Raw genomic sequence first — 55,233 nt, 5'->3', positions numbered from 1 at the left:
GACGAGCTGGTGTGCGAGGACGCGGAGCGGGCGGGCTTCACCGTCGTCCGGGCGCGGTGGGTCGCGCCCTCCGCGGACCTGGAGACGGCGCAGGAGCAGGAGGGACGCACCTGACGGCCCCGCCCGGCCCGACCGGTCTCACCGGTCCGCCCGGTCGTCGGTCTGGTCAGTTCGTCGGGGTCGTCGATCAGGCCTGGTCGGTCTGGTCCGTCCGTGCGGTCCGTCGGTCTGGTCGGTCGGTCTCGCCGAGCCGTTACACGGTCGCCTCCGTCAGTCCGTCTCGTCCAGCCGGAAACCCACCTTCAGGCCGACCTGCCAGTGCGCGATCTGCCCCTCCTCGATCCGGCCGCGCACCTGCGTCACCTCGAACCAGTCCAGGTTGCGCAGGGTCTGCGAGGCGCGCTCGATGCCGTTGCGGACGGCCTCGTCGACGCCGTCCGGCGAGGTGCCGACGATCTCCGTGACCCGGTAGGTGTGGTTCGACATGCGGGTTGCTCCTCTCCGCCGCGTGACGGACCTGCCACGCCTGATTCCACCGTGCCGTACGGCGCGACCGGGCGCGACCGCGCCGAGGGCGTCCTCGGCGCGGCCGCGCGGGGCACCGGGCTCAGCGCGCCCGGCTCAGCGCGCCACGCTCAGCGACAGCGCGAAGCGGCCCTCGCCGTCCGTCCACCAGTGGGACAGCTCCAGCCCCGCGGCCCCGAGTTCGGCGCGCACACCCTCCTTCCGGAACTTCGCCGACACCTCGGTGCGCAGCTCCTCGCCCGCCGCGAAGTCGACGGCCAGGTCGAGTGCGGGCACCTTCACGGTCTGCGCGCGGCGCGAGCGCAGCCGCATCTCGATCCACTCGTTCTCCGCGTCCCACAGCGCCACATGGGCGAAGGCGCCGGGATCGAAGTCGGCGCCCAGTTCGCGGTTGACGACGGCCAGGACGTTCTTGTTGAACGCGGCCGTCACCCCGGCCGCGTCGTCGTACGCCCGGACCAGCACCCGCTCGTCCTTGACCAGGTCCGTGCCGAGCAGCAGCGCGTCGCCGGGCGAGAGCAGGGCGCGGACCGAGGCGAGGAAGGCGGCCCGTTCGGCGGGCAGCAGGTTGCCGATGGTGCCGCCGAGGAAGGCCAGCAGCCGGGGGCCCGGTGTCTCCGGCAGGGCCAGGCCGGCGGTGAAGTCGGCGATGAGCGCGTGGACGTCGAGTGCCGGGTGCTCGGCGATCAGGGCGTGGCCGGCCTGGGTGAGCGCGCTCTCGCTGACGTCGACCGGGACGTAGGTGCGCAGTCCGGTCAGGGCGTCGATCAGGTGGCGGGTCTTGTCCGAGGAGCCCGAGCCCAGTTCGACCAGGGTGCGGGCGCCGGTCGCCGCGGCGATCTCGGCGGAGCGGGCGAGGAGGATCTCCCGTTCCGCGCGCGTCGGGTAGTACTCGGTCAACTCGGTAATCTGCTCGAACAGTTCGCTGCCGTGGGCGTCGTAGAACCACTTCGGCGGCAGCGTCTTGGGTGTGGCGGTCAGGCCGTGCTGGACGTCGGCGCGCAGGGCTGCCTCGGTGGCGTCCTCGGGCAGGGTGCGGGTGACAAGGAACGGGCTCACGTACAGGGCTCCTTCGGTGGTGCCGGGGTCAGGGCGTCACTCGGCTCCTTGAGCGGGGTCAGCAGCACGTCGGTGCGGGTCGCCGAGAGCAGGGTGCGGTCGGGGACCTGCTGCCAGCGCGGGTCGTCGTCGTAGGGCTCGGAGGCCACGACGGTGCCGCGGCCGGGCGTCCACAGGTAGTGGAGCGCGTCGCCCCAGACGGTCGCGGTGATCGTCTCGCCGTCGGTGAGCAGCAGGTTGAGGCGGGAGCCGGGGGCCGCCGCGGCGACCTCCAGCACCGTGCCGGCCATGGCCTCGCCCGGGTCGTCGCCCGCCCGCAGCCGGGCGAGGACCAGCGCCCAAACGAACGCCGAGTCGTTGCGGGCCTCCAGCGACAGCAGGTCCTCGGCGGGCAGCGTCCGGGTCAGCGGCGCCAGCGAGCCGGGCCAGCCCGCGACCGCGCCGTTGTGGCTGAACAGCCAGGTGCCCGCGGCGAACGGCGCCGCCGCGGCCTCGGCGTCGGCCCCGGACAGCGTCGCGTCCCGTACGGCGCCCAGCACGGCGCGGCTGCGCACCACCCGGGCCAGGTCGGCGAAGGACAGGTCGGCCCAGATCGGCCCGGCCCGCCGGTACCGCGCGGGCACCGGGTCGCCGTCGGCGTACCAGCCGACCCCGAAACCGTCGGCGTTGACGGTGCCGTACCGCTGGTGCCGGGGCGCCCACGACTGGCGGTACAGGCCGTGCGGGGGTTCCACGAGGAGCCGGCCGAGCGGCTCCTCGGGCCCCAGGTACGCCACGTGCCGGCACATCAGGCGGCTTCCGAACGGGCGGTGCGGAAGCCGCTGAAGATCTGCCGCCGGATCGGATAGTCCCAGTTGCGGAACGTGCCCCGGCAGGCCACCGGGTCCACGGCGAACGAACCGCCGCGCAGCACCTTGTACTCCGGCCCGAAGAACACCTCCGAGTACTCCCTGTACGGGAACGCTTCGAAGCCCGGGTACGGCAGGAAGTCGCTCGCCGTCCACTCCCACACGTCACCCATCAACTGCCGTACGCCGTGCGGTGACTCGCCCGCCGGGTAGCTGCCGGCCGGAGCGGGGCGCAGGTGCCGCTGGCCGAGGTTGGCGTGCTCGGGCGCCGGGTCCGCGTCGCCCCACGGGTAGCGCCGCGAGCGGCCGGTGGCGGGGTCGTGGCGGGCGGCCTTCTCCCACTCGGCCTCGGTGGGCAGCCGCCGCCCGGCCCAGCGGGCGTAGGCATCGGCCTCGTACCAGCACACGTGCACGACCGGCTCGTCGGGCGGCACCACCTCGGTGACGCCGAAGCGGCGCCTGAGCCACTGCCCGCCGTCGCGGTGCCAGAACAGCGGGGCGCGCAGGGAGGTCCGGCGGACGTGGGCCCAGCCGTCGGCCGTCCACCACCGCTCGTCGTCGTAGCCGCCGTCCTCGATGAACGCCTGGTAGGCGGCGTTGGTGACCGGCGTGGTGTCGATCCAGAACGGTGCCACCTCCCGCCGGTGCGCCGGGCGTTCGTTGTCCAGGGCCCAGGGCTCGGTGCTGGTGCCCATGGTGAACGGGCCGCCCGGGACGAGGACTTCGGCCGGTCCGGTGAACGGGGGGAACGGGTCCGGGTCGGGGGCGGTCAGGACCTGCGGGCCCTTGCGGAGCTGATGGGTGATCAGCATCGTCTCGTCGTGCTGCTGTTCGTGCTGCGCGATCATCCCGAAGGCGAAGCCGGCCCGCGTCAGCCGGGTCCCGTGGAAGTCGGCGCTCTCCAGCACGTCCAGCACCCGGCCGCGCACCTCGGCCGCGTAGGCGCGGGCCTCGGCGGGCGGCAGCAGGGGCAGCCTGGGCCGTTCGGAGCGCGGATGCTCGAAGGCGTCGTAGAGACTGTCGATCTCGGGGCGCATCGCCTCCCGGCCGGCGACGGCCCGCAGCAGCCACAGCTCCTCCTGGTTGCCGATGTGCGCCAGGTCCCACACCAGCGGCGACATCAGCGGCGAGTGCTGTGCGGTCAGGTCGGGCTCGTCGACGCAGCCGGTCAGCAGTGTGGTGCGGGCGCGGGCCGTGGTGAGGGTGAGCAGGCTCCGTTCCCGCAGCGCGTCGGCGTCGAGGGAGGGGTCGGTCATGTGCGGCTGTCCTTCCCGTGGCTGCGACGGCCGGTGCCGTGCAGGTGGTCGAGCAGGTCGTCGGCGGGGCAGCGGCCCGGTGCGACGTAGCGCTCCAGGTACTCCGTGACGGCGTGCGTCACCTCGGCGCCGGCCCCGAGCCGGGGCAGGGCCTCCAGCGCCGCCGTGAAGCAGCCGACGGCCGCCTCGTGCAGTTCGGGGTCGGCCAGGCCCAGGCGGGCCGCGTCACTCCACAGCGGATTGTGCGGCGCGGGCCGGGCGGTGGCCCGTTCGGCCAGGGGCTTGACCATCCGGTAGGCGGTCTCGGCGGCCTCCGGGTCGTCGAACAGCGCGGCCGTCACGGCGAGCGGGACGATCCATCCGTCGTCGCCGGGCTGCGCGTCGATCATCCGCAGCTCCAGGTGGCCGCGCGGTCTGACCGGCGGGAACAGGGTCGTGATGTGGTAGTCGAGGTCCTCCCGGGTCGGCGTCCCGGATCTGGTCCATTCCCGGAACGTCAGCCCCTCGGGGACGTCCCAGGGCCCGCCCTCGCGGCGTACGCACATCACCGGCGCGTCCAGGACGTGCCGGGCCCAGGCGTCCCGCGGGTCGCCGTTCAGGCGGGGCGCGCCCGCCCGGCCGGGGCCGATCTCCATCCACCGCAGCTGGCGGGTCGAGCGCCAGCCGGTGGGCCGGCCCCCGGCCAGCGGTGAGTTGGCGAACGCGGCCAGCAGGACCGCGCCCAGCTGGTGCGCCAGCCACCAGCGCCGCCCGTGCCCGAGCGGGCCGGGCTCCTCGTACCCGGCGTCCAGGCAGACCTGGACGGAGGCGGAGGCGCACATCATGGCGCGGCCGGCCGGACCGCCCCGGTCCAGGCAGGCCTCCATGGCGTCGTAGCGCGGCTGGCGCAGGAACCGACGCGGCGGGTGCCAGGGGTCGTGGCCGATGCCGAAGAGGCCGAGGCCGTGTCCGGCGAGGACCGCGCGTACGGCGTCCAGGTCGGCGGAGACGGTGGCGATGCACTCCGTCAGCGAGGCGGCGGGAGGCGAGCTGAGCTCCAGCTGGCCGCCGGGTTCGACGGTGAACGCCGACCTCAGGGGCACGGTCCGCAGTGCGGCGTAGGCCGCCGCGAGTCGTTCGGGTGTGACGGGGAGCTGCGGTGCGCGCAGCTCGTGGACGAGCCATTCCACCTCGACCCCGAGGGCGCGCGGTGGGCCGGTCTTGAAGCAGATGCCCCTGACCAGGGCCTCCACCTCGGCTTCGGTGACTGCGGTGCGGTGTTCCGGACAGTCACCGCAGTCGCTCACTGAGTCGGACATGTCGGGATTCCTCCTGAGATTCCACGATGCCACCGATCACCCTGTGAGGCGTCCGGGCGGCGGCACCCGTCCCACCCAAAACCCTCGCGTCGATTCGCACAAGAGTGCGTACCGTTGTGTTCCGGCTCGGTAATCTCCGCCTTTCCGTCGTTTCCCACGCCTTTCCCGAGCGTTCCCGGGGCCCGTGAAACCCGGTTGCCCCGCATCACCAGCATCACCCACGATGCCTGCATGAGCACGACGGGGGAGCACGCGCGGGGCGTGGTCATGGCGTCCACGGGGGTGGCGCCATGAGCGCGCGCCTGCGCGGCATCGCGCAGCAGACGGAGCAGATCGTGGCGGCCGGGGCCTACCGCGCGCCGGGCGGGCACGAGGTGCCGCTCGCCGCGGCCGTCGAGGCCGCGCGGGCCGGCACCCGGATGTACGGCCCGGGGCCCGTGCCGGTGGTGCCGGCCGCCGGGACCGGCACGCTGGTCGAGGTCACGGGCGAGAGCAGTCTGGAGGCCGCCCGCCGCCTCGGCGCGGACACGGCCGTGCTGAACTTCGCCTCGGCCCGCAACCCCGGCGGTGGCTACCTCAACGGCGCGCAGGCGCAGGAAGAGGCCCTGTGCCGGGCGTCCGCGCTGTACGCCTGCCTGCTGCGGGCGCCGGAGTACTACGAGCACCACCGCGCCCACCGCGACCCGTTCTACACCGACCGGGTCATCCACTCACCGGCGGTGCCCGTCTTCCGGGACGACCGCGGCCGCCTGCTGGACGAGCCGTACACCGCGGGTTTCCTGACCGCCGCGGCGCCGAACGCGGGAGTCGTCCTGCGCAGGGCGCCGCAGCGGGCCGGTGAACTGCCGCGGGCGCTGGCGGTGCGGGCCGAGCGGGTGCTGGAGACGGCTGTCGCGCACGGCTACCGGCGGCTGGTGCTGGGCGCCTGGGGCTGCGGGGTGTTCCGCAACGACCCGGCGCAGGTCGCGGGCGCGTTCCGGGCGCTGCTCGGGCCGGGCGGCCGGTTCGCGGGGGCCTTCGAGCACGTGGTGTTCGGCATCCTGGACCGCACGCCGGACCGGACGGTCCGTGCGGCGTTCGTCCGGTTCTTCCCGGAGCGTCAGCTCCAGCCGTAACGAGCCTTAGCCGTGCCTCAGCCGTGCCTCAGTCGTGGTGATCGGGTGTCAGCTCCAGCCGTAGCGCTCGCGCAGCCGGTGCCGCACCAGGTCGAACCGCATCCGGTCCAGGGCGCAGGCCTCCCGGCGCATCCCGTCCTCGTGCAGCCGCAGCACCCGCTCGACGCCCACCCAGGAGTCCCGCCCGGACCGGTCCCACGGCCCGCTGCCGATCGCCACCCACTCCCGCTCGCCGTCGTGCCGTCTGCTCGTGAGCTGTACGGCGAGAAAGGTGCCGGCGGCCTCGCGGGCGACGACCAGCACGGGCCGGTCCTTGCCGCGGCCGTCGTTCTCCTCGTACGGCACCCAGGTCCAGACGATCTCGCCGGGGTCGGGGTCGCCGTCGTGCGCGGGCGAGTACTCGGTGCGCACCCTGCCGACCTGGCGGGGGTCGGCCTCGGTGGTGGCGGTGGGGCCGTGGCGGCCGGGGACGTTCTCATCGATAGACGCGGTCACGGGGGCACCTTAGAGGGTGCCCCCGTGACCTGTGCGCCGGTGTCCGCAGACCGGGCTCCGTCACTCCTCGTCGGAGTCCACCGGCACCTTCCGCGCGGGCGGGGACGCCGTCCCGTTCAGGGCCGAAGTGCCGTTCGCCGCCTGGCCGTTCTGGTTCATCGAGGCCAGCAGCTGGCGGGCGAGGCCGAGTCCGGTGCCGCCCATGGTGAGCGCCTTGGCGAACATGTCGGCCATGCCGTCGGCGCCGTTGAGCAGCACCATGTTGTCGACGTTGCCGAAGGCGGACGCGCCGGCCTTGACGATCTCCGGCCAGTTCTCGGCGAGTTGCTGGGCGACCACGGCCTCCTGGTTCTCGGCGAGGGCCGCGGCCCGCGCCTTGATGGCCTCCGCCTCCGCGAGCCCCCGCGCCTTCGTCGCCTCGGCGGCCGCCAGGCCCTTCGCCTGCGCCGCCGCGGCCTCGGCCTCGCCGGTGGCGCGGGTCGCCGCCGCCGTGGCGGCACCCCGGGCCTTGGTCGCCTCCGCCTCGGCGCCCGCGGCCGCCTTGACCCGGGTCGCCTCGGCCGCCGCCGCGAGCTCCGTCTCCTTCGCCTTCGCCTGCGCGGCCGAGATGCGCGCATCGCGCTCGGCCTCGGCCAGCGTGCGCTTCTCGTACGCCTTGGCGTCCGCGGGCTTGCGGACGTCGGCCTGGAGCTGCTGCTCGCGCCGGTGCGCCTCCAGTTCGGCCACCCGCGTCTCCTGGACGACGACCTCCTGCCGGGCGCCCGCCTCGGCGAGCGGGCCCGCCTGCCGGGCCTTCGCCGCCGCCTTGTCCCGCTCGGCCTGGTAGCCGGCCTGCAGGATCTCGCTGTCCCGGGTGGCCTCCGCCATCCGCGCGAACGACTGCTGCTCCGCCTCGGTGGCGAGCCGGTTCGCCTCGGCCTGCGCGATGCGCGCGTCCCGCTGGACGGCCGCCGCGTGCGGCATGGCGAGGTTCTGGATGTAGCCGGTCGGGTCCTCGATCTCGTGGATCTGCAGCGAGTCGACGATCAGGCCGAGCTTCTCCATCTCCGTGCCGCAGGCGGCCCGGGTCTGCCCGGTGAGCTTCTCCCGGTCGCGGATCATGTCCTCGACCGTCAACCCGCCCACGATGGACCGCAGATGACCGGCGAAGACGTTGTGCACCCGCTCCGCCATCAGCTTCTGCTGGTCCAGGAAGCGGCGGGCCGCGTTGGCGATCGACACGAAGTCGTCGCCCACCTTGAAGATGACCACGCCCCGCACCTTGAGCGGAATGCCCTGGTGGGTCACGCAGTCCACGTGCAGTTCGGTCTCGTTCAGGTCGAGCGAGAGCTTGCGCACCGCCTGCACCCCGGGCAGCACCAGCGTGCCGCGCCCGGTGACGATGCGGAATCCCATGCCCTCCTCGAGGCCCTCGGTGCGGTGCTTGGAACCCGAGATGATCAGAGCCTCGTTGGGCTCCGCGACCCGCCACATGAGCTTGAACAGACCGATCAGGACGAGGACGGCGCCTGCCGCCACCCCCGCCACGACGCCGACGATCATCGGCATACGCCCCCTTTGCATGGTGCCCTGTCGGCACCGAACGAGGGGGAGTGTGCTCCCGCCTGACGCCGCGGCGGAAGATGCCGAAGGACCCTTGTAGCAATCTTGACGCACAGGCACACGCACAGGCCCGCGCGCCGCCCTCACCTGGGCGGGAGCCGGCTCGTCCGACGGCCGGTCCGCGGCTCAGCCGTCGTACGCCTCGGTGACGTAGACCGTCCGCGGCGGCAGGTACTCCACGACCATCACGACCGTGCCCGGCTCGATACGGCCGCTGCCGGGGGCGGGATGAGCGAGGAAGTGCTCGGCCCCGCCCCGCACCCGGACCATCACCTCGCCGACGAGCCCGGGTCCGACCGTTCCGGTGACCCGCCCCACGAGCCCGACCATCGACGCATCGTCCATGGTCACAGGGTACGGGTCATCGGGTACCGGTCACCGGCTGCGGGTCACCCGAACTCGCTCACGCGGCCGGGGAGTCGGCGTCGAGGGCGGCCGGCGGCGGCCACGCCTCGTGCCAGCGCAGCTCCGCCTCCAGCTGTGCGGCCAGCGAGATCAGCAGCGGCTCGCTGCCGCCGGGGCCGAGCAACTGGGCGCCGACCGGCAGGCCGCCGGCGACGAATCCGGCCGGGACGCTGACGCCCGGCCAGCCCAGGACGTTCCACGGCCAGGCGTACGGGCAGGCGGCGATCATCGCCCGGTCGGTCGCGAAGCCGCTCAGCGACAGCAGCGCGCCGATGCGCGGCGGGGGAGCGGCCGTCGTCGGCGCGAGGACGACGTCGTACGAGCGGAAGAACCCGCCGACACGGCGCTGCAGGACCGCCTCCGCCCGCCGGGCCGCCCGCAGCGGCGCCCCGTCCAGCAGCCGGCCCAGCCGGGCGGCGTCGCGGGTGCGCCGGTCCAGCAGCGCGGGGTGCGGAGCGTCCCGCACGTGTTCGGCGATGCCGACGGTGGCGCGGGGGAGGAAGGCCAGCCCGATCTGCCCGTAGGGCGGGTCGGCCTCCTCGACCGTGTGACCCAGACCGGCCAGTTTCCCGGCGAGTTCGACGACCCGCGCCCGTACGTACGGCTGGAGCCGGGCCGGCAGGGCGGTGAACGGCGGCTTGAGGGAGAGGGCGATCCGGAGCCGGCCGGGGTCGCGGCCGGCCGCCGCGCGGGCGTCGACGGGCGCGGGCCGGTGCGGGTCGTGCGGGTGGTTGCCGCTCGCCGCGTCCAGCAGCAGGGCGGCGTCGGCGACGGTGCGGGCCAGCGGGCCGTTGACGGTGATGCCCTGGAAGGACTCGCCGCGCGGCCAGGTGGAGATGCGGCCGCGCTGCGGCTTGACGCCCACGAGGTGGGTCCAGGAGGCCGGGATGCGCACCGATCCGGCGCCGTCCGAGCCGAGCGCGGCGGGCACCAGACCGGCGGCGACCGCGGCCGCCGATCCGCCGGAGGAGCCGCCGGGGGTGTGGGCGAGGCTCCACGGGTTCCGGGTCGCGCCGAACGCCGGCCCCTCGGTGAAGGGCCACTGTCCGAACTCGCAGGTGTTGGTCTTGCCGACGATCACCGCTCCGGCCGCGCGCAGCCGCCGTACGGCCTCGCCGTCCTCGGCGACCGGCGGGAAGGCGCCGTCGCAGCCGAACGCGGTCGGCTCGCCGGCCACGTCCATGTCGTCCTTGACGGCCACCGGCACCCCGAGCAGCGGTGCGCGGGCCCCGGCGGCCAGCCGCGCGTCAGCGGCGTCGGCTTCGGCGAGGGCGGCCTCGGCCCGCACGATCCGGAACGCGTTGACGGTCGGCTGCGTCGCCTCGATCCGGGCCAGCGCCGCCTCCACCAGCGCCCGCGAGGTCACCTCCCCGGCGGCCAGCGCACGGGCGGATTCCGCGAGGCCGGGGGAACGGTCGGGCAGCATGCGGGACACCTCCGGGAGCGCGCTGTCTACCGAACAGTAACGTCTTGCGGCGCGCCCCGGTACGGGACGGCGAACGTCATTTGCTCCCACGGGAGTTGGCGCGAACGCACCGAACGCCGGACCGCTGTCCGAACCATTGACGCACACCTGCCCCACCCCTACCGTCTGATCGACTTGGCGAACCGCGTTCGATATGACGAACGCTCAGCTCTCGGTATTCGGTCGCACCAAGGAGCCGCACGTGACCCCGCACCCCTCCATCCCGTCCCGGCGCAGCCTGTTGCGCGCCGCGGCCGTCGTCCCCGTCTCGGCGCTCGTCCTGCCCACGCTGCCCGGACTGCTCGGCACGGCCGCCGCTGCCGCACCCGCCGGCGCCTCCGCCACCCGGTACACCATCGTGCCGTTCCGCAACAGCGACGACGGCACGGTCGACGTCTACCAGTCCGACGACGCCACCGACTTCCGCCTCACGCAGGCCTCCGCCTACACACCGCCGGGCAACCGGATCCGCGACGCCAGCCTCTTCCGGCACACCGACGGCTACTACTACCTCGCCTACACCACGCACACCTGGCAGGACGTCAGCACCACCATCGGCTTCGCCCGCAGCGCCGACCGCGTCGACTGGACCTTCCTGTACGACCACACCGTCCCGATCGCCGGCCTGTCCCGCGCCTGGGCGCCCGAGTGGTTCGTCGACGGCGACGGCAGCGTCCACGTCATCGTGTCCTGCTCCACCACGGACAACGAATGGATCTTCACGCCGTACCGGCTGACGGCGACCGACTCCACGCTCACCACGTGGAGTTCACCGGTAGCCCTGTCCGGCCTCGGCGCCAACCACATCGACACGTTCGTGGTGAGGACCGGCTCCCTCTACCACGCCTTCACGAAGAACGAGACGACGAAGTACATCGAGTACGCCACGGCACCGAGCCTCAACGGCCCGTACACCATCAGCCGGACGGGCGACTGGGCCGGCTGGGGCAGCTACCGAGAAGGCCCGTCCGTGATCCAACTGGACAACGGCGCCTGGCGGATCTTCTTCGACGGCTACGGCGACGGCAGGTACTACTACAGCGACAGCTACGACACCTTCGCCACCTGGAGCGCCCCGACGGCCCTGCCCACCCTCTCCGGCACGGCCCGTCACTTCACGGTCGTCAAGGAGACGGTCTCCGGCGGCCCGGTCCTGCCGAAGAACGTCACCCGTTCATTCCGGTCGGTCAACTACCCCACCCGCCACTGGCAGGAGCAGTCCGGTCTTCTCGGCCTCCCGGTGGTGACCGCCGCCAGTACGGCCGCCGAGAAGCTGGCCGCCACCTTCACGGTCGTCCCGGGCCTGGCCGACGCGAACGCCTGCTCCTTCCGCGACGCCTCCGGCAACTACCTGCGCCACTACGGCTTCCGCGGCCGCTTCGACGCCAACGACGGCACCACCACGTTCGCCCGGGACGCCACCTTTGTCGCCCGCACGGGCACCGCGTCCGGCTCGGTCCGCTTCGAGTCGTACAACTACCCCGGCCGCTACCTGCGCCACTACGACTACCAGCTGCGGGTGGACCCGGCGGACGGCACGGACCTCTTCCGGCAGGACAGCTCCTTCACACCGGTGACCGCCTGGGCCTGACCGGCCCGGGCACCGTCGTGCCGGGCGGGGGACGGCATCCCCCGGGTCCCCGCCCCGGCCGGCCGCAGAATGGACGGCATGGGCTCTGTGAAGTACGCCGAACTGGGGGCATTCCTGCGGTCGCGGCGCGAACGCATCCGTCCCGCCGACGGCGCAGGCAGCCGGCCGGCCCGCGCCGCCGGGTGCCCGGACTGCGCCGTGAGGAAGTCGCCCAGCTCGCCGGGGCGTCGGTGGACTACTACAACGAGCTGGAGCGCGGCGCGGGGTCCCAGCCGTCCGGGCAGATGATCGCCGCGCCGGCGAGGGCGCTGCGGCTGACCGCCGACGAGCGCGACCACCTGTACCACCTGGCGGCCCGCCCGGTGCCGTCGCACGGCACGGCCGCCTCGCACGTGCACCCCGGCATGCTCGACCTGCTCGGCCGGCTGACCTCCACGCCCGCGCAGGTCATCACCGACCTGCACGTGGTCCTCGTACAGAATCCGCTCGCCGTGGCGCTGCTCGGCGACCAGTCCGGGTTCCGGGGCCCGCGGGCCGGCTTCGTCCACCGGTGGTTCACCGAACCCGAGGCCCGGCGTCTGTACCCCGAGGCCGACCACGAGACGCAGTCCCGCGCCTTCGTCGCCGATCTGCGGGCGGCCGCCGCCCGCCGGGACGCGAAGGACACGGAGGTCAACGCGATGATCGCAACCCTGCTCGACGTGTCGGGCGAATTCGCCGCGCTGTGGGCGGACCACGACGTGGCGTTCCGGCGCGACGACCGCGAACGCCTCGTCCACCCCACGCTCGGCCTGATCGAGGTCAACTGCCTCAACCTGTTCTCCGAGGACGGCCGGCGGCGGCTGCTGTGGTTCACCCCCGCGGTCGGCACCGACAGCGCCGGCCTGCTCGACCTGCTCGCGGTCGTCGGCACCGAGGACATCGCCGGACCGGGCCGCTGACCACGCCCGGCCCCGGCTGCACCGGGCAGGCGGGGCCGGGCGGAGGGTGCCGGCTCAGGCCGCCTGCTGCGAGGCCGCCGCCTCGGGGCGCAGGTCGTCGAGGGTGAGCGGGTGGGCGGGGGCGTGCGGCACGACGTGGTGGCGGGTGGGGCGCGGACCGGCGCCGACGTGGAGGAGCTCGCCCGGTTCCATCAGACGCCAGTCGGGGTTGTCGTCCATGCGTTCGCTGGCGACCACGACCGAGGGGTGGACGGCCAGGTCGGCGGAGTGGACGCGCATGCGTCCGCCGGTGCCGCTGTGGTCGAGATGGCGGGTGCCGTGGCGGCCGCCCGGCGGGCGCTCGAGGACGTACAGCTCGTGGGTGTCGGGGTAGCGCAGCGCCCACAGCCGGTCGGAGGTGATCAGGACCAGGTTGAGCGCGAAGAGTGGCAGGTTCCCGGCGATCCAGCGGGCGGCGCTCTCGATGCCGGCGCGGACGTCGCCGCCGCGGGCCCGGGTCTCCCGGGTGATCAGGGCGAAGAACCGCTCCGAGTCGGTGTCGCCCCGGACCAGTGACCGGTCCGGGCCGAGGTGGTCGTCGAGCGCGTCGAGGCCCTCGATCACGCCGTTGTGCGCGAACAGCCGGCCCTCCTGCGCGAAGGGGTGGGTGTTGCGGGCGTCCAGGCTGCCCGTCGAGGCGAAGCGCACATGGGCGAGGAAGGTGGCCGACTGCACCCGCCGGGCGTCCTCGGCGAAGGCCCGGTCCGCGTAGGCGGCGATCGGCGCCTTGTCGACGCGCGGGGTGCCGTCCGGCGCGAAGTAGCCGAGGCCGGTGCCGTCGGGGTCGCGACGGCTCTGCAGGCTGAGACTGTCGGGGGCGTCCAGCAGCCAGAAGGTCGCGTGGGTGCGCCGGGGCGCGCTGCTGAGACCGAACAGGCGGCACATCGCCTCTCCTCTCCCGATGACTTCCGATGACTCCCGATGACCCCCGATGACTTCCGATGACCCCCGATGACGGGTCCCGCCGGGCGGCGAGCCGGGTACCGCGCCCCCGCCGGCCCACACCGCGCCGCCGGGGGAGGGGCCGCGGACCTGCGGCGCGCCGGCTTCGTTTGCCCTCCGGGCAGGGGGAAACCCGGCTGCGTATGAACACAAGGCGACGCCACTCGCGGACACGGCAGAACCGGCTCCTGAGCCTGCTGGACCGTCTGGAGCGGGGGCAGCGGGCCGACCCGGTGATCGACACACTCCAGAAGGGGGTACGGTCCCTGCCGCTGGGGCGCGGCAGGGACGTCCTGCACGGCCGGTGGATCGGGCACCCGGTCCATCCGCCCATGGTGCAGGTGCCCATCGGCAGCTGGCTGTCCGCCGCGGTGCTGGACCTGTGGCCGGGCCGCTCCCGCGAGGCGGGCCTGCTGGTCGGGGTCGGCCTGGCCACCGCCGCTCCCGCCGCCCTGGCCGGCGCGACCGACTGGGCGGAGCTGCACCGTCAGCAGATGCGCGTCGGACTGGTGCACGCGGCGGCGAACGTGACGGCGGTCGGCCTGTACGCGGCCTCGCTGGCCTGCCGGCTCACCGGCAGGCCGGGCGCGGGACGGACGTTCGGCTTCCTGGGGCTGACGGCCGTGGGAGCGGGCGGTCTGCTGGGCGGCCACATGGCGTACCGGCAGGCCGCGGGCGCCAACCACGCCGAAGAGGTGCCCCACGTCGTCACCCAGGGCTGGCACGCGATCGGGTCGGTGGACGAGTTCCCGGCCGGCCGGGCCGTGCGGCGCACGGTGGACGACGTGCCGGTCATGGTGGTGCGGGAGCTCGGCGGGGAGATCCACGCGCTGGCCGACCGGTGCAGCCACCTGGCCGGACCGCTGTCCGAGGGCACCATCGACGACGGATGCGTGCAGTGCCCCTGGCACGGCAGTGTCTTCCGCCTCGCCGACGGCTGGAACGTCCGCGGGCCCGCCACCGCACCCCAGCCGTCCTTCGACACCCGCGTCACCGACGGCCGGGTCGAAATCCGCCTGCGCCGGCAGGACGGCGAGGTCCGCACCGGCGACGGCCAGGCGTCCTGGTACCGGAGCGGTGCCGGGGCCGGGCCGGCCGCGCGGGGGCAGGACGGCTGACCGTCGCCGGTACGCGACGAGACGCCCGTACGCCTGCGCGAAGAGACACACGTACGCGAAGGGACGAGCGTCCCTGCCGGGGACGACGACACCCTTTGCCGCTCATCTGTGCGGTGATTGCGTCAAACGGGCGTGATCGCGCTTACGCGGACTCGTCCTGGGCACCTGGGGGTGGCACACACTCGGGCAACACCTTCAAGGAGAGCGACCGTGAACCCTGGTCTCGGTGTGGAGGAGGAATTCCACGTCCTGGAGGTGGAGAGCGGCCTGCTGGTGCCGCGCGCCGACGCGCTGCTGCGCCGGCTGCCCCGGCGCAGTTTCCAGGCGGAACTGCACCAGTCCACCGTGGAGTCCAACAGCGGCGTGCACACCTCTCTGCACGAGCTGTACGCCGACCTCGCCGGCCTGCGCGGGCGCCTGGACGCGGCCGCCTCCTCGCTGGGCCTGGCGGTGGCGGCCGCGGGCACGGCGCCGCTGGCGCCCGCGTCCTCCGGGCACCCCACCGCGGACGCCCGCTACCGCCGGATGGTCGAGGAGTACCGGAAGGTCGCCGACGAGCAGCTCATCTGCGGCGCCCAGGTCCACGTCGACGTGCCCGACCGCGACACGGCGGTGCGGGTCATGTGCGCGGTCGCCCCCTGGCTGCCGGTGCTGCTGGCGCTGTCCGCCAGCTCGCCGTTCTGGCAGGGCGCCGACACCGGGTACGCCAGCTGGCGCACGCTGCTCTGGCAGCGGTGGCCCACCGCGGGCCCGGCCGGCTGTTTCCCGACCGCGGCCGACTACGACGCCGCGGTGCGCGACCTCGTCCGGGCCGGGGTCATCACCGACCCGGGGATGATCTACTACGACGTCCGCCCCTCCGCCCATCTGCCGACGCTGGAACTCCGCCTCTGCGACGCCTGCCCGCGAACCGAGACGGTGGTCCTCGTCGCCGGACTGTTCCGCGCCCTGGTGACCTGGGCGCGGCAGCGGCTGCAGGCCGGCCGCGCAACGGAGTGCCCGGGCCGGCACGAGTGGCTGCGCGGCGCCTCCTGGCGGGCCGCCCGCTCCGGCCTCGAGGGCACCCTGGTGGACCCCGAGACCCGTCGCGAGGCCCCCGCCGCGCAGGTCGTCCGCAAGCTGCTCACCCGGCTGCGCCCCGCCCTGGAAGCCCTCGGCGACCGGCAGACCGTCGAGGCACTCACCCGGGAGGCCCTGGCCGAGGGCAGCGCCGCTCAGCGCATGCGCCGCAAGGCGCAGGGGGAGGACCTGCTCGCCTGCGTCGACATGCTGATCGCCGAGACCCGCGGCGAGCGCCGGAACCGCGGGCCGCGCCCGGCCGGCCCCGGACGCGTTCCGTCCCCCGGCGCCGGCGCGCCCGGCGCGTCCCCGGGCGCCGGCGCGCCCGGCGCGTCCCCGGGCGCCGGCGCGCCCGGCTCCTCCTCCGGCTCCGAGGCCGCGGAGATCATCGGGACCTGACAGCCGCGCCGCAGCGGCCGTAGCCGTAGCCGTAGCCGTAGCCGTAGCCGCGGCCCCGTGCCCGGCCGGTCCCTCCCCGTCCGGCTCATCCCGCCCGCAGGTGGCGTACCGCGGGCGGCGCGTGGCGGTGCGCGGTGGCCGCGGGCGTGGCTTCGAAGCGGCTCGGGAAGGGGTACTTCCGCTCCAGGAAGGCGTGGATCGCCGCCCTCGCCGTCGCCCTCGCCGCCGGGGCGGTGTCGACGTCGTTGAGGCAGAAGAAGTCGACGTCCTCGCCCGCCTCCAGCCGGGCCAGGCGCCGCCGCATGTCCGGCGTGCCCAGTTCCACGTAGCGGAAGCGGTAGTCCGCCGGGACGGCACGGCCGGTCGCGATCGCCCAGTGGTGGTGGAGCGTGGACGCCGGGGCGACGTCGCGGACCGAGCGGAAGCGCGAGGCGGCGGTGTGCTCCAGTTCCTCGATGCCGAAGCCCTCCATCTCGCGCATGACGGACAGCAGCTGGGGATGCGGGGTGTGCAGCGACTTGTGCCTGGCCTGCCTCCCGTGGAAGCGCCTGATCACCTCGCGGGCGTTCTTCCCCGCGGAGTTCGGGGCGGGCTCCAGCGGATGTGGGGCGCCCACACCGAGCTTCAGCGGGGACAGCGGGATGCGGGCGATGCCGTTGCCGTGGAAGAAGCACTCGGCGCGCACCGGGCGGTTGATGAAGACGTCGTCGTTGAAGTAGAGGTAGCGCTCCGACAGGCCCGGTATGTGGTGCAGCCGGCTCTCTATGGCGTGCGAGTTGAAGACGGGCAGCGCCTCGGCCGGGAGGATGTCCCGGTGGTCGACCACGGTCAGGCCCTCCGCCTCCGGATCCAGCCAGTCGGGCACCTGCGAGTCGGTCACCAGGTAGACGTGCCGGACGAACCCGGCGTACATCTCCAGCGAACGCAGCGCGTACTTCAGCTCGTCGTGGCTGGTGTACCGGGAGGCGCCGGTCTCGCGCGGGGCGATGCCGCTGTCGCCCGGGCTCAGGTGGGCCCGGCGCTTCGCGGCCATCGCCGGGTCGTCCCCGTCCACCCACGTGTACACGGCGTCCACCGGGAAGCGCACCTCGTCCAGGCCCGGCTCGGCGAACGCGGCGAACGTCGGCACGCTGCGACGGCGGCCCGCCACCGCGGCGGGCAGCTGCGCGGTCGCCGGGACCACCTCCGACACGGCGTTGCGGCGCGGGGCCACCAGCGCCGGGCCGAAGACGTCCCCCAGCCGGCTGCCGGGCACCGTCAGCCAGGACGGATCCGTGCCCAGGTCGCGGCCGCGGCGCCAGAACTCGACGTCGCACCCCGCCTCCAGGCCACTGAGCACCTGCCCTCCGGGTCCGAGGCGCACCACGCCCGTGCGCAGCACGGTCGCCCGGCGCAGCGCCCGCGGCAGCTTCCTGTCGGCCCACAGCGCGGCCCGCGTCACGGTCCCGTCCGGGCCGACGGCGCCGGCGTAGCGGGCCGTGCCGGCGAAGCGCTCCGCGGCCCGGGCGAGGACGGCGCCCCGGTGCGTCTCCTCGACGCCGATCACCCGGCGCGGCACGCCGTCCGTCTCCTCGACGGGCACCAGGAAGTAGGGGACGCCGGCCGCCTCCAGCAGGGCGCACACGTCCTCGAGGTCGGCGTCGGCGGCGTCCGCGGCGGTGTAGCCGGCGACCGTGCGCCCGTACAGCGGCAGCGGTCCGCAGGACACGCGGCGCAGGCCGGGCACGGCGGCCCGCAGGCGCCGGCGGGCCCGGGCGGAGCGCAGCGCCCAGAGCCGGGCCCACAGCCAGAGTCTCAGGCGGGCCAGGAGATCCCGGGCGGCCCGCAGCCCCTCGGAACCCGTGAAGCGGTGGCGGATGTCCATGGACGCGGCCCCGTCAGTTCTGCTTCTCGAAGCGGCTGGGGAACGGGAAGTAGTCCTCCAGGAACTCGTGCATCCGCACGCCGACCCGCTCCCGCTCCTCCGGCGGCACGTCGACGTCGTTGAGGCAGAAGAAGTCGAAGCGGCGGGTGCGGCGCAGGTCGGCCAGGCGGGCCTCGGCGTCCGGGCGGCTGATGTTCACGTACCGGAAGCTGAACCGGCCCGGCACGCCGCGGCCGGTCATCAGCGCGTACTGGTAGAGCAGCGGCGCCGTCATCGCGATGTCCTGCGGCGAGCGGAAACGGGAGGCCGTGGTGCGGGCGACGTCCTCGGCGAAGAGTTCCTCCAGCTCCTGAAGCGTCGCGCGCTGCTGCGGCAGCGGAGTGTGCATGAAGTTGTTCGTCGTCATGCGCCCGAACTTCTCCAGCAGCAGCCGCCGGACGTTCTTGCTCGCGGAGTTGGTGGCCGTCTCCTCGGCGTGCGGCTTGCCCACGCCGATCTTGAGCGGGGACACCGGGATCCTCATCAGACCGCTGCCGTGGAAGAAGTGCTCCGCGGTGACCCGGCGGCCGACGAACACGTCGTCGTTGAAGTACAGGTAGTGGTCCGACAGGCCCGGGATGTGGTGCAGCCGGGTCTCGATCGCGTGCGAGTTGAACACCGGCAGGACGTCCTGCGGGAAGATGTCGCGGTGGTCGACGACCGTGATCCCGTCGGCCCGGTCGTCGAGCCAGTGCGGCTTCTGGCCGTCGGTCACGAGGTAGATGTGCCGGACGAAGTCGGCGTACATCTCCAGCGAGCGCAGCGAGTACTTCAGCTCGTCGTGGCTGGTGTAGCGGGAGGCGTTGGTCTCCTTGTCCAGGATCTCGGCGGTGCCGCGCTCCTGGTACCGGGCCCGCTTCGCCCGCATCCCGGGCTCCTCGCCGTCGACCCAGGTGTATACGACGTCGACCGGGAAGGTCACGTCGTTCACCGTCGGCAGGGTCAGCGGGGCGAAGCTCGGCAGCTCCCGGGCGCCGACCCGCACGGTGGCAGGCTTCTGCTCGGACGCCGGCAGCACGTCGGTGATCCCGTTGTTGCGCGGCGCGACCAGGGACTCGGCGAAGACGTCCTCGGACGCCTGCGGCTGCACCTTGGCCAGGCGCCGCGGCCCGTCGTCGGAGGCGAGGAGCTGCGCCCCGTCCTCCCAGAACTCCACGTCGCAGGCCAGCTCCGGCCCGGCGAGCAGCTGGCCGGCGGGACCGAGGTGGTTCTCGCCGACGCGCAGCGTGGGCGCCGTGCGCAGTCCGGCCGGCAGGGCGCCGTCCATGAACAGGGCCGGGTGCTTGAGCTGACCGCCGGGCAGCGGCCTGCCGATGAAGACCGCCTTGCCCGCGTTCCGGGCCTCCAGGGCGGTGAGGAAACGCTCCCGGTCCACGGCGTTCACCCCGACCGTGTGCCGTACCCGGGACGACGGCACGAGGAAGTAGGGGATGCCCTCCTGCTCCAGGGCGGCGATCACCAGGTCGAGGTTGGCGGCGGCCGCCTCGGCGGCGGTGAACCGGGTCACCACCCGTCCGTAGAACCGCTGGCCGCGCACCGCCACCGGACGTAGCACCGGATCCGCGACCGCTGCCCTGCGGCGCCGCCGCATGGTGCGCAGCTGCCACACCCTCTCGGATGCCTTCCGCTCGACTCGCGGCCGCATCCGCCGGGCAAAAGAACGCACGGTCACGCTCGGGGCTCCTCTTCCTCACTACTGAACATCCCTGCGCTAACCAGACAGCCGCGCGTGGTGAATGGTTGTAGAAGATTTCCCCGAGAATTAACGATTGTGAGGGGAGGCACATAGGTGATTCATCACCGGCTGTGCTAGCCGACGACCTCGGCGGCCGCCCCGGAAACGCCGGCCGCCGCCCCGGCGGAGGAGCGGCGGTCGGCGCAGGAGTGGCGCACTGGCGGAGGAGCGGCGGTCCTGCCGGTTCAGGCGAGCGTGACCTCGACCGGCAGCTGCTTGATGCCGTTGACGAAGTTCGAGCGCACCCGCGGCACCTCGCCGGCCAGCCGGATGTCCGCCAGCCGCGGGATGAGCTCCTCGAACATGATCCGGATCTCGGCGCGGGCGAGCAGGTTGCCCAGGCACAGGTGCGGGCTGCCCTTGCCGAAGGTGATGTGGTCGTTGTTCTGCCGGGTGACGTCGAAGTCGTAGGGGTTGCCGAAGACCTCCTCGTCGCGGTTGCCGGAGGCGTACCACATGACGACCTTGTCGCCCTCCTTGATGTGCTTGCCGTTCAGCTCCACGTCCCGGGTCGCGGTGCGCCGGAAGTGGTAGACGGGGGACGCCCAGCGCAGGAACTCCTCGACCGCCGTCGGGATGAGCGACGGGTCGTCCCTGAGCCGGGCGAGCTGCTCGGGGTGCTGCAGCAGGGCCAGCATGGAGTGGGTGATGGTGTGGCGGGTGGTCTCGTTGCCGGCCACCACCAGCAGCAGGAAGTAGTTGTCGAAGTCCTGCGCGGAGAGCGGGACGCCGTCCTTCGGCGTGGTGTTCACCAGCCGGGACACCAGGTCGGTGCCGTCGCCGCCGCGTCGCTGCCGGGCCAGTTCGCGTCCGTAGGCGAAGACCTCCAGGGAGGCGGGGGAGCGGAAGGGCAGGTCGCGGTACTTCTCGCTCTCCTCGCTGTGCAGCAGCACGTCCGCGTAGTCGGGGTCGGTGTTGCCGATGATGCGGTTGCCCCACGCGATGAGCTGCTGGTTGTCCTCCGGGGGCACGTCGAGGAGGCGGGCGAGGACGTTGATGGGGAAGTCGGCGGAGACCTCCTTGACGAAGTCGAAGCGTCCCTTGGCCAGCGCCGCGTCGAGGGTCCGGGCGGTCAGGCCGCGCAGGAAGTCGGTGTAGCTGCTGATCACGCTCGCGCCGAACTGGCGCTGGATGAGGCTGCGCAGGGCGCGGTGGCGGACGCCGTCCAGCTCCAGGACCGAGGCGCGCTTCTTGATCTGGTCCTCGTCGAGCTCCTCGAGGTTGACGAACTTCGAGGAGGTGAAGGTCTCGGCGTCGCGGTCGACGCGCGCGATGTCGGCGTGCCGGGTGACGGCCCAGAAACCGGAGTTGGGCGCCTCCTCGGGCTGCCAGTGCACCGGGTCCTCGTGACGCAGGGTGTGGAACATGCGCCAGGGGGTGACGCCGTCGGTGAAGTTGTCGAGGTTCGCGAGGTCGACGTCGGCCAGGGGCACCGGTTCGGGCACGGCGTCGGTCACGGGCGGGGTGGTGATGCTCATGGGGTGTGGGCTCCTCGGTGTCACAGGTGGTAGGCGTACTCGGTGAACTCCCAGTCGGTGACGTGCCGTTGGAAGCGTTCGACCTCGTTGCGCTTGTAGGTGAGGTAGGAAGAGGTGAAGGACTTGCCGAGCAGCTCGGTCAGGTCGGTGTCGGCCTCCAGGGCGTCGAGCGCGGCCGGCAGGGTCGTCGGCAGCATGGCCGCCCTGGTGGTGTCGTAGCCGTAGCCCTCCAGCGGGGCGGGGGGCTCCTCGCCGGCCAGGACGCCCAGCAGCGCGGCGGCGGTGGTCGCGGCGACGGCGAGGTAGGGGTTGGCGCTGGCGTCGCCGAGGCGCAGTTCGAGGCGGGCTCCGGAGCCCCGCTCTGGCGGGATGCGGACCATCGCGCTGCGGTTGTCCATGCCCCAGTCGATCAGCCAGGGGGCGAGGGTGTCGGGGCCGAAGCGCTTGTAGGAGTTGACCGTCGGGTTGAGCAGCGCGGCCAGCGCGGGCGCGTGGGCGAGGACGCCGGCGACCGCGTGCCGGGCGGTGGCCGACAGGCCGTGGGCGCCGGAGGGGTCGTCGAAGGCGTTGCGGCCGTCCGGGCCGGTACAGGAGAAGTGCAGGTGGAAGCCGGAGCCGCCCGCGTCGTTGAAGGGCTTGGCCATGAAGGTGGCGAGCCTGCCCTCGCGCCGGGCCAGTTCCTTGACCGCGGCCTTCAGCCGGAAGGCCCGGTCGGCGGCGGAGAGGGCGTCGGAGTGCAGCAGGTTGATCTCGAACTGCCCGCCGTCGAACTCGTGGTTGCCGCTGAGCACCCCGATGCCGAGGCCGCGCACGTGCCGCAGCGTGCGCAGCAGGTGGTTGTCGGGGTCGGCGCGCAGGCCGGCGGTGTAGACGACGCCGCCGGTGGTGTCGTAGCGCCGCCACCCGGCGGCCGTCCCGGGGGCCGGCTCGCACAGGAAGTACTCCAGCTCGGGGCCGACGACCGGGCTCAGCCCGTGCCGCCGGCACCGGTCGAGGACCGAGTGCAGCAGGTCGCGGGGTGACTCGGGGGCCGGCTGTCCGGTGGCCGGGTCGACGACGTCGGCGAGGCAGGCGGCGACGCCGGGTTCCCAGGGCAGGGCGACCAGGGTGTTCAGGTCGGGCTGTACGGAGACGTCCGGCAGACCGGCGTCCAGACCGCCGCTGACCGGGACCACGTCGCCCTGCGGGGTGGTGTGGTAGACGGCCCGGCAGAAGGCGAGCCCGTGCTCCACGGCCCGGGGCAGGTCCTCCAGCAGCACGTCGCGGGCCCGGTCGGTGCCGATGAGGTCGGGATACGTCACCCGGACCACGTCGATGCCGTCGGCGGCGAGCCGGTCCATGTGCCGGCGGACTTCTGACAGGTCTTGAGCGCTCACCGTTGTCTCCTCGGGCGGACGGCGGGACACCTCCGGGACCGGACGTCCGGGAGGCGGGTGGCGTGGGGAGAAGAGGGCCGGGGCGCTTCTGCGGGAGGCGGCCTCCCGGCCAGTTGTTTGATGCCAAACGGTAGGGAGGGGTGAACCTGACCGCAAGGGGGACGGGGAAAGAATTTATCCAGACGGATAGCTCTTGACCAGGGGGTACCCCCTGCCTACCTTGTTTGAAGCCAAACGAGTTGGGGGTGCGGTCTCCGCGCCCCTTTGGCCGGGGCCCGGGCGTTCCGCGGCCGGGCCCCTCTTCTTCTTCTCTCCCTCTCCCTCGCTCCCGTTCCCCAGGAGGACCGGCCATGAAGGTCGTCGTCGACATGAACAAGTGCCAGGACCACGGCCAGTGCGTCTTCGCGGCCCCCGACGTCTTCTCCATGGACGACGCGGGACACCTGGTGTACGTCTCCGAGCCCGACGCCGCGCTGCGCGACGAGGTCGAGGAAGCGGCCGACGTGTGTCCGCTGCAGGCCATCCGGATCGAGGGCTGACCCGATGCCGTCCGGACGCATCGTCGTGGCCGGCGCCTCCATGGCCGGCCTGCGCGCCGCCGAACAGCTGCGCGCCGCCGGCTGGAGCGGAGCGATCACGCTCGTCGGCGAGGAACCCCACATGCCCTACAACCGGCCGCCCCTGTCCAAGGAGGTCCTGGCCGGCAAGGCGCCCTTCGAGTCCCTGGCCTTCCGCCCCCGCGCCGAGGTGTCCGACGCCGAGTGGCGGCTGGGCACGAAGGTCGCCGCCGCCCGGCTCGCGGACCGGACGGTCTCCCTCGACGACGGCTCGACGCTGCCGTACGACGGGCTCGTCGTCGCCACCGGCATGCGGCCCAGGCGCCTGACCTGCCCCGGCCCGGTCCTGGGGCGGCACACCGTGCGCACCCTCGCCGACGCCCGGGGACTGCGCGAGGCGCTCACCCGGCCCGGCGCGCGGGTCGTCGTGGTGGGCGCCGGCTTCATCGGCTGCGAGGTCGCCGCGACCGCGGTGGGCCTCGGGGCCGCCGAGGTGACGGTCGTGGACCCGCTGCCGCTGCCCATGCTCGGCCCGCTCGGCGACCTGCTCGCCCGGGCGCTGCTGAAGCGGCACCGGGAGCGCGGCGTGCGCTTCGCCCTCGGCACCGGAGTGTCCGGCTTCACCGGCGAGGACCGGGTCACCGGCGTGCTGCTGGCCGACGGGACCGTGCTGCCCGCCGACGTGGTCGTGGAGTCGGTCGGCTCGATCGCCAACACCGAATGGCTCGACGGCAACGGCCTCGACCTCACCGACGGCGTGCTGACCGACGGCATGCTGCGCGCCGGCGGCCGCCCGGAGGTCGTCGCGGTCGGCGACGTCGCCCGCTTCCCCAACCCCCGCTACGACGGCGTGCCGCGCCGCGTCGAGCACTGGTCCATCCCGACGGACACCGCCAAGCATGCGGCGAGGACCCTCCTGGCCCATCTGGCCGGCACCGAGGAACCGCCGGCGCCCTTCGCGCCGCTGCCGACCTTCTGGAGCGACCAGCACGAGTTCCGGCTGCAGTCCTTCGGGTCGCCCGTCCTCGGCAAGGACGACGTACGCGTCCTCGACGGCGACCCGGACGGGGACGTCCTCGTCGGCTACCACGCCCACGGCCGGCTCGTCGGCGTCGTGGCGCTCGGCGGCCGGGCCGCCGCGGCCGCCGCCGCCCGATACCGCGCCGAACTGCTCAAGCAGCCCGCCCTCACCGCATAAGGAACCCCCAGTGACCAGTGTCCGTGGATACTTCCCTCCCAAGACGGCGACCGGCGCCTCGTCGCTGATCCCGTCGCCGCCGTGGCGCTACTCCGGTGACCTGCTCACCGTCGAATACCGCACGGACCCCGCCAGGGTGCGCGAACTGCTGCCCGAACCGCTTCAGCTCGCGGACGACGACCCCGGCGCGGTCGCGCTGATCTGGGCCGACTGGCAGTCCTGCTCGGCCTCCGGCGCGGAACTGCTCGATCCCGTGCTCTCCCAGTACAAGGAGGCCTTCGCGGTCGTGCGCTGCAAGTACCGCGGGCAGACGTACTCGCGCTGCGTGTACATCTGGGTCGACAAGGACTTCGCGATCGCCCGCGGACTGCACCAGGGCTACCCGAAGAAGTTCGGCTCCATCCACCAGACGCGCCCGCACCCGTTCGGGCCGGCTCCGCGGATCGAGGCGGGGGCCCGCTTCGGGGCGACGCTCGCCGCGGCGGACCGGCGGCTGGCGCAGGCCGTGGTGACGCTGCGGGAGCCGTCGGAGACGAACGGTTTCGTCAACGGCCACCCCATGGCCCACCACCGCTGGCTGCCGTCGATCGAGAAGGGCAAGGGCCTCGCGCTGGACGAGCTGGTCGAGTCCGGCGCGGCGTCCTTCGAGGCCGGGCCGGCCTGGCGCGGCGACGCGGAACTCGAACTGTTCGAGGCGCCCACCGAGGAACTGGCCAGGCTGGAGATCCGCGAGCCGATCGCCGCGTACTACCGCCAGGTCGGCGTCGTCTGGGACGGCGGCCGGCTGCTGGAGTCGAACACCTCCGGGGCCGAGTGACCTCCGCACACCGCACACGACTGGGAGACCGGACATGACTGACCACACGCTCACGGTGGCCGGGGTCGCCGTCGACACCCGGCACTTCATCGGCGGCGAACGCGTCGCCTCCGACGCCACCTTCACCGACTTCTCGCCCATCGACGGCAGCGTCCTCGGCGAGATCGCCCGCGGCGGGGCCGCCGAGGCGGAGGCCGCCGTGGCCGCCGCCAAGGCCGCCTTCCCCGCCTGGGCCGCCACCCCCCGCGCGGAACGCGCCCGCCTCCTGCACGCCGTCGCCGACGGCGTCGAGAAGCGCCTGGAGGACCTGGCGATCGTCGAGACCTGCGACAACGGCGCCCTGCTGCGCTCCCACCGCCGCGGCGTCATGCCGCGCGTCGCCCACAACTTCCGCTTCTTCGCCGACTGGCTGCTGAAGCTGGAGCACGAGGACTTCGAGACGCGGGGCCACACCAACCACGTGAGCTGGGACCCGGCCGGACCCTGCGTGCTGATCACGCCGTGGAACGCGCCGCTGATGCTGGCCACCTGGAAGGTCGCCCCGGCTCTCGCGGCCGGCGACACCGTCGTCCTCAAGCCCGCCGAGTGGTCCCCGCTGACCGCGTCCCTGCTCGCCGACATCGCCGCCGAGGCCGGCCTGCCGGCCGGTGTCCTCAACGTCGTCCAGGGCTACGGCGCCGAGATCGGCGACCCGCTGACCTCGCACCCGGACGTGCGCCGCATCAGCTTCACCGGGTCGGTGCCCACCGCGAAGCGCATCTCCGCGTCGGCCGCGGCCAACCTCACCCCGCTCAGCCTGGAGCTCGGCGGCAAGTCACCCCTGCTGGTGTTCGCCGACGCCGACCTCGACCTCGCCGTCGACCTGGCGGTGGAGCAGTACGACAACGCCGGGCAGGTCTGTCTCGCGGCCACCCGCATCCTCGTCGAGGAGCCGGTCGCCGAGGAGTTCACCCGCCGCTTCGTGGCGAAGGCGTCGCGGCTGACGCAGGGCGACCCGCGCGACGAGGCCACCGACATCGGCCCGAACATCCACCCCCGGCAGCTGGAGAAGATCGACGGGTTCGTGCAGCGGGCGCTCGCGGCCGGCGCCCGCGCGGTCATCGGCGGGCACCGCGGGGAGGGCCAGTACTACGCGCCGACGCTGCTCACCGACGTCGCCCAGGACTCGGAGATCGTGCAGGAGGAGGTCTTCGGCCCGGTGCTTACCCTGCAGACCTTCAGGGACGAGGACGAGGCCGTCCGGCTGGCCAACGACACCCGCTTCGGCCTGGCCGCCACCGTGGCCACCGGCGACCGCGAGCGCGCCGAGCGCGTCACCGCGCGGCTCGTCGCGGGCACCGTCTGGGTCAACTGCTTCTTCGTCCGCGACCTCCAGGCCCCCTTCGGCGGCTCCCGCCACTCCGGCGTGGGCCGGGAGGGCGGCACCTGGAGCTTCGACTTCTACTGCGACCTGAAGAACACCGTCACCGCACCGAAGGGCTTCCACGACCATGGGTGAGATCGCCGGGGCGGGCCTGCTCGCCCACGTCCCCACCATCGTGCTCCCCGAGCAGGACCGGCTGGCGCTGAACGAGGGCAAGGAGATCACCCTCGTCACCGGTCTGCGGGAGCTGCGCAGGGACGTCTTCGAACGTGACGACTACGACACCGTCGTCGTCCTGGACTCGCACTGGGCGACCACCGTCGAGTTCGTCGTCACCGCCCAGCAGCGGCGCGCCGGGCTGTTCACGTCCGAGGAACTGCCGCGCGGCATGTGCCGGATGCCGTACGACTTCCCCGGCGACCCCGAACTCGCCCACAACGTCGCCTCCTTCGCGGAACGGCACGGCACCTGGATCACCGCGATCGACGACGAGTACCTGCCGATCTTCTACGCCACCACCAACCTGTGGAAGTTCCTCGGCGAGGGACTGCCCGACAAGCGCTGGGTGACCATCGGCGTCTGTCAGACCGGCGACATGGAGGACCACCTGCGCCTGGGCCGCGCGCTGGCCGACGGCATCGCCGCCACCCCGGGCCGCCGGGTGCTGCTGATCGCCTCCGGCGCCCTCTCGCACACCTTCTGGCCGCTGCGCGAGCTGCGCGACCACGAGGCGAGCGACCCGGCGCACGTCTTCACGCCCGAGGCCCGCGAGGCCGACCTCGAGCGGATCGCCTGGTTCAAGGAGGGCCGCCACGACAAGGTCCTCGACACCATGGACGACTTCTCCCGGTACAAGCCCGAGGCGAAGTTCTTCCACTACCTGATGATGGCCGGCGCCCTCGGCGAGCAGGCGTGCACCGCGAAGGCCCGCCAGTACGGCGAGTACGAGAACTCCATCGGCACCGGCCAGGTGCACCTCTGGTTCGACCGCCCCGCCGACGGCTGGACCGGCGCCGGCCTGCCCACCCCCGACAGCCGCAGCTAGGAGCCCTTCCCATGCCCGAATACCGCCGCATCCTCCTCGACGGCGCGGCCGTCGAAACCGTCGTCGACGGCGACGAACTCGTCGCCGGGGACGGCCGCCGCGTCAAGACCGACGACGCCCACCACCTGCCCCCGGTCGTCCCCTCCAAGGTGATCGCCGTCCACCTCAACCACCGCAGCCGCGTGGACGAGTTCCGGATCGGCCTGCCCGACACCCCCACCTACTTCCACAAGCCGACCTCCTCCCTCAACTCCCACCGGGGCGCGATCGTCCGACCCGAGGGCTGCAAGTGGCTCAACTACGAGGGCGAGGTCGCCATCGTCATCGGCCGCACGGCGCGCAACATCGCCCCGGCCGAGGCGGGGGAGTACATCGCCGGGTACACCGTCGCCAACGACTACGGCCTGCACGACTTCCGCGACACCGACGCCGGCTCCATGCTCCGCGTCAAGGGCTCCGACACCCTCTGCCCGCTCGGCCCCGGCCTGGTCACCGACTGGGACTTCCACGGCAAGCGACTGCGGACGTACGTCAACGGGGAGGTCGTGCAGGACGGCTCCACCGACGAGATGACGTGGGACATGCACTACCTCGTCGCCGACATCGCCCGCACCATCACCCTGTACCCCGGAGACGTGCTGCTGTCCGGCACCCCGGCCAACTCGCGGCCCGTCCAGCCCGGCGACGTCGTCGAGGTCGAGGTCGAGGGCCTGGGCCGCCTGACCAACCACATCGTCACCGGCCCGACCGCCATCCGCACGGACGTCGGCGCGCAGCCCACCGAGTCCGAGGAGGTGCTGTCCACCGCGCTCGGCGGCGACTGGGAGTTCCGTGGCATCCGGCCTCCGCGCCGCTGAGCCGGCCCGCCCCGGTAGGGTCGGGCGCATGACGGAGTCCGCCGAGACCTCGCAGCAGCCCCGCTCCCGGTCGCGCAAGAAGCGGCTCGGTTACGGAGAGGGGCGCGAGGCGCTGCTCAAGGCCGCCGTGCGGGTGGTCGCGCGGCGCGGACTGCGCCACCTCACCTACCGGGCCGTCGCCGAGGAGGCCGGGGTCACGCACGGTCTCGTCGTCCACCACTTCGGCTCCCGCGACGCGCTCGTCGAGGAGTCCCTCGCCTACGCCGTGCGCGTCAGCCTGAGCAGCAGCCTGCTGGAGCCGGGCACCGGACGGCCCGAGGACTTCGTCACCGGCGTGCCGGAGATGGTGGAGCAGGACGCGGACGGTCAGGCGTACCAGTACGAGCTGCTGCTGGAGGCCCGCCGCCGGCCCGAGCTGCTGCCGCGGGTGCGCGAGCGCTACGACGAGTACTTCGAGGCCTCGCGGCGCGAGCTGGCCCGCATCCTGCCCGACGGCGCCTCCCCGGCCTTCAACCGGCTCGTCTTCGCCGCTCTGGACGGCCTCGTGCTGCACCAGCTCACCGGCCTGGGCGACCGTGCCGACACCGAGGCCGCCCTCGCCGAGCTGCGCTCCCTGCTGAGCGCGCTCGCCGAGCGGCCGCCGGCGGCCCGCGACTGAACGTGCCCGGCACGACACCCCCCGTCGCGGCTCGTGGCGGGGGGTTTCCCATCCGTAAATTCCTGTCCCACCCCCTTGTCAGATGGATAGTTCCCACTCACGATGGGGCAACTCGTTTGGCTCAAAACGAAACTTCTTCCCTTCCTCAGCAGGTGATCCGAGTGGACAGTCAGACGGTCGACGCCTCCCCGCAGACCGCGGAGGGCACCCGCCCCGCCGCCACCCTCAAACGCAACGCCCTGGGCGTCCTGGGCATCCTCTTCTTCGTCCTGTCCGCCCAGGCGCCGCTCACCGGCATCGCGGGAGCCGTCCCGATCGCCGTCGCCATCGGCAACGGCCCCGGAGCCCCGGCCGCCTACGCCCTGGCCGGTGCCGTCATCCTGCTGTTCTCGGTGGGCTTCGTGGCGATGGGCCGGCACGTGGTGAACGCGGGCGCCTTCTACACCTACATCGGCAAGGGCCTCGGCCGGACCACCGGCAGCGGCAGCGCCGCCGTCGCCCTGTTCGCCTACTGTACGGTGCAGGCCGCGATGTACGGCCTGTACGGCGTCACCGTCTCCGGCCTGGTCGGGCACTACACCGGCGTGCAGACGCCCTGGTGGGTGTGGGCGCTGGTCACCATGGTCGTCGTCCAGGTGCTCGGCGCGGCCGGCATCGAGATCGGCGCCAAGATCCTCGCCGTGTTCGTCCTGGCCGAGTTCAGCATCCTGCTCGCCTTCGCCCTGGTCACCCTCGTCAAGGGCGGCGGTCCGGAGGGCCTCGGCGTCGCCGACACCTTCTCCCCGGGCGCCGTCCTGCAGGGCGCGCCCGGCGTGGCCCTGATGTTCGCCGTGGCGTCCATGTTCGGCTTCGAGGCCACCGCGATCTACGGCGAGGAGGCCCGCACCCCGCACAAGACCGTGCCCCGTGCCACCTATCTCTCCGTCGCCGTGGTCACCGGCTTCTTCGCCTTCATCTCCTGGATGCTCGTCTCCTCCTACGGCCCCTCCAGGGCCACCGCGGCCGCCGGACGCGCCCTCGCGGGCGGCGACTCCACGGTGTTCGTGTTCGAGCCGATCGCCGACCAGTTCGGCGGCTGGGTCTACGACGTCCTGCCCGTCCTGCTCGCCACCTCCCTCTTCGCCGGCATCCTCGCCTTCCACAACTCCGCCAACCGCTACCTGTTCTCCCTCAGCCGCGAGGGCCTGCTCCCGGCCCGGCTGCGCTCCCTCAACTCCCGGCACGCCCCCTGGACGGCGGGCGTCGTGCAGACCGCGATCGCGGTGCTCCTGGTCGTCCCGTTCGCCCTGGCGGGCAAGGACCCCGTCCTGACCCTCTTCTCCTGGTTCAGCGGCGTCGGCGTCCTCGCGTGCATGCTGCTGTACTTCCTGACGTCGGTGTCCGTGATCGTCTTCTTCCGCCGTTCACGCCTCGACACCCGGCCCTGGAACACCCTGATCGCGCCCGCCCTCGGCGCCCTGGGCATCGCCGCCGTGATCTGGATCGTCGTCGCGAACTTCACCACCCTCATCGGCGGGGACCCCGCCACCGCCACCTGGCTCGTCATCGCCGTACCCGCGGTGCTGCTGCTGGGCGCCGGCGCCGCGCGCGCCGTCCACGCCCGGGCCGCCGCCCGCTGAGGCACCCCACCGGGCCCGGCCCCTCCCGCAGACCCGCCGGGCCCCCTCTCCGCCGCTCCCGTACTCCCGCCGCTCCCGTACTCCCGCTGCTCCCGTACTCCGGTGATCCTGTACTCGGGCATCGCCGCCCTCCCGTACTCCTGGACGGAAACACATGCTGGACGTCACCCACGACGACCTGCTGCGCCACGCCAAGGCGCTCGACCTGCCGGCGCTGCACCACATCGACGGAACCGACGAACCCGGATCCGGCGCGACCTTCGCGGTCGTCTCCCCACGCGACGGGCAGATCCTCACCGAGGCCGCCGACGCGGGGCAGGCCGAGGTCGACCACGCCGTCGCCGCCGCCCGCCGCGCCTTCGACTCCGGCCCCTGGCCCCGCCTGGCGCCCGCCGACCGCGGCCGCGTCCTGCTCCGCATCGCCGACCTCCTCGAAGAAAGACGGCAGGACCTCGCCCTCACCGTCACCCTGGAGATGGGCAAGCCGATCACGGACGCCCACGACATCGAACTGCGCGCCGCGATCAACACCTTCCGCTGGTACGGCCAGCTCGCCGACAAGCTCACCGACGAGTCCCCGCACACCGCCCCCGACGCCCTCGCCCTGGTCACCCGCGAACCCGTGGGCGTGGTCGGCGCCGTGGTCCCCTGGAACTTCCCGCTGACGCTCGCGAGCTGGAAGGTCGCACCGGCCCTCGCCGCGGGCTGCACGGTCGTGCTGAAGCCGTCCGAGTCCTCCCCGCTGTCCGCCCTGCTCCTCGGCCGTATCGGCACCGAGGCCGGACTGCCGCCCGGCGTCCTGAACGTCGTCACCGGCGACGGTCCCACCGCCGGCCGAGCCCTCGGCCTGCACCCCGGCGTCGACGTCCTCGCCTTCACCGGATCGACGGCCGTCGGCCGCCACTTCCTGCGCTACTCCGCCGACTCCAACCTCAAGCGGGTCTGGCTGGAGCTCGGCGGCAAGTCGCCCAACATCGTCCTGCCCGACGCCCCCGACCTGGACAAGGCCGCGGCCACCGCCGCCTGGGGCATCTTCTTCAACCAGGGCGAGATGTGCACCGCCCCCTCCCGGCTCCTGGTCCACTCCTCGGTCGCCGAGCGCGTGACGGACGCGATCGTGCGCCGCGCCGAGGAACTCCGGCTCGGCGACCCCCTCGACCCGGCGACCGAGATGGGCGCGCTGGTGGGGCGGGCCCATCTGGAGCGCGTACGCGACCATGTCGCCACCGGCCGTGCGGAGGGCGCCCGCCTGCGCACGGGCGGCGAACCCGCCCTGGCGGAGACCGGCGGCAGCTACCTGCGGCCGACCGTCTTCGACCGCGTCGAACCGGGCATGCGGCTGGCCCGCGAGGAGATCTTCGGCCCCGTCCTGTCGGTGCTCAGCTTCGACGACCTGGACGAGGCGGTCCGCCTCGCCAACGCCACCGAGTACGGCCTCGCCGCCGGCCTGTGGACGTCCGACCTGTCCACCGCCCACCGGGTCTCCCGCGCCCTGAAGGCCGGCACCGTCTGGGTCAACTGCTACGAGGAGGGCGACCTGACCGTCCCCTTCGGCGGAATGAAGCAGTCCGGCAACGGCCGCGACAAGTCCGCCCACGCCCTGGAGAAGTACACCGAACTCAAGACGACCTGGATCCAGTTGTGACCCGCCCGCTCATCGCCGTCCCCGCCCGCTTCTCCGCCACCACCTCCGCCCTGCGCTTCGCCGCCGAGGTCAACGCCCGCGCCCTGGTCGAGGCGGTGTGGCGGGCGGGCGGCGAACCCGCGACCATCCACCCCGCCGAGGACGGAGTGGAACAGCGGCTCGCCCGGTTCGACGGCGTCCTGCTGCCCGGCGGCGGCGACCTCGCCCCGCACCGCTACGGTGCCGCCGACACCCACGACACCGTCTACGACGTCGATGACCTCCAGGACTCCTTCGACCTCCAGGCCGCCCGCCACGCGCTGGCGTCGGGCCTGCCCCTGCTGGCCATCTGCCGCGGGCTGCAGGTCGCCAACGTCGCGCTCGGCGGCACCCTGGAGCAGGACATGGGCGGCCCGGACCTGGACCACCGCCACCGCGTCCACCCGGTCCGCGTCCGGCAGGGCACTCTCCTCGAACGGGCCCTGGGCACGGACAAGCTGGACGCCTCCTGCTACCACCACCAGCGGGTCGACCGACTCGGCAGCGGCCTCACGGCCGTCGCCACGGCCGCCGACGGCACCGTCGAGGCCCTCGAAGCGACCGCCGCGCGGGGCTGGTTCGTCGCCGTCCAGTGGCATCCGGAGGACACCGCCGAACAGGACCCCGTCCAGCAACGGCTGTTCGAGGCACTGGTGGAGTCGGCGCGTATGCGCGGCCGCGCCTGACGAGTGGGCCGGGGTCAACCGGCCGCAGCCAGCCGGCCGGTTGACCCCGGCGAGACCGGCCTGGCGGACGCCGGCCGGCCCGGAGTCGCCGGCCGGAACGGACGGGTCGCAGCTGACCGGTTCGGAGCTGACCGGTTCGGGGCGTTCGGTGCGGTACGGACGGCCCGGCGCTGACCGGCCCGAAGTCGACCGGCCCGAAGTCGACCGGCCGGAGCCGACTCGTCGGAACTGACCGCCGCGGTGCGACGGGTCGGAGCCGGGCGGTGCGGGGCGGCGCGGGGTGGCCGGTCGGCGCTGACGGGTTTTAGGCGTTCGGCGCGGGGTGGCCGGTCGGCGCTGACCGGCGCGGGACGACCGACCCTGGGCGACGGTCGGAGCCGGCCGGGCGGCCGGGGTGTCGTCGGTCAGGTCGTCCTCGGTCGGCGGCCGCTGCGCCGCGGCGCGGGTTCCGCTCCGCCCAGCAGTTCCCGGCGGCGCTCCTCCCCGTACTCCTCGACCTGCCGTACGACCTGCCGCAGCCCCTCCGCGAGACCGCGGCACTCGGCGTCGCTCAGGCGGGCCGTGACGAAGGCCTCCTCCTCGTTGAACTCGGGGAAGACCCGCCGCATCAGATCCTCGCCCTTGTCCGTGAGGCTCAGCAGCACCAGCCGGCCGTCGCTCGGATGGGCGGCCCGCCGCAGCAGGCCCCGCGACTCCAGCGTGCGCGCCACCCCGGTGAGCGTGCCCTTGGAGATGCCGGCCTCGTCCGCCACGTGCCGGGTCTCCGACTCGCCGAACACCCACACCACCCACAGCACGACGAACGCCGTCCAGGTCAGGTCCGAGCCGCGCAGCACGGAGTTCTCCAGGTGCTGGCGCACCGCGGACGCGGCCCGGTAGATGTTGGCCACGGCCGCCATCTGCTCCCGGCGGATCGGGAACCCGCCGAGCTTCGCCGAGACGAGCGACTCGGTTTCCGTGATGGATCGCTGACCGGGCACGGGCGGCTCCTTCGGGTCCTGCGCCAAGAACCGCACGGCCGGCGGGCGCCGTACGGTCGTTCGGCCTCAAATTGTACGGAGGTGATCGAGGGCGCCCGCCAGGGCCCGCGCGGGCCGCACTCTCACCCGTGTGGGTGATCTTGGGTGCTCGGATCGCGGGTACTCGCGCACGGTGACTGATCCAGGTGGACCGCCGCCGGAGGTGCGGCTGCTGATCGAGCGGATCGTGTCCGCCGTACGCAAGGGCGACGACACCCGCGTACAGATCCTGCTGTGCCGCTTCGCGCACGAGGCCGACATGGGGGCCGCCTTCATGCTGCGGCAACGGTTGCTGCACGACCCGCCGGACGGACCGGGCGGCGAGACAGGCGACGGGGCGGACGACGAGGACGGCGGGATGCGCCCCGGCCGGTTCCCGCCGCACCTGGCCGAACACCTCAAATGATCACCACATGGCCGCGACGCTTCGGGGTACATGGAGCCTGCGCGGGCCGGAGGGCGATCCGGTCCGCGTCCCCGGTGCCACGCACCGGGGAGGCCCCGTGACCGGTCGGCGGGTCACGGGGCGGCGGGCCGTCGCCGGGGTCAGCCCCGGCGACGGCAGTCGGGCCGAAGCCGCCCCCCTGCCTCAGCGGCGAGCCGGGCGGTCCGTGTCCGTCAAGTCCCCCTGCGTGCGGCGTGATTGCTCCACGACGCCCTGACCGGTGCGCCGAGTTCGACGAGCCTCGGCCGAGCGGGAACTGAGAGTCCGCCGGATCGTGAACGCCCTGACGCGGGAAGGGGTGAGGGCCGCTCATCCCGCCCGCGTGGTTACGGTAGCGTAGGTTACGGAACCGTAAGTACGGCTTCCGGAGCCGGCGATCACACCTGCGAGGACTCATGCGCACATCCCGGACGACAACCGACCTGCCGTGGCTGATCCAGGGCGGAATGGGCGTGGGGGTGTCCGGCTGGCGCCTCGCCCGCGCCGTCGCGCGCACCGGGCAGCTGGGTGTCGTCTCCGGCACCGCTCTGGACACGCTGCTGATCCGGGTGCTGCAGAGCGGCGACCCCGGCGGTCACCTCCGGCGGGCGCTGGCCGCCTTCCCCGTGCCCGAACTCGCCGACGCCGTCCGGCGGCGCTACTTCGTCGAGGGCGGCATCGGGGCCGGGGAGCGGTTCGCGGCCACGCCCCGGCTCACCGCCGACGAGGCGTGCCCGGCACGCTCGCTGACCGTCGTGGCCAACTTCTGCGAGGTGTGGCTGGCCAAGGAGGGCCACTCCGGGCCGGTCGGCGTCAACTACCTGGAGAAGGTCCAACTCGCCACGGTCCCCGCCATGTTCGGCGCCGTCCTGGCCGGCGTGGACTACGTCCTGGTGGGCGCGGGCATCCCCGCGCAGATTCCCGGAATCGCCACCCGGCTCGCCCGGCTGGAGCCCGTCACCGCGCGCGTGGACGTCGAGGGCGACGACCGGCCCGCCGAGCTGTGCTTCGACCCGGCCTCGGTGCTGGGCGGGGCGCGGCCCGGACGACTGCGCCGTCCCGACGTCCTGGCCATCGTCTCGCTGCCCGCCCTGGCCTCGTACCTGTGCCGTTCCCCGGAGACCACGCCGGACGGCTTCGTCGTCGAGGGCCACCGCGCCGGCGGGCACAGCGCGCCGCCGCGCGGGCCGCTACGGCTGGACGAGGACGGCGACCCCGTCTACGGCCCTCGCGACACCCCGGACTTCGCCAGGATGGCCGCGCTCGGCCTGCCCTTCTGGATCGCCGGCGGCCAGTGCGGGCCGGAACACCTGCGGCGGGCCCGCGCGGCAGGCGCCGCCGGCGTCCAGCTCGGCAGTGTCTTCGCGCTGTGCGAGGAGTCGGGGCTCGACGCACGGCTGCGGCGGGAGCTGGTGGCACGCCGGCTCCGCTCCGAGCTGACCGTGCGCAACGATCCCGCGGCCTCCCCGACCGCCTTCCCCTTCAAGATCGCCGATCTGCCCGGCACGCTGGCCGACCTCGCCGTCGGCGCGGCCCGCCGCCGGGTCTGCGACCTGGGCTACCTGCGCACCCCGTACCGCTCCGAGCGCGGCACCCTCGCCTACCGCTGCCCGGCCGAGCCGCGCGCGGCCTACCTCCGCAAGGGCGGCGCCGCCGAGCAGACGGAAGGGCGTCAGTGCCTGTGCAACGGCCTGCTGGCCGCCGTGGGACTGGGCCAGCGCCGCCCGCGCGGCGCGGTGGAGCCGCCCGTCGTCACCATCGGCCAGGACCTCGGCTTCCTGCCGCGGATCGCCCCCGAAGGCCGCCCGTACACCGCCGAGTCGGTGGTCCGCTGGCTGTCCGCCGGCCTGACCGCGACGGCCGCGTGAGCGCGACGCCGGCCGGCCGCTGACGACTGGCGCCGCAGGACGGCAGACCGCCACCTCCGTACCGCGCACCCGCCGGCCGGCCGCGGTGTCGGCCGTGGTGCCGGGCGCGGTGCCTGCCGTGGTGCCTGCCGTGGTGCCGGCCGCGGGGCTGACCCTCAGGGACGGCCCGGCGTCGGCGCCGCCGCCGGCTCCGGCTCGTGGAGAGGCCCTGCCGTGCGGCGGGGGAGCAGCAGCGGGGAGGCTACCGGCGCCGACGCTGTCCCACCCGGGCCGAAGATCCCTTCCGGGGCGGCCGTTAGGCCCTGTTCCGCGGGCCGAAGCGGGGGCCGGGGGGCCGGGGCCGGTGGACCGTCCGGCCCAGGACCCGGCGTGGGCGGCGCGATGATGCTGGTCACCGACCGGCCGGGAGCCACCGGACCGTCGGGTACGGCTGCCCGGCCACGTCTCCTCGTGTCCAAGGGTCGCGGCAGCGCGGCCCCGGCCCGGTCGCCATCCGGTCGTCCCACCCGTCGTGCCGGATGGATGTCCGCCACGCCCCGGCGTCGGCGCCCCGCTCAACGCCGTCGGCGGGAGTGCCGGCCGCGTCGGGGCGTGGCGGACGAGTCGGCCCACCGCACTGGCCGGAAACTCCGGCCGTGAACCGCTGGAGGCAAGCCGTGAGTGCTCTCACCCTGGCGTCGGCGCCCGAGGACGCCGCCGCTCTCGAGGCGGCAGAGACACACCGCGCCCTCCTGGACGGGGAGTTGGCCGGACGGGTGACGGCGCTGCTCGCCGCCGCGGACCAGGAGCCGGGGGCCGTCGGGCGGATCCGCGCAGGCCTCGTGGCCTTCTGCGAGCGCGAACTGCTGCCGCACGCCACCGCCGAGGAGGCCGTGCTCTATCCCGCCGCGCGTCGGCTGCCCGACAGCCGGCTGCTCATCGAGAGCCTCATCGCCGAACACAGCTGCATGATCGCGCTCGTCGACGCCCTGCGCACCGCGTCACACCCGACCGGCGCGGCGGCCGACGCCCGCGCCCTTCAGGTGCTCTTCGAGGAGCACGTCGCCAAGGAGAACGGTCTGGTGCTGCCGCTGCTCGCGGTGGCGCCGGGCGTCCGACTCGCCGCGCTGCTCGGCGAGTTGCACCAACGGCTCGCCGACGACACGACGCCCGACGCCACCCCCGCGCCCCGGGCCACCGAAACGCCCCCGGCCACCGAAACGCGCTGGGACACCGAACCGCCCCCGGCCACCGAAACGCACTGGGACACCGAGAAGCACCGAGACACCGAGACGCCGCCGGACGCGGCGGAGGCGGAGGCCGAGACGGAGGCCGAGACCGAAGCCGAGACCGAAGCCGAGGCTGGGCAGCAGGGCGGTTGCGGCGGAGCGTGCCGCTGCGGCGGCGGCGCCCAGGACACCGAGGTGCCCGAACTGGACGTCCGGTCGGTTCCGCACGCCCTGCGCCACGCCGCCGTCCTCGGCGCGCTCGGCGCCGTCCCGGCCGGCCGCGCGCTGGTGCTCGTCGCCCCGCACGATCCGCGGCGCCTGCTCGCGCAGATCGAACGGCGCGACCCGGGACGCTTCGCGGTGGAGTACCTGCAACGGGGTCCCGAGACCTGGCGGCTCCGCCTCGGCCGCGACTGACCCGGCACAGCACAAACCCGCGGACGCCGACCCGTCCCGGTCCGCACGCACTCACGGACGATCGGGTCGCCCGCAGTAGGGAGGAGACACCGTGCGCACCCAAGTCCTGGACGGCGCTGCCCTGGAGGCGCTGCTGGCGGCCGCCGTGGCGGCGCCGTCGATCCACAACACCCAGCCCTGGCGCTTCCGGCTGGACCCGGACAACCGGGCGCTGGAGGTCCGCCCGGCGCCGGAGCGGTCACTGCCGCTGGTCGACCCCTTCCGGCGTGCCCAGTACCTGTCGGTGGGCGCGGCCGTGTTCAACCTCCGCCTCGCGGCAGCCCACATGGGCTGGCAACCGCGGGTGCGGCTGCTGCCGGACCCGGCCGACCCCGCGCTGCTGGCCGTCGTCCAGCTGGCCGGCCCGTTCGACGAGGACGGCTACCGCGTTCCCGAACCCGACCTTTACGACGCCATCGCGCGGCGGCACACCAGCCGGATGCCGTTCACCGGCCGCCCGGTGCCCGAACCGGTCGTCGCGGAGATGAGCGCGGCGGCGCACGCCGAGGGCGCCCGGCTGCACCTGCCGGACATCGCCGGAACCCGGCGGCTGCTGCGCCTGACCGCCGCCGCCGAGGCCCGCAACCACACCAACCCGCTGCGCACGGCCGAGAGCCGCGCCTGGATCACCGCCCCGGGAGCGGCCACCCCGTACGGCATACCGGCCACGGCCCTCGGCCCGCGGGACGCGGCCGGACGGGTGCCGATGCGGGACTTCACGGGACCGCTGCCGCCCGCTCTGCGTCTGCCCGCCCAGCGCTTCGAACGCCACACCCACTTCGCCCTGTTGTGGACCACCCACGACCGGCGCGAGAACTGGTTGCGAGCCGGTCAGGCCCTGCAGCGCGTGCTGCTCACCGCGACCGCGCACGGGGTGCGCACCTCGCTCCTGCACCAGGCGATGGAGTGGCCGGACCTGCGGGCGGCCAGCGGCCCGGCGTGGCGTCGGTGCCACCCACAGGTGGTGATCCGCTTCGGCTACGGCCCCGACGGCGCCCGCACCCCCCGCGCGGCCGGGCGCGCCGCCTACGGGGCCGGGCCGGACGGAGCCGACGCCCCGAACGCGTGACGCACCACCGGGCGGTGCCGCCTGGCGGTGCCGCCGGGCCGGGCTGCGGTGCCGGGCCCGGCTCATCGGCCCGCGGTCAGGCCGCGAGGAGGCTGACGCCCAGCACGAGCAGGGCGATCACCTTGACCAATTCCACGGCCACGTAAGCGAGATGACCACGTGAGCGGGGCAGCTCCTCCCCGGCCAGGACGCGGTCGGAACGGCGGTTGAGACGGGGGCGGATCACGGCCAGCTGGCCGGCGAGCGAGGCGGTCACGACGACGGTCAGCGCGACGACCGACGCCGTCGGGTCTCCCACGGCGACCGCGACGATCACCGCGACGGCCAGTACGGCCTCGACGGAGTTCAGCGCCCGGAACACCAGCCGGCCGATGCCCAGCCCGAGGGGGACGGTCACGCCGGGGGCGCGGAACTTCAGCGGCGCCTCCAGGAAGGAGATCGCGAGCACCATACCGAGCCAGACGAAGGTGACTGCCCCCGCAGCGGCGGCTGACGTGGTGTTCATCGAGGTGCTGCCTTTCTCGTGCGGCTCACGGATATCAGGAGTCTCAGAAGTCAGGGGGGGAGGAGGTGGCGAGCGCGCCGTCAGACCGGCGCGGTCCGGAGATGGGCGACGCACGAGTCGGGGGTGGCGAACGGCTCCAGCCGGGCCGCGTCCAGCGGGGCGCGCAGTCCGGCCAACGCCCCCTGCATCAGGCCGAGATGGAGCGGGCACACCAACTGCCCGTACTCCTCGGCCAGTTCGAGGAAGGGGCAGTGCCGCAGCCGGATGCGCTCCGGCGCCGCGGCACCCTCTTCCCCGTGTTCGGCGGTGGGGGCGAACCCGAGGTCGTCCAGCAGAGCGACGAGTCCGTCGGCGGCCTGCCCAGCGGTCGGCGGCCGGAGCGGCGGTGCCGGATCGACCAGGAAGGCGCCCCACGCCCGGCCGGCCTCCGTGGCGGCCCGGTGCGCATCCGGCCCGGTGGACGCCAGCTGACTGAGCAGCATCTGTGCCAGGAGCCGGTAGCCGCGCGTGCCTCCCCGGTGCATGCCCGGCTCCGCGGCGTAGACGGTCCTGGGCCGTCCGCGGCCCGACGGCTCCTCGGTACGCCGCTGCACCATGCCCTCGCTCACCAGGGCGTCCAGGTGGAAGCGCACGGTGTTGGGGTGCACCCGCATCCGCTCGGCCACGTCCGTGACGCCCAGCGGTGCCGCGGCGGCCCGCAACAACTCCAGCACCTCGCGACGGCGAGGGCTCTCCCGCCCGGTGGACATGTCGCTCCGGCCTCCCTGCACCCGCGTCCGTTCCCGCTCTCGGCCTCTGGCCCCTGGTCCTGGCCTCTGGCCCCTGGTCCTGGTCCTGGTCCTGGTCCTGGTCCTGGAATTTTTCCAAATGGTACCTGTAATAATCAGTGCCGGAAGACCCGGCCCCACAAGGAGTCCCATGCCATCCGAGCCACTCCCGCAGATCCTGTGCGACGCCCGCGCGCTCACCGGCCGGCCGGCCGCGTCCGTCGAGGTGGCCTGGAAGCTGGCGGAGAGCGGGCGCCAACTCGACGCCAATCTCGTACGGCTGCCGCCGGGCGAGCGCATCGCCACCCACACCGAACCCGACCTGGACGTGCTGGTCACGGTCGTCGCCGGCTCCGGAACGGTCGACACCCCGGCCGGCGGCGGGCCCCAGGACCTGGCCCCGGGCACCGTGCTGTGGCTGCCCCACGGGTCCACCCGCAGCCTGACCGCGGGGGAGCAGGGCATCGCCTACTTCACCGTCCACAGCCGCCGCCCCGGAATGCAGATCCGCCCCCGGCCTGCCGCGACGCCGTAATGCCCGGCGGCCTCAGGGGCGCGTCACGGAGCGGAATTCGGTCGGGGTCATGCCGGTGCGGTGGCGGAAGAAGGCGCTGAAGGCCGTGGCGTGGGAGAAGCCGATGCTTTCGCCGATCACGGCGGTCGGCAGGGGGGTGTGGATGAGGAGACGTTTGGCCTCCAGCAGCACCCGGTCGTCGATGTACCGCTTGGCGCCGCAGCCGAGGGCGGCGCGCGTGGCCCGGGTGAGGGTACGGGGGCTGTACCCCAGGCGGGCGGCGTAGTCCTCGACCCGGTGGGTGCGGCGGAAGCCCTCCTCCACGGCCCGGCGGAACCGCTGGAAGGGCTCGTCGCCGGTGCGTGTCGCGCGCAGCGGGTCGGCCAGGTGGACGAGCCGGATGAGGATCACGGACAGCAGGTCGCGCAGCGTCTCCACGTACGCCTCCAGCGGCAGGTCGCTCAGCGCGGCGTGCTCGTCGGTCAGCGTGTCGAGCAGCCGCAGCAGGGCCGCCTGGCGTTCCTCGCCCGGCGTGATCAGCCGGTGCGGGACGTGCTCGCCGTCCCGGATCAGCGCATCGGTGGCCGAGCTGGGGAAGCCCGGCGGGACGACCAGCACCGTGCCGTCGCCGCCCTCGTGTCCCGAGGGGAAGTGGATCACCTGGCCCGGCCACACCCACAGCCAGTCCCCGGCGGTCAGGCGGTAGGCGGTGAAGTCCACGGAGCACTCCAGCCGGCCGCGGCGCAGCGCGATCAGCAGGTGGAAACCCGGACGCGCGGGCATCGTGAGCGGCAGCCGCCGCTCCCGGGCGCGCTCGGCCAGTCCCGGCAGGTCGAGGACCTCCAGGCCGGGCGGCCGGCCCGGACTCGGACGGTACGGCACGGCCGGGATGGCCGCCGCCCCGCCCTGCGCCGGGATCTGTCCGTTTTTCTTCATCGCGTGGCCGAGTGTATGCCGGGGGTCCCGCGCTGCCGGACCTAGGTTGTGCAGGAGCCGCAAGGGCCGCCCCCGCCGCCGGAGGAGCCACCCGCACCCCGCCGTCCCCGGAAACGCAGCCCGGAAACGCAGCCCGGACACCCCGGCCCGCACACCCGGTCCGTGCACCGCACCCGAACACCCGCAGGGAGCCGCCGACACCCCCAGGGAGCCGCCGACACCCGCAGGGAGCCGCCGACCAGGAGCCGCCCGCCGGTGGCCGCCGGCCGGGGTGGGCGCCGCCCGCACCGGGTCCCGATCAGAGAGGATCGCCGTGACCATCGAGTTCGCCACCCGCTACCGCAGCCGATCGCGCATTCCGGCCGAGCCCGGCAAGCCGTACTTCGTCGAGAAGGGCATGGGCGACCGCGCCCACCTCTTCACCGACCTCTTCACCGTCTACGCCGGCGGTGAGCAGACCGAGAACACCTTCAACTTCTTCACCTGCGAGGGGCCCAAGGGCGACCTGATCCCCGCCCACTCCCACCCGGACACCTACGAGGTCTTCTACATCACCGACGGCGCCGTACGCCTGTTCGTGGAGGACCTGGAGGGCGAGCAGCACGAGAAGCTGCTCACGGCCGGTGACTTCGGTTTCGTGCCCAAGAACTGCCCACACGCCTACCGCATCGAGCGCCACCACAGCCGTATCGTCGGCGTCGCCGCGGGCCCGAGCGGCACCTTCGAGCGGTTCTTCGAGAGCCTCGGCACCCCCACCGAGGAACTGGGCCTGCCGCAGCGGCCGTACGTGCCCGAGCCGCAGAAGTTCGGCACCGTGCCGCAGCGGTACGACGTCACCTTCCTGCCGGATCACCAGTGGCGCACCGGGAGCTGAGCCGATGCCGTATCTGAGGGTCCTGCTGGCCGGCGTCCTGGTCGGCGTGGCCTACGTGGCGGTGCGGGTCAAGTCGCCCGCACCGCCCCCGGTGGCGCTGTTCGGCCTGCTGGGTATGGGGCTCGGCCAGACGGCGCTGGGCGCCCTGTGGGACCGGTGAGAATCCGGTGACCGATATGAGCCCTATCGGCCCTGCGAGTCCTATCAGCCCTATGAGCCCTATGAGTCGTTCGAGTCGTGTGACCCCTGTGAGTTCTGCGAGCGGCGAGCCCGCCGCTCCGCGCGTCTTCCTGCGCCGGGCCGGTCTCTCGTTCGCCGCCGGACTGCTCATGGGCGGGCTGTACCAGGCGCTGGACCTGACCTCGCCGGCCCCGCCGCTGATCGGCCTGACCGGGCTGGCCGGCATCGTGCTCGGCGAACGCGGTGCCACCGCCGTACGCGACCGCCTGATGCGCGTACGCGACCGCCCCACGCGCCGTCCCGCCGCCTCACCCCCCGCCGCAGAAGGAGGAACATCCCGTGTCCCCTGACACCCCCGGCTACCTCGACGTCCACGCCCACTTCGTCACCGACTCCTACGTCCGCCAGGCGCGCGAGGCCGGACACGAGCTGCCCGACGGGGTCCCCGCCTGGCCCGCCTGGTCGGCCGCCGCGCACCTGGAGCTGATGGACCGCTGCGGCATCGAGACGTCGATGCTGTCCGTCTCGTCGCCGGGCGTCCACTTCGGCGACGACGCCGCCGCCCGGCGCCTGGCCCGCGAGGTCAACGAGGCGGGCGCCGACACCGTACGCGAACATCCGGGCCGCTTCGGCCTGTTCGCCTCCCTGCCGCTGCCGGACGTCGACGGCGCCCTGGCGGAGATCGCCCACGCCTACGACACCCTGGGCGCCGACGGCGTGGTCCTGGAGTCCCACACGCACGGCACCTACCTCGGCAACCCGGACCTGGAGCCGGTGTGGGCCGAGCTGGACCGGCGGGGCGCGGTCGTCTTCCTGCACCCGACCTCGCCGGTGTGCTGGGAGCGGTCCGCCCTGGGACGTCCCCGCCCCATGGTCGAGTTCATCTTCGACACCGCCCGCACCGTCACCGACCTGCTGATGTCCGGCACCCTGCGGCGCCACCGCGACCTGACGGTGATCGTGCCGCACTGCGGCGGCGCGCTGCCCGTGCTGGCGGACCGCATCAACGGGTTCATGAAGATGTTCATGCCCGCCGGCGACCGGGCGCCCGACGCCGTGGCCGAACTCGGGCGCCTCTACTACGACCTCGCCGGGCCGGCCCTGCCGCGCCAGCTGCCCGCCCTGCTGAACCTCGTCGCCCCCGACCGGCTGCTGTACGGCAGCGACCACTGCTGGACCCCCGCCGCCGGAGTGGAGGCCCATGTCGCCGCCCTCGACGCCGCGCCCGCGCCCGACGGCGCCGCGAGCTGGCGCCACCTCACCACCGCCAACGCGCGCCGCGTCCTGCCGCGCCCGGCCCGCTGACGGACGGACCACCACGATGACCCACCCGGCACCCGCGCCGTTCCCCTTCCACCTGCTCGCGCCGCCCGACCCGCTGGCCCTGCCGCTGCCGCCCGCGGCGCGTCCCGCCGACGGCGTGCGGCTGCTGCGCGGCGCCGTCTACGCGGTCCCCGACGGCAGCCGCCCGCTCACCGTCGACCTGTGGCTCCCCGGCAGTGCCGCCGGACCGGTCCCGCTGATCGTCTTCGTCCACGGCGGCGCCTGGCGCACGGGCCTGCGTGACGACCTCGGCCCCCGTTTCCGCCACTGGCGGCCGGGCCCCTTCGCCCGGCTGGCCCGGGCCGGTCTCGCCGTGGCCTGCCCCGACTACCGCCTCACCGGCGAGGCGGTCCACCCGGCCCAGACCGACGACCTGGCCACCGCGCTCGCCTGGCTGCACGGCCGGGCCGGCGACCTCGGCGTGGACACCTCGCGCACGGTGCTGTGGGGGGAGTCCGCCGGCGGGCACCTGGCCGCGCTGACCGCGCTCACCCAGCACACCCGCCCCGGCACGGCCACCGTCACCGGCTGCGTGACCTGGTACGCGCCCACCGACCTGGCGAGCCTCGCCGAGGACTGCCCGCCCGGCCGGTTCGACGCCCACGACCCGGCCACCTTCGAGGCGCTGCTGCTCGGCGGCCCGCCCGCCGAACGGCCCGACGCGGCCCGCGACGCCAGCCCCGTCGGCCGGGTGGGTCCGCAGGCGCCGCCGTTCCTCCTGCTGCACGGCGCCGACGACACGATCGTCCCCGCCCGCCAGTCCGTCCGCCTCGCCGACGCCCTGCGCCGCTCCGGCCACCACCCCGACCTGCGGCTCCTGTCCGGAGCCGACCACCTGTGGGTGGGCCTGTCCGAGGAGGGGGTCGAAGAGTGCTTCACCCGCACCGCGGACTTCGCCCGGGCGTGCGCGAAGAACGGCGGGAGGGGCTGAGGGAGGCGCCGGGAAAACGGGCTGAGGACGCGGCCCGGCTCCGGTTCCCGCGCCGGCCGGGGCAGGTACCGGGTGACCAGGTACCGGTACACGGCGGAACAAACCGGTACGAGTCGGTGCGGCGTGGGTACCGGGCCCGTACGGGGTCGGTGTCCCGGTGGCCGCGACGTCCTGGAGGCAGACGTGCACGTGACAGTGAGCCGGCTCGGTCTGGTCGTGCACAGCGGGCGCCCGGCGGCGGTGGAGGCGGCCGGTGTGGTCCGGGGGTGGTGCGAGGAGCACGCGGTGCGCTGCACCGACATCGACGTCTGGCGGGACGGCGGGCGGCGCAGCGCCCGCGACGAGGTCGAGGCCGCGGGCGACCCCGACCTCATCGTCACCCTGGGCGGCGACGGCACGTTCCTGCGCGGTGCCCGGCTCGCCGCCGAGAACGACGCCCTGGTCCTGGGGGTCGACCTGGGCCGGCTCGGTTTCCTGACGGAGGTGCCTGCCGCCGGGGTGCGTACCGCACTGGACACGGTGCGCGAGGGACGGCTGCGGATCGACAGCCGGATGCTGCTCACCCTGCGTGCCTCCCGGCGCCTGGAGGTGCCGCCGGGAGTGGACGCGCTGGTCCGCTACGGCAGGGGACCGCTGCTGCCGCCTCCCCCAGTGCGCGCCGAGTGCGCGGCCGACGACGAGTGGGGCATCCCGCTGCACGTCACCGCGCTCAACGACATCGTCCTGGAGAAGCTGGCCCGCGACCGCCAGGTCTCGGTCGGCGTCTACATCTCCGGCAGGCTCCTCGCGTCCTACTCGGCCGACGCGGTGCTGGTCGCCACCCCGACCGGGTCCACCGCCTACAGCTTCGCCGCCGGCGGGCCCGTCGTCTCGCCGCGCGCGGAGGCCCTCGTCTTCACCCCGGTCGCCCCGCACATGATGTTCGACCGGTCGGTCGTCACCGCGCCCGACGAACCCATCGGGCTGCGGGTCCTCGAGCGGTCGGGTCAGGCCGCGGTCAGCATCGACGGCCAGCTGCGCGGCGTGCTCGACCCGGGCGACTGGATCGGCGTGTACGCGGCCCCGCGCCGGCTGCGGGCCGTCCGGCTGGGCCCGATGGACTTCTACGGCCGTCTGCGCGAGCGGATGAACCTGACCGACGCGCCGGCCGCGGTCGCCTACGGTTCCCCGGCGCCGCTGTGGTCGATGACGACGCCGCCACCCGGCGACCTCGCCCACCTGGCCCTGCTGACGACGGAAGGCCCGCCCCGGCACTGAACGGCCACCGGGCCGACGCGCCCCGCCTCCGGGCGCGGGTCAGGGCACCAGGATCGCGCGTCCGCGGACCCGGCCCGCGTCGAGGTCGTCCAGGGCGTCCTGGAAGCGGTCGAGCGGGTACTCGGTGGTGTGCAGCCGGACCCGGCCCCGCGCGGCGAGCGCCATCAGCTCGCACAGGTCGCTGTAGGAGCCGACGAGGTTGCCGATGAAGCTGATCTCGGCCGAGACGATGTCGATGGTCGGGACGTCGAGGTTCTCCCCGTACCCGACCACGTGGTAGTCGCCCGCGCGGCGCAGCATGCGCACCCCGTCCCGGGTCGCGCCGCCCTCGCCGACGAAGTCGACGACGGTCTCGGCACCCCTGCCGCCCGTCAGCTCCAGGACGTCCTCCACCTGCCGTCCTCCGGCGAGCACGGTGTGGTCGGCGCCGACGGACCCGGCCAGCTCCAGCGCCTCCGGACTGCGGTCCACGACGACGATCTCGGCCGCCGTGAGGGCCTTGAGCACCTGGACGCCGATGTGTCCGAGCCCGCCGGCGCCGATGACCACGCACCGGTCGCCCGGCCGCAGCCGCCGGGCCGCCCTGGCGGCGGCGTGATAGGCAGTCAGGCCCGCGTCGGCGAGGGCCGCGACGCCGGCCGGCTCCAGGGATTCGTCGAGGCGCACGACGCTGCGGGCGGAGGTCCGCAGGTACTCGGCGTAGCCGCCGTCCGCGTCGATGCCGGGGAAGGCGCTCTGCTCGCAGTGCACGTCGTCGCCCCGCCGGCACGCCGGGCACAGCCCGCAGGTGATCAGCGGATGCAGGATGACCTTGTCGCCCTCGGCGACGTTCGTGACGGCGTCGCCGACCGCGTGCACCCAGCCGGCGTTCTCGTGTCCGATCGTGCAGGGCAGCGTCACACCGGACTTCTCGGCCCACTGCCCTTCGAGGATGTGGAGGTCCGTACGGCACACGCCCGCGCCGCCGATCCGGACGATGACGTCGTGCGGGCCGGTGACCTCGGGAGGGGGGACGTCGGTCATCTCGGGGGCGCGGCCGTAGCCGACGACCTGGACTGCCTTCATCGGACGTTCTCCTTCTCGGGGGGCGCGGCCCGGCCGGTCGCGGACTTCCGCCGGTCGCGGGCTTCCACCGGTCGCGGACCTCCGCCGGCCGCGGGCTTCCGCCCGCCGCGGACTTCCGCCGTCCGCGGACTCCGGCCGTCCGCGTCAGCTCTCCGCTTCCGCCGCGGTGAGGGCGGCGAGGGCGGCGTCCAGGCGGCTGGTGGCCTCCTCGGCCACGGGGCGCAGGGCGTCGAGTTCGGTGAGGGCGACCATGGTGCCCGGGTCCAGGGCCTGCACGGCGGTGCGGTCGCCGTCGCGGCGGACGACGACGTTGCAGGGCAGCAGCAGGCCGATGCTGCGGTCGGTGTCCAGGGCGCGGTGGGCGAGGCCGGGGTTGCAGGCGCCGAGGATGACGTAGTCCTCCATGTCATGGTCGAGCTTGGCCTTGAGAGTGGCGGTGACGTCGATCTCGGTGAGGATGCCGAAGCCCTGCGCGGCGAGGGCGTCGCGGGTGCGGGCGACGGCGGTGGCGAAGTCGGTGTCGAGGTGCACGGTGCGGTCGTAGCGCATGGTGTCGGCCTTTCTCGTCGGCGTGCCCGCGGGACGGGTGTCCTGCCGTGAGCGAGGTACTCGTGGAGTGTTTCCCCCGTTTTTCCCGTCCTTGGAAATACCCCAGGGGGTACTCGTGTTACCTTCGTATGCATACCCCCCGGGGTAAGTGAATCACTCGAAGGGAGTACTTTCGTGTTCTTCGTCGACACGATCGAGCTGTCCGGGCTCGGCAACCGCAGCTACCTCGCGGGCGGCGAGCGGACGGCCGTTGCGGTCGACCCGCCGCGCGACATCGACCAGGTGATCGCGGCGGCGGCCCGGCGCGGGGTGCGCATCGCGTACGTCGTCGAGACGCACGTGCACAACGACTACGTCACCGGCGGCCTGGAGCTGGCCCGGATCACCGGCGCCTCCTACCTCGTGCCCGCCGACGCCCGCGTCTCCTTCGAGCGCGTACCGGTGCGCGACGGCGACCTCGCCGACATCGACCCCGGCGCCGGCCTGGTGCTGCGCGCCCTGGCGACGCCCGGCCACACCCCGCACCACACCTCCTACGTGCTGGAGGAGAACGGCACGGCCGTCGCGGTGTTCACCGGCGGCTCGCTGCTGATCGGCACGGTGGGCCGGCCCGACCTCGTCGAGCCGCGGCTGACCGAGCACCTCGCCCGGGCCCAGCACGCCTCCGCGCACCGGCTGGCCGCCGAGCTGCCGGAGGAGACGGCCGTGCTCCCCACGCACGGATTCGGCAGCTTCTGCTCCTCCTCCCAGGCGGAGGGCAGCTCCACGACCATCGGCAAGGAGAAGGCCACCAACGAGGCCCTCACCCGGGACGTGGACACCTTCGTCGCCGACCTGCTGGCCGGCCTGGACGACATCCCCGCCTACTACACGCACATGGGGCCGGCCAACGCCGCCGGCCCCGCGCACGTGGACCTCACCCCGCCCGCCGTCGCCGACGCCGGGGAGATCGCCGCCCGACTGGCCGCCGGGGAGTGGGTGGTCGACCTGCGCAACCGCGTCGCCTTCGCCGCGGGGCACGTCTCCGGGTCGTTCAACTTCGAGGCCGAGGGGCAGCTCGCCACCTACCTCGCCTGGCTGATCCCGTGGGGCAAGCCGGTCACCCTGCTCGCCGAGTCGCCGGAGCAGCTCGCCGCCGCCCAGCGCGAACTGGTGCGGGTGGGCATCGACCGCCCGGCCGCCGCGGCCACCGGCGGTCCCGCGGACTGGTTGCCCGAGGGCGAGACGCCGGCCTCCTTCCGCCGCGCCGTGTTCGCCGACCTGGCCGCCCGCCATCCGGCCGGGGGCGTCGTCGTGCTCGACGTCCGCCGGGACTCGGAGCGCGCGGGCGGCTACATCGAGGGGTCGGTGCACATCCCGGTCCACACCCTGCACCGGCGCGTCGACGAGGTGCCCGAGGGCGAGGTCTGGGTGCACTGCGCGGGCGGCATGCGCGCCGCGGTCGCCGCTTCCCTGCTGGACGCCGTCGGCCGCGACGTCGTCGCGGTGGACGACTCCTTCGACGCGGCCGAGAAGGCAGGGCTGGTGCTGCGCACCGGCTGACGGCGCCGGGACGCCGCAGCGGGCCGGGCCGGCCCTTCGTACAGATCCGGAGACAGGAGTCAGACACCGAGATGAGCATCTTCCGACGCAGCAAGGGCGGTCCGGGCCGCGTGACCGTGCGGGAGGCCGCCGGGCGTACCGGCCACGGCGACTCCGCCGAGCGCGGCGACGTCGTGCTGCTCGACGTCCGCGAGCCCCACGAATGGCAGGCGGGACACGCCCCCCACGCCGTCCACCTGCCACTGTCCGCGCTGACCGCGGGTGCGGGGCTGCCCGCGCGGGCGCAGGCCCGGCCGCTGATCGTGATCTGCCGCTCGGGCAACCGCTCCCGGCGGGCCGCCGAACTGCTGGCCGCCCGCGGCGCGGAGGCCGTGGACATCGTCGGCGGCATGCAGGACTGGGCCGGGGCCGGGCTGCCGGTGGTGGACTCGCGCGGCAAGGCGGGCACCGTCGCGTGAGTGCTGTGATACTCGCCCTGGCCGCCGGTGCCGTCATCGGCCTGGCGCTGGGCGCTCTCGGGGGCGGCGGCAGCGTCCTCGCCGTCCCCGCCCTGATCTACCTGCTCGGATTCACCCCGGTCGCGGCGACCACCGCGAGCCTGGTCATCGTCACGATCACCTCCGTCACCGCGCTGTCCGCGCACGCCCGCGACGGCAACGTCCGGTGGCGTACGGGGCTGCTGTTCGCGGCGGCCGGGATCGGCCCGGCGATGCTCGGCGGAGCGCTCGCCGACCGCATTCCGGAGCCCGTGCTCACGGCGGCCTTCGGCGTGGTGGCCGCGGGCGCCGCGGTCCGCATGCTGCGGCCCGCCAAGGCGACGGGCACCGGCACGCACGTCCGTCCCGGCCGGGCCGCGGCAGCCGGCGCCGGGCTCGGCGCGGTCACCGGCGTCCTCGGTGTCGGCGGGGGTTTTCTCGCCGTACCGGCGCTGGTGGGCGTGCTCGGGATGCGGATGCGCAACGCGGTGGGCACCAGCCTGCTGGTCATCACCGTCAACTCGCTCGCGGCGCTGGCGACGCGCGCCGGCACGGTCGACACGCTCGACTGGGCGGTCGTAAGTCCGTTCGTCGGGGCTGCGATCCTCGGCGCGTGGGACGGCAAGCGGCTGGCCGGGAAGGTCTCCGGGCCCGCGCTGCAACGGATCTTCGCCGTGGTGCTGCTGGCCGTGGGCGGCTTCATGCTGATCGACGCGATGCTGTGATGCGTTCTCCGCTTCGGCTTCCGCTTCGGCTTCCGCTTCGCGTTTCGCCCGCCCGGCCGGTCCCTACGCCAGGGACAGGAACAGCTTCTCCAGCCGGGTGCGGATCTCCTCGGTGCCGACACCGTCCGTGCGGCCGGACCCGATGCCCGCCATGCACTGCTGCAGACCGGTCGCGACGATCGCGAACCCGGCCCGGTCCAGCGCCCGGGACGCGGCGGCGAGCTGCGTGATCACGTCCTCGCAGTCACGGCCCTCCTCGAGCATCCGGATCACGCCGGAGATCTGACCCTGCGCCCGGCGCAGCCGGTTCAGCACGGCCTTCAGGTCCGCGGCCTCGAGCTCCAGTTCCATGACCCACACTCCTCACAGCAATACCCCTAGGGGTACTGTACGTCCCGGTTCGGGACATGTCGACCATAAGGATCACTTCTGCCATGAGTACTCCCATCCCCGTCACCCTCGGCGCCGACCAGGCGCGCAGCCGGCTGCACGAGTTCACCGTCATCGACGTGCGGACCCCCGGCGAGTACGCCTCCGGTCACCTTCCGGGCGCCGTGAACATCCCCCTGGACCACATCCGGCGGGCGCTGCCGGAGATCCGCCACGCCGCCGAGCAGGGCGACGTCCTGGTGGTGTGCGCCTCCGGCGCCCGCTCGGAGAACGCCTGCAAGCTGCTGGCCGCCGAGGGCATCGTCACCGCCACCCTCGCGGGCGGCACCGGCGCCTGGGCCTCCGAGGGGAACGACCTGCAGCGCCCGGTCGCCTGCGACACGCGCGCCTCCTGGAGCATGGAGCGGCAGGTGCGCTTCACCGCCGGCACCGTGGTCCTGCTCGGGCTCCTGCTCGGCGTGCTGGTGCACCCGGCCTTCCTGCTCCTCTCCGCCGGCATAGCGGGCGGCCTGGTCTTCTCCGCCCTGACGAACACCTGCGGCATGGCGGTCATGCTGGCCAAGCTGCCCCACAACCGCCCCCGCACCGCCGACCTCGACACCGCGCTGGCGGCCCTGCGCAGCAAGCGCTGAGCCCCGCACGCGAAAGAGCGCTGAGCCCCGCGCACGGAAAGGGCGCCCGCACCGGTCATCGGTGCGGGCGCCCCGTCATGCCGGGCCGTGGCCGTCAGCCGCGCCGGGCCGAACCCGCCGCCTGCCGGCGCACGTCGTCCATGTCGACGGCACGGATCTTGCCGATCAGTTCCTCCAGGGCCTGCGGCGGCATGGCGCCGGGCTGCGCGTACAGCACGGTGCGGTCCCGGATCGCCATCAGGGTGGGGATCGAGGAGATCTGGAAGGCGCCGGCGAGTTCCGGCTGCGCCTCGGTGTCGACCTTGCCGAACACGATGTCCGGGTGGCGTTCGGCGGCCTTCTCGAAGACGGGGGCGAACATCCGGCACGGTCCGCACCAGGCGGCCCAGAAATCGATCAGCACGATCTCCGAACCGGTGACGGTCTCCTCGAAGTTGTCCTTGGTCAGTTCGACGGTCGGCATGGGCTCCGCGCTCCTCTCGTATACCCAGTGGGGTATCTGGTCCAACAGGCGCCCGGCTGGATTTGTTCCAGTGCCCCGGTCACGCCTCCAGCTCGATGTCGACCGCGGGTGTGTGGTGCAGGGTGTTGTGCACCGTGCAGTGCGAGGCGACGGCCAGCAGGGCGTCGCGGCGCTGCTCGGGCAGCTCCGGCGGCGGGACGACCACCACGCGCAGCGAGGCGACGCGGGCCGGGCGGTCGGTGGCCATGGTGAACTCGGTGCGCACCCGCAGCCCGGCGCGGGGCAGGCCGTGGCGGTGGAGGTAGCGGCCCGCGTAGAAGGCGACGCAGGTGGCGAGGGATGCGGCGAACAGTTCCGTCGGCGTGGGCGCGGTGTCCGTGCCGCCCACCGTGACGGGCTGGTCCACCAGGAGCCGGTGGCCGCGGATGTCGACGGCGTAGGCGTCCTGGTCGACGTGGGTGACCTCGAATCGCTGCACGTCGGCCTCGCGCGGCCGGTTCGTGCCGGGGTCCTGTACTGCGGTGCCGGTCATGGCCGGGTCCCTCTCGTTCGCACTCGCTCTCGCTGACGTCTCCAGTCGACCGCGCGCGGGATGCCGGGACGTAGAGACGGACGGGCTGAGGTGGGGACCGTTGGTCCCCCGCGCGACAGGGCCGATATACCCTGGCGGGTATCTCATCAGGGTGTTCGCGGCCGACGCGGGGCTCGACGGTCCGCTATCGGGCCGCGGAACATACCCCGGTGGGTACCCGGCCCGGGACCAGCGGCCCATGCCTGCGCCCCCTTGCCCGGCAGCACTGTGGAGGCATGGGCAAACACATCGTGATTCTCGGCGGCGGCACGGCCGGCACCATGACGGCCAACCGCCTGCGCCGCGCCTACGACGAGAGCGACCTCCGGATCACGGTCGTCGACCAGAACGACGACCACCTCTATCAGCCCGGTCTGCTCTTCGTCCCCTTCGGGCTCGCCCAGCCCCACCACCTCGTCCGGTCCCGCCCGCGGCAGCTGCACGCCGTCGACTACAAGCAGGCGCCGATCGAGCGGGTCGACCTGGACGCCCGCACGGTCCACCTCGACGGCGGCGTCCGGCTGGCCTACGACGTGCTGGTGGTGGCGACCGGAGCCCGGCTGCTGCCGGAGGAGACCGAGGGACTGACCGGCCCCGGCTGGGGCGAGAACGTCTTCACCTTCTACGACCTGGCCGGCGCCACCGGACTGCACCGGGCGCTGGAGCGCTTCGACGGCGGCCGCGTCGTCATCGACGTCGCGGACCTGCCGCTCAAGTGCCCCGTCGCACCGCTGGAGTTCGCCTTCCTCGCCGACTGGTACTTCCAGCGGCGCGGCATGCGCGACGAGGTCCGGCTGACCTACGCCACCCCGCTCGACGCGGCCTTCACCAAGCCGGTCGCGTCGAAGGCGCTGGGCGGACTGCTGGCGGGCAAGGGCATCGAACTGGTCACCGAGTTCACGCTCGGCGAGGTCGACGGCGCGGGCGGCCGGCTGGTCTCCTACGACGAGCGCGAAGTGCCCTTCGACCTGGCGGTCGTCGTCCCGCTGCACGGCGGCGCCGCGTACGTCGGACGTTCCGAGGGCCTGGGCGACGAGCTGGACTTCGTGCCCGTCGATCCGCACACCCTCCAGCACCCGGACCGTCCCGAGGTGTTCGCCATCGGGGACGCGGCGGGTCTGCCGGCGTCCAAGGCCGGATCGGTGGCCCACTTCGAGGGCGAGGTGCTGGTGCGCAACATCAGCCGCTTCCTCGACGGGCAGCCGGTGGACGCCGCCTTCGACGGGCACGCCAACTGTTTCGTGGAGACCGGCTTCCACAAGGCCCTGCTGATCGACTTCAACTACGACACCGAGCCGCTGCCGGGGCACTACCCGGCCGCGCTGGGGCTGCCGCTGCTGAAGGAGTCGCACGCCAACCACCTCGGCAAGCTGGCCTTCGAGTGGCTGTACTGGCACAGCCTCCTGCCGGGCCGGGACCTGCCCGGCATCGGCTCGGCGATGCCCGAGCGCGGCAAGGTCCACCTCCCCGCCTGAGCGAAAGGAAACCGTCATGCCCACCGCCACCTACGACGGCACCGCCGTCCCGGTCGACGACGAAGGCTTCTTCACCGACGCCGGCCGGTGGACCGAGCCGATGGCCGCGCAGATCGCCAGGGAATGCGGCATCGACACCCTGACCGACCAGCACTGGACGGTCATCCGCTTCATGCGCGCCCAGTACGCCGAGAAGGGCACCGGACCCACCGTCCGCGTCCTCGGCAAGACCTCCGGCGTGAGCGTGAAGGAGCTCTACCAGCTCTTCCCCAAGGGCCCGGCGAAGACGGCCGCGAAGATCGCCGGAATCCCCAAGCCGCGCGGCTGCATCTGAGGAGGGGGCAGTCATGGCCGACGTCGCCACGATCGAGAAGGTCTCGATCATCGTCTCCAAGGGTTCCCTGGAGGGCATCTACCCGGCTCTGATCATGGCCAACGGCGCCCGCGCCGAGGGCATCGAGGCCGATCTGTTCTTCACCTTCTTCGGGCTGGACGCCATCACGAAGAAGCGCTGGGAGCACATCAAGCTGGCCACGGTCGGCAACCCGGGCCTGCACCTGCCGACCCTGCTGGGCGGCCTGCCGGGTGTTCCCGACATGGTCACCCGGTACATGGAACGCAAGATGGAGAAGCTCGACATCCCGCCGATCCCCGAGTTCATCGAGATGATCTCCGACACGGGCGCCGGGATCTACGCCTGCAAGGCATCCGTCGACCTGTTCGAGCTGGACAAGGACGACCTGGTGGAGCAGGTCCAGGGCATCATCACGGTCGGCGAGTTCTACGAACACGCGGCCGGCGGGCAGATCATCTACACCTGAGAAGGAAGCGCGAGCGGCACCCGGGGGGGGGGGGGGGGCCCGGGGGGCCGGCGGGGGGCCCGCCCCCGGCGTCGCCGGGGC

56 protein-coding genes and 1 pseudogene (1 of these 57 only partly in view) are annotated in these 55,233 nt (G+C 73.7%); 34 read left to right on the top strand and 23 right to left on the bottom strand.

The annotated features are described in order from the left end of the window. Positions 1-114 carry the end of a hypothetical protein gene (locus AB0G63_RS16215; protein ID WP_360750293.1) on the top strand. 378 nt of this gene lie to the left of the window's left edge, so 114 of the gene's 492 nt are visible here — the last part of the coding sequence; the start codon falls outside the window, past its left edge; it ends in the stop codon at positions 112-114. Between the two features lie 156 nt (positions 115-270). On the opposite strand, the gene AB0G63_RS16210 is transcribed toward AB0G63_RS16215, so the two are convergent. The 5 genes from AB0G63_RS16210 to egtA form a co-directional block, all read right to left on the bottom strand. After that, entirely contained in the window at positions 271-486 is a 216-nt protein-coding gene (locus tag AB0G63_RS16210; RefSeq protein WP_324786006.1) for a dodecin, read from the bottom strand. Between the two features lie 135 nt (positions 487-621). Further along, positions 622-1,584 (bottom strand): L-histidine N(alpha)-methyltransferase, encoded by a 963-nt coding sequence (gene egtD / locus AB0G63_RS16205; protein ID WP_360750291.1) that lies wholly within the window; start codon positions 1,582-1,584, stop codon positions 622-624. After that, the gene (egtC, locus tag AB0G63_RS16200; RefSeq protein ID WP_360750289.1) at positions 1,581-2,372 is read right to left on the bottom strand and encodes an ergothioneine biosynthesis protein EgtC; all 792 of its coding nucleotides are present in this window, start codon (positions 2,370-2,372) and stop codon (positions 1,581-1,583) included. The genes egtD and egtC overlap by 4 nt, the downstream gene beginning before the upstream one ends. Further along, the gene (gene egtB / locus AB0G63_RS16195) at positions 2,372-3,688 is read right to left on the bottom strand and encodes an ergothioneine biosynthesis protein EgtB (protein WP_360750287.1); all 1,317 of its coding nucleotides are present in this window, start codon (positions 3,686-3,688) and stop codon (positions 2,372-2,374) included. Before egtB ends, egtC begins: the two co-directional genes overlap by 1 nt. Next, positions 3,685-4,986 (bottom strand): ergothioneine biosynthesis glutamate--cysteine ligase EgtA, encoded by a 1,302-nt coding sequence (egtA, locus tag AB0G63_RS16190; protein WP_360750285.1) that lies wholly within the window; start codon positions 4,984-4,986, stop codon positions 3,685-3,687. The genes egtB and egtA overlap by 4 nt, the downstream gene beginning before the upstream one ends. Before the next feature lie 290 nt (positions 4,987-5,276). Between egtA and AB0G63_RS16185 the strand changes: the two genes are divergently transcribed. After that, positions 5,277-6,101: a TIGR02452 family protein gene (locus AB0G63_RS16185; RefSeq protein ID WP_360750283.1), complete on the top strand. Its 825-nt coding sequence runs from the start codon at positions 5,277-5,279 to the stop codon at positions 6,099-6,101. Between the two features lie 48 nt (positions 6,102-6,149). On the opposite strand, the gene AB0G63_RS16180 is transcribed toward AB0G63_RS16185, so the two are convergent. The 4 genes from AB0G63_RS16180 to AB0G63_RS16165 form a co-directional block, all read right to left on the bottom strand. Continuing rightward, entirely contained in the window at positions 6,150-6,596 is a 447-nt protein-coding gene (locus AB0G63_RS16180; RefSeq protein WP_360750281.1) for a type II toxin-antitoxin system PemK/MazF family toxin, read from the bottom strand. A 60-nt stretch (positions 6,597-6,656) separates the two neighbouring features. Further along, positions 6,657-8,144, bottom strand: coding sequence for an SPFH domain-containing protein (locus AB0G63_RS16175; RefSeq protein WP_360750279.1), 1,488 nt, complete (start codon positions 8,142-8,144; stop codon positions 6,657-6,659). Between the two features lie 180 nt (positions 8,145-8,324). Further along, a complete protein-coding gene (locus tag AB0G63_RS16170; RefSeq protein WP_324786014.1) occupies positions 8,325-8,543 on the bottom strand; it encodes a hypothetical protein in 219 nt (72 codons plus the stop codon). Between the two features lie 58 nt (positions 8,544-8,601). Continuing rightward, positions 8,602-10,029: an amidase gene (locus tag AB0G63_RS16165; protein WP_360750277.1), complete on the bottom strand. Its 1,428-nt coding sequence runs from the start codon at positions 10,027-10,029 to the stop codon at positions 8,602-8,604. A gap of 241 nt (positions 10,030-10,270) precedes the next feature. Here AB0G63_RS16165 and AB0G63_RS16160 point away from each other — a divergent pair, with 241 nt between their 5' ends. Then, entirely contained in the window at positions 10,271-11,659 is a 1,389-nt protein-coding gene (locus AB0G63_RS16160) for a glycoside hydrolase family 43 protein (protein ID WP_360750275.1), read from the top strand. Between the two features lie 69 nt (positions 11,660-11,728). After that, positions 11,729-12,600: pseudogene (locus AB0G63_RS16155) on the top strand (helix-turn-helix transcriptional regulator). A gap of 54 nt (positions 12,601-12,654) precedes the next feature. On the opposite strand, the gene AB0G63_RS16150 reads toward AB0G63_RS16155, so the two are convergent. Beyond that, a complete protein-coding gene (locus AB0G63_RS16150) occupies positions 12,655-13,524 on the bottom strand; it encodes a class II glutamine amidotransferase (RefSeq protein WP_360750273.1) in 870 nt (289 codons plus the stop codon). Positions 13,525-13,724: 200 nt separating this feature from the next. Here AB0G63_RS16150 and AB0G63_RS16145 point away from each other — a divergent pair, with 200 nt between their 5' ends. Both AB0G63_RS16145 and AB0G63_RS16140 read left to right on the top strand, forming a co-directional pair. Beyond that, entirely contained in the window at positions 13,725-14,699 is a 975-nt protein-coding gene (locus AB0G63_RS16145; RefSeq protein WP_360750271.1) for a Rieske (2Fe-2S) protein, read from the top strand. 210 nt (positions 14,700-14,909) lie between these two features. After that, the gene (locus AB0G63_RS16140) at positions 14,910-16,157 is read left to right on the top strand and encodes a glutamate--cysteine ligase (RefSeq protein ID WP_360750269.1); all 1,248 of its coding nucleotides are present in this window, start codon (positions 14,910-14,912) and stop codon (positions 16,155-16,157) included. 85 nt (positions 16,158-16,242) lie between these two features. Here the strand turns inward: AB0G63_RS16140 and AB0G63_RS16135 are convergent, their stop codons facing one another. From AB0G63_RS16135 to AB0G63_RS16120, 4 genes are all read right to left on the bottom strand, one after another. Further along, complete coding sequence (locus AB0G63_RS16135; RefSeq protein ID WP_360750267.1) at positions 16,243-18,021, bottom strand: stealth conserved region 3 domain-containing protein; 1,779 nt, start codon at positions 18,019-18,021, stop codon at positions 16,243-16,245. Between the two features lie 13 nt (positions 18,022-18,034). Beyond that, a complete protein-coding gene (locus AB0G63_RS16130; protein ID WP_360750265.1) occupies positions 18,035-19,732 on the bottom strand; it encodes a stealth family protein in 1,698 nt (565 codons plus the stop codon). Between the two features lie 248 nt (positions 19,733-19,980). Next, positions 19,981-21,273, bottom strand: coding sequence for a cytochrome P450 (locus tag AB0G63_RS16125; protein WP_360750263.1), 1,293 nt, complete (start codon positions 21,271-21,273; stop codon positions 19,981-19,983). Positions 21,274-21,293: 20 nt separating this feature from the next. Further along, a complete protein-coding gene (locus AB0G63_RS16120; RefSeq protein ID WP_360750261.1) occupies positions 21,294-22,649 on the bottom strand; it encodes a glutamine synthetase family protein in 1,356 nt (451 codons plus the stop codon). 350 nt (positions 22,650-22,999) lie between these two features. On the opposite strand from AB0G63_RS16120, the gene AB0G63_RS16115 reads away from it, so the two are divergent. From AB0G63_RS16115 to AB0G63_RS16070, 10 genes are all read left to right on the top strand, one after another. Beyond that, on the top strand, positions 23,000-23,188 hold the full coding sequence (locus AB0G63_RS16115) for a ferredoxin (protein ID WP_324786024.1): 189 nt from the start codon (positions 23,000-23,002) through the stop codon (positions 23,186-23,188). A gap of 4 nt (positions 23,189-23,192) precedes the next feature. Beyond that, entirely contained in the window at positions 23,193-24,404 is a 1,212-nt protein-coding gene (locus AB0G63_RS16110; protein ID WP_360750260.1) for an FAD-dependent oxidoreductase, read from the top strand. A gap of 10 nt (positions 24,405-24,414) precedes the next feature. Then, positions 24,415-25,221 carry an acetoacetate decarboxylase family protein gene (locus AB0G63_RS16105; protein ID WP_360750258.1) on the top strand — a complete coding sequence of 269 codons (807 nt, stop codon included), beginning with the start codon at positions 24,415-24,417 and terminating at the stop codon, positions 25,219-25,221. 34 nt (positions 25,222-25,255) lie between these two features. Then, complete coding sequence (locus AB0G63_RS16100) at positions 25,256-26,719, top strand: aldehyde dehydrogenase (RefSeq protein WP_360750256.1); 1,464 nt, start codon at positions 25,256-25,258, stop codon at positions 26,717-26,719. After that, the gene (locus tag AB0G63_RS16095; RefSeq protein ID WP_360750254.1) at positions 26,712-27,629 is read left to right on the top strand and encodes a 3,4-dihydroxyphenylacetate 2,3-dioxygenase; all 918 of its coding nucleotides are present in this window, start codon (positions 26,712-26,714) and stop codon (positions 27,627-27,629) included. Before AB0G63_RS16100 ends, AB0G63_RS16095 begins: the two co-directional genes overlap by 8 nt. 11 nt (positions 27,630-27,640) lie before the next feature. Continuing rightward, the gene (locus AB0G63_RS16090; protein WP_360750252.1) at positions 27,641-28,486 is read left to right on the top strand and encodes a fumarylacetoacetate hydrolase family protein; all 846 of its coding nucleotides are present in this window, start codon (positions 27,641-27,643) and stop codon (positions 28,484-28,486) included. Between the two features lie 28 nt (positions 28,487-28,514). Further along, complete coding sequence (locus AB0G63_RS16085; protein ID WP_360750250.1) at positions 28,515-29,144, top strand: TetR family transcriptional regulator; 630 nt, start codon at positions 28,515-28,517, stop codon at positions 29,142-29,144. Between the two features lie 161 nt (positions 29,145-29,305). Continuing rightward, on the top strand, positions 29,306-30,763 hold the full coding sequence (locus AB0G63_RS16080) for an APC family permease (protein ID WP_360750248.1): 1,458 nt from the start codon (positions 29,306-29,308) through the stop codon (positions 30,761-30,763). 154 nt (positions 30,764-30,917) lie between these two features. Then, the gene (locus tag AB0G63_RS16075; protein ID WP_360750246.1) at positions 30,918-32,408 is read left to right on the top strand and encodes an aldehyde dehydrogenase; all 1,491 of its coding nucleotides are present in this window, start codon (positions 30,918-30,920) and stop codon (positions 32,406-32,408) included. Next, positions 32,405-33,112 (top strand): gamma-glutamyl-gamma-aminobutyrate hydrolase family protein, encoded by a 708-nt coding sequence (locus AB0G63_RS16070; protein ID WP_360750244.1) that lies wholly within the window; start codon positions 32,405-32,407, stop codon positions 33,110-33,112. The genes AB0G63_RS16075 and AB0G63_RS16070 overlap by 4 nt, the downstream gene beginning before the upstream one ends. 404 nt (positions 33,113-33,516) lie before the next feature. On the opposite strand, the gene AB0G63_RS16065 is transcribed toward AB0G63_RS16070, so the two are convergent. Further along, positions 33,517-34,092, bottom strand: a complete 576-nt coding sequence (locus AB0G63_RS16065; RefSeq protein ID WP_360750242.1) for a MarR family transcriptional regulator — start codon at positions 34,090-34,092, stop codon at positions 33,517-33,519. Between the two features lie 172 nt (positions 34,093-34,264). Between AB0G63_RS16065 and AB0G63_RS16060 the strand changes: the two genes are divergently transcribed. The 4 genes from AB0G63_RS16060 to AB0G63_RS16045 all read left to right on the top strand — a co-directional run bounded on the left by AB0G63_RS16060 (position 34,265) and on the right by AB0G63_RS16045 (position 39,156). After that, positions 34,265-34,537 (top strand): hypothetical protein, encoded by a 273-nt coding sequence (locus AB0G63_RS16060; protein WP_360750240.1) that lies wholly within the window; start codon positions 34,265-34,267, stop codon positions 34,535-34,537. A gap of 434 nt (positions 34,538-34,971) precedes the next feature. Beyond that, positions 34,972-36,423 carry a hypothetical protein gene (locus AB0G63_RS16055; protein ID WP_360750238.1) on the top strand — a complete coding sequence of 484 codons (1,452 nt, stop codon included), beginning with the start codon at positions 34,972-34,974 and terminating at the stop codon, positions 36,421-36,423. Between the two features lie 656 nt (positions 36,424-37,079). Next, a complete protein-coding gene (locus tag AB0G63_RS16050) occupies positions 37,080-38,048 on the top strand; it encodes a DUF2249 domain-containing protein (RefSeq protein WP_360750236.1) in 969 nt (322 codons plus the stop codon). 91 nt (positions 38,049-38,139) lie between these two features. After that, positions 38,140-39,156 carry a hypothetical protein gene (locus tag AB0G63_RS16045; RefSeq protein ID WP_360750234.1) on the top strand — a complete coding sequence of 339 codons (1,017 nt, stop codon included), beginning with the start codon at positions 38,140-38,142 and terminating at the stop codon, positions 39,154-39,156. A 76-nt stretch (positions 39,157-39,232) separates the two neighbouring features. Here the strand turns inward: AB0G63_RS16045 and AB0G63_RS16040 are convergent, their stop codons facing one another. Then, positions 39,233-39,661, bottom strand: coding sequence for a hypothetical protein (locus AB0G63_RS16040; protein WP_360750232.1), 429 nt, complete (start codon positions 39,659-39,661; stop codon positions 39,233-39,235). A gap of 80 nt (positions 39,662-39,741) precedes the next feature. Continuing rightward, positions 39,742-40,410 (bottom strand): helix-turn-helix domain-containing protein, encoded by a 669-nt coding sequence (locus AB0G63_RS16035; protein WP_360750230.1) that lies wholly within the window; start codon positions 40,408-40,410, stop codon positions 39,742-39,744. Positions 40,411-40,579: 169 nt separating this feature from the next. On the opposite strand from AB0G63_RS16035, the gene AB0G63_RS16030 reads away from it, so the two are divergent. Then, the gene (locus AB0G63_RS16030; protein WP_360750228.1) at positions 40,580-40,963 is read left to right on the top strand and encodes a hypothetical protein; all 384 of its coding nucleotides are present in this window, start codon (positions 40,580-40,582) and stop codon (positions 40,961-40,963) included. 12 nt (positions 40,964-40,975) lie between these two features. Here the strand turns inward: AB0G63_RS16030 and AB0G63_RS16025 are convergent, their stop codons facing one another. Then, on the bottom strand, positions 40,976-41,878 hold the full coding sequence (locus AB0G63_RS16025; RefSeq protein WP_360750226.1) for an AraC family transcriptional regulator: 903 nt from the start codon (positions 41,876-41,878) through the stop codon (positions 40,976-40,978). A gap of 313 nt (positions 41,879-42,191) precedes the next feature. On the opposite strand from AB0G63_RS16025, the gene AB0G63_RS16020 reads away from it, so the two are divergent. The 6 genes from AB0G63_RS16020 to AB0G63_RS15995 all read left to right on the top strand — a co-directional run bounded on the left by AB0G63_RS16020 (position 42,192) and on the right by AB0G63_RS15995 (position 46,443). Further along, entirely contained in the window at positions 42,192-42,752 is a 561-nt protein-coding gene (locus tag AB0G63_RS16020; RefSeq protein WP_360750224.1) for a quercetin 2,3-dioxygenase, read from the top strand. 4 nt (positions 42,753-42,756) lie between these two features. After that, positions 42,757-42,912 (top strand): DUF1427 family protein, encoded by a 156-nt coding sequence (locus AB0G63_RS16015; protein ID WP_360750222.1) that lies wholly within the window; start codon positions 42,757-42,759, stop codon positions 42,910-42,912. Between the two features lie 88 nt (positions 42,913-43,000). Continuing rightward, positions 43,001-43,282 carry a DUF1427 family protein gene (locus AB0G63_RS16010; RefSeq protein WP_360750220.1) on the top strand — a complete coding sequence of 94 codons (282 nt, stop codon included), beginning with the start codon at positions 43,001-43,003 and terminating at the stop codon, positions 43,280-43,282. Further along, positions 43,272-44,237, top strand: coding sequence for an amidohydrolase family protein (locus tag AB0G63_RS16005; RefSeq protein ID WP_360750218.1), 966 nt, complete (start codon positions 43,272-43,274; stop codon positions 44,235-44,237). Before AB0G63_RS16010 ends, AB0G63_RS16005 begins: the two co-directional genes overlap by 11 nt. Before the next feature lie 16 nt (positions 44,238-44,253). Then, positions 44,254-45,186, top strand: a complete 933-nt coding sequence (locus AB0G63_RS16000) for an alpha/beta hydrolase (protein WP_360750216.1) — start codon at positions 44,254-44,256, stop codon at positions 45,184-45,186. 189 nt (positions 45,187-45,375) lie between these two features. Further along, a complete protein-coding gene (locus AB0G63_RS15995; RefSeq protein WP_360750414.1) occupies positions 45,376-46,443 on the top strand; it encodes an NAD(+)/NADH kinase in 1,068 nt (355 codons plus the stop codon). A gap of 39 nt (positions 46,444-46,482) precedes the next feature. Here the strand turns inward: AB0G63_RS15995 and AB0G63_RS15990 are convergent, their stop codons facing one another. After that, positions 46,483-47,508 carry an NAD(P)-dependent alcohol dehydrogenase gene (locus AB0G63_RS15990; protein WP_360750214.1) on the bottom strand — a complete coding sequence of 342 codons (1,026 nt, stop codon included), beginning with the start codon at positions 47,506-47,508 and terminating at the stop codon, positions 46,483-46,485. A gap of 144 nt (positions 47,509-47,652) precedes the next feature. Continuing rightward, positions 47,653-48,057, bottom strand: a complete 405-nt coding sequence (locus AB0G63_RS15985) for a DUF302 domain-containing protein (RefSeq protein ID WP_360750212.1) — start codon at positions 48,055-48,057, stop codon at positions 47,653-47,655. 174 nt (positions 48,058-48,231) lie between these two features. On the opposite strand from AB0G63_RS15985, the gene AB0G63_RS15980 reads away from it, so the two are divergent. The 3 genes from AB0G63_RS15980 to AB0G63_RS15970 all read left to right on the top strand — a co-directional run bounded on the left by AB0G63_RS15980 (position 48,232) and on the right by AB0G63_RS15970 (position 50,800). Beyond that, positions 48,232-49,599 carry an MBL fold metallo-hydrolase gene (locus AB0G63_RS15980; RefSeq protein ID WP_360750210.1) on the top strand — a complete coding sequence of 456 codons (1,368 nt, stop codon included), beginning with the start codon at positions 48,232-48,234 and terminating at the stop codon, positions 49,597-49,599. A gap of 71 nt (positions 49,600-49,670) precedes the next feature. Further along, the gene (locus AB0G63_RS15975) at positions 49,671-50,057 is read left to right on the top strand and encodes a rhodanese-like domain-containing protein (RefSeq protein WP_360750208.1); all 387 of its coding nucleotides are present in this window, start codon (positions 49,671-49,673) and stop codon (positions 50,055-50,057) included. After that, entirely contained in the window at positions 50,054-50,800 is a 747-nt protein-coding gene (locus AB0G63_RS15970) for a sulfite exporter TauE/SafE family protein (RefSeq protein ID WP_360750206.1), read from the top strand. The genes AB0G63_RS15975 and AB0G63_RS15970 overlap by 4 nt, the downstream gene beginning before the upstream one ends. Positions 50,801-50,863: 63 nt before the next feature. On the opposite strand, the gene AB0G63_RS15965 is transcribed toward AB0G63_RS15970, so the two are convergent. After that, the gene (locus AB0G63_RS15965; RefSeq protein WP_324786053.1) at positions 50,864-51,151 is read right to left on the bottom strand and encodes a metal-sensitive transcriptional regulator; all 288 of its coding nucleotides are present in this window, start codon (positions 51,149-51,151) and stop codon (positions 50,864-50,866) included. A gap of 83 nt (positions 51,152-51,234) precedes the next feature. On the opposite strand from AB0G63_RS15965, the gene AB0G63_RS15960 reads away from it, so the two are divergent. Further along, a complete protein-coding gene (locus AB0G63_RS15960) occupies positions 51,235-51,822 on the top strand; it encodes a rhodanese-like domain-containing protein (protein ID WP_360750204.1) in 588 nt (195 codons plus the stop codon). Positions 51,823-51,916: 94 nt separating this feature from the next. On the opposite strand, the gene trxA is transcribed toward AB0G63_RS15960, so the two are convergent. Beyond that, the gene (gene trxA / locus AB0G63_RS15955) at positions 51,917-52,285 is read right to left on the bottom strand and encodes a thioredoxin (protein WP_360750202.1); all 369 of its coding nucleotides are present in this window, start codon (positions 52,283-52,285) and stop codon (positions 51,917-51,919) included. Positions 52,286-52,364: 79 nt separating this feature from the next. Then, positions 52,365-52,817 carry an OsmC family protein gene (locus AB0G63_RS15950; RefSeq protein ID WP_360750200.1) on the bottom strand — a complete coding sequence of 151 codons (453 nt, stop codon included), beginning with the start codon at positions 52,815-52,817 and terminating at the stop codon, positions 52,365-52,367. Between the two features lie 275 nt (positions 52,818-53,092). Here AB0G63_RS15950 and AB0G63_RS15945 point away from each other — a divergent pair, with 275 nt between their 5' ends. Genes AB0G63_RS15945 through AB0G63_RS15935 form a run of 3 tightly spaced genes read left to right on the top strand, consistent with a single transcriptional unit; the run spans position 53,093 to position 55,152 of the window. Continuing rightward, positions 53,093-54,331 carry an FAD/NAD(P)-binding oxidoreductase gene (locus tag AB0G63_RS15945; protein ID WP_360750198.1) on the top strand — a complete coding sequence of 413 codons (1,239 nt, stop codon included), beginning with the start codon at positions 53,093-53,095 and terminating at the stop codon, positions 54,329-54,331. Positions 54,332-54,347: 16 nt separating this feature from the next. Further along, positions 54,348-54,665 carry a TusE/DsrC/DsvC family sulfur relay protein gene (locus AB0G63_RS15940; protein ID WP_360750196.1) on the top strand — a complete coding sequence of 106 codons (318 nt, stop codon included), beginning with the start codon at positions 54,348-54,350 and terminating at the stop codon, positions 54,663-54,665. Between the two features lie 13 nt (positions 54,666-54,678). Then, entirely contained in the window at positions 54,679-55,152 is a 474-nt protein-coding gene (locus AB0G63_RS15935) for a DsrE/DsrF/DrsH-like family protein (RefSeq protein WP_360750194.1), read from the top strand. Positions 55,153-55,233: the final 81 nt, after the last annotated feature.

This window comes from Streptomyces sp. NPDC020996, from assembly GCF_040641355.1.
Lineage (GTDB): Bacteria > Actinomycetota > Actinomycetes > Streptomycetales > Streptomycetaceae > Streptomyces.
This window is presented reverse-complemented; position numbering and strand designations above follow the sequence as displayed.

Excerpts from the sequence above, each read along its gene's own strand:
- AB0G63_RS16090 (WP_360750252.1), top strand. The coding sequence starts at position 27,641 with ATGCCCGAATACCGCCGCATCCTCCTCGACGGCGCGGCCGTCGAAACC.
- AB0G63_RS16055 (WP_360750238.1), top strand. The coding sequence starts at position 34,972 with ATGCGCACATCCCGGACGACAACCGACCTGCCGTGGCTGATCCAGGGC.
- AB0G63_RS16125 (WP_360750263.1), bottom strand. The coding sequence starts at position 21,273 with ATGAGCATCACCACCCCGCCCGTGACCGACGCCGTGCCCGAACCGGTG.
- trxA (WP_360750202.1), bottom strand. The coding sequence starts at position 52,285 with ATGCCGACCGTCGAACTGACCAAGGACAACTTCGAGGAGACCGTCACC.
- AB0G63_RS16115 (WP_324786024.1), top strand. The coding sequence starts at position 23,000 with ATGAAGGTCGTCGTCGACATGAACAAGTGCCAGGACCACGGCCAGTGC.
- AB0G63_RS15965 (WP_324786053.1), bottom strand. The coding sequence starts at position 51,151 with ATGGAACTGGAGCTCGAGGCCGCGGACCTGAAGGCCGTGCTGAACCGG.
- AB0G63_RS16135 (WP_360750267.1), bottom strand. The coding sequence starts at position 18,021 with ATGGACATCCGCCACCGCTTCACGGGTTCCGAGGGGCTGCGGGCCGCC.
- AB0G63_RS16175 (WP_360750279.1), bottom strand. The coding sequence starts at position 8,144 with ATGCCGATGATCGTCGGCGTCGTGGCGGGGGTGGCGGCAGGCGCCGTC.
- AB0G63_RS16150 (WP_360750273.1), bottom strand. The coding sequence starts at position 13,524 with ATGTGCCGCCTGTTCGGTCTCAGCAGCGCGCCCCGGCGCACCCACGCG.
- AB0G63_RS15985 (WP_360750212.1), bottom strand. The coding sequence starts at position 48,057 with ATGCGCTACGACCGCACCGTGCACCTCGACACCGACTTCGCCACCGCC.
- AB0G63_RS16185 (WP_360750283.1), top strand. The coding sequence starts at position 5,277 with ATGAGCGCGCGCCTGCGCGGCATCGCGCAGCAGACGGAGCAGATCGTG.
- AB0G63_RS16075 (WP_360750246.1), top strand. The coding sequence starts at position 30,918 with ATGCTGGACGTCACCCACGACGACCTGCTGCGCCACGCCAAGGCGCTC.
- AB0G63_RS16015 (WP_360750222.1), top strand. The coding sequence starts at position 42,757 with ATGCCGTATCTGAGGGTCCTGCTGGCCGGCGTCCTGGTCGGCGTGGCC.
- AB0G63_RS16000 (WP_360750216.1), top strand. The coding sequence starts at position 44,254 with ATGACCCACCCGGCACCCGCGCCGTTCCCCTTCCACCTGCTCGCGCCG.
- AB0G63_RS16040 (WP_360750232.1), bottom strand. The coding sequence starts at position 39,661 with ATGAACACCACGTCAGCCGCCGCTGCGGGGGCAGTCACCTTCGTCTGG.
- AB0G63_RS16025 (WP_360750226.1), bottom strand. The coding sequence starts at position 41,878 with ATGAAGAAAAACGGACAGATCCCGGCGCAGGGCGGGGCGGCGGCCATC.
- AB0G63_RS16100 (WP_360750256.1), top strand. The coding sequence starts at position 25,256 with ATGACTGACCACACGCTCACGGTGGCCGGGGTCGCCGTCGACACCCGG.
- AB0G63_RS16145 (WP_360750271.1), top strand. The coding sequence starts at position 13,725 with ATGAACACAAGGCGACGCCACTCGCGGACACGGCAGAACCGGCTCCTG.
- AB0G63_RS15950 (WP_360750200.1), bottom strand. The coding sequence starts at position 52,817 with ATGACCGGCACCGCAGTACAGGACCCCGGCACGAACCGGCCGCGCGAG.
- AB0G63_RS16170 (WP_324786014.1), bottom strand. The coding sequence starts at position 8,543 with ATGGACGATGCGTCGATGGTCGGGCTCGTGGGGCGGGTCACCGGAACG.
- AB0G63_RS16085 (WP_360750250.1), top strand. The coding sequence starts at position 28,515 with ATGACGGAGTCCGCCGAGACCTCGCAGCAGCCCCGCTCCCGGTCGCGC.
- AB0G63_RS16165 (WP_360750277.1), bottom strand. The coding sequence starts at position 10,029 with ATGCTGCCCGACCGTTCCCCCGGCCTCGCGGAATCCGCCCGTGCGCTG.
- AB0G63_RS15990 (WP_360750214.1), bottom strand. The coding sequence starts at position 47,508 with ATGAAGGCAGTCCAGGTCGTCGGCTACGGCCGCGCCCCCGAGATGACC.
- egtA (WP_360750285.1), bottom strand. The coding sequence starts at position 4,986 with ATGTCCGACTCAGTGAGCGACTGCGGTGACTGTCCGGAACACCGCACC.
- AB0G63_RS16030 (WP_360750228.1), top strand. The coding sequence starts at position 40,580 with ATGCCATCCGAGCCACTCCCGCAGATCCTGTGCGACGCCCGCGCGCTC.
- AB0G63_RS16095 (WP_360750254.1), top strand. The coding sequence starts at position 26,712 with ATGGGTGAGATCGCCGGGGCGGGCCTGCTCGCCCACGTCCCCACCATC.
- AB0G63_RS16210 (WP_324786006.1), bottom strand. The coding sequence starts at position 486 with ATGTCGAACCACACCTACCGGGTCACGGAGATCGTCGGCACCTCGCCG.
- egtB (WP_360750287.1), bottom strand. The coding sequence starts at position 3,688 with ATGACCGACCCCTCCCTCGACGCCGACGCGCTGCGGGAACGGAGCCTG.
- AB0G63_RS15940 (WP_360750196.1), top strand. The coding sequence starts at position 54,348 with ATGCCCACCGCCACCTACGACGGCACCGCCGTCCCGGTCGACGACGAA.
- AB0G63_RS16110 (WP_360750260.1), top strand. The coding sequence starts at position 23,193 with ATGCCGTCCGGACGCATCGTCGTGGCCGGCGCCTCCATGGCCGGCCTG.
- egtC (WP_360750289.1), bottom strand. The coding sequence starts at position 2,372 with ATGTGCCGGCACGTGGCGTACCTGGGGCCCGAGGAGCCGCTCGGCCGG.
- AB0G63_RS15960 (WP_360750204.1), top strand. The coding sequence starts at position 51,235 with ATGAGTACTCCCATCCCCGTCACCCTCGGCGCCGACCAGGCGCGCAGC.
- AB0G63_RS16035 (WP_360750230.1), bottom strand. The coding sequence starts at position 40,410 with ATGTCCACCGGGCGGGAGAGCCCTCGCCGTCGCGAGGTGCTGGAGTTG.
- AB0G63_RS15945 (WP_360750198.1), top strand. The coding sequence starts at position 53,093 with ATGGGCAAACACATCGTGATTCTCGGCGGCGGCACGGCCGGCACCATG.
- AB0G63_RS15935 (WP_360750194.1), top strand. The coding sequence starts at position 54,679 with ATGGCCGACGTCGCCACGATCGAGAAGGTCTCGATCATCGTCTCCAAG.
- AB0G63_RS15975 (WP_360750208.1), top strand. The coding sequence starts at position 49,671 with ATGAGCATCTTCCGACGCAGCAAGGGCGGTCCGGGCCGCGTGACCGTG.